The 57,492-nt window shown below is 61.6% G+C and carries 52 protein-coding genes (1 of these 52 running past the window's edge); 13 read left to right on the forward strand and 39 right to left on the reverse strand.

What is annotated here, in order from left to right:
- Positions 1 to 123 precede the first annotated feature (123 nt).
- The 15 genes from AC07N6_RS18275 to AC07N6_RS18345 form a co-directional block, all read right to left on the reverse strand.
- Positions 124 to 489, reverse strand: a complete 366-nt coding sequence (locus AC07N6_RS18275) for a hypothetical protein (RefSeq protein WP_494782921.1) — start codon at positions 487 to 489, stop codon at positions 124 to 126.
- Positions 486 to 764, reverse strand: coding sequence for a hypothetical protein (locus AC07N6_RS18280; protein ID WP_494782922.1), 279 nt, complete (start codon positions 762 to 764; stop codon positions 486 to 488). The genes AC07N6_RS18275 and AC07N6_RS18280 overlap by 4 nt, the downstream gene beginning before the upstream one ends.
- A gap of 214 nt (positions 765 to 978) precedes the next feature.
- On the reverse strand, positions 979 to 1,464 hold the full coding sequence (locus AC07N6_RS18285) for a hypothetical protein (RefSeq protein WP_494782923.1): 486 nt from the start codon (positions 1,462 to 1,464) through the stop codon (positions 979 to 981).
- A gap of 178 nt (positions 1,465 to 1,642) precedes the next feature.
- Entirely contained in the window at positions 1,643 to 1,960 is a 318-nt protein-coding gene (locus AC07N6_RS18290; protein ID WP_494782924.1) for a hypothetical protein, read from the reverse strand.
- 104 nt (positions 1,961 to 2,064) lie between these two features.
- A complete protein-coding gene (locus tag AC07N6_RS18295; protein ID WP_494782925.1) occupies positions 2,065 to 2,463 on the reverse strand; it encodes a hypothetical protein in 399 nt (132 codons plus the stop codon).
- Positions 2,464 to 2,480: 17 nt separating this feature from the next.
- A complete protein-coding gene (locus tag AC07N6_RS18300; RefSeq protein ID WP_494782926.1) occupies positions 2,481 to 2,735 on the reverse strand; it encodes a DNA/RNA non-specific endonuclease in 255 nt (84 codons plus the stop codon).
- A 200-nt stretch (positions 2,736 to 2,935) separates the two neighbouring features.
- On the reverse strand, positions 2,936 to 3,355 hold the full coding sequence (locus AC07N6_RS18305; protein WP_494782927.1) for a hypothetical protein: 420 nt from the start codon (positions 3,353 to 3,355) through the stop codon (positions 2,936 to 2,938).
- Positions 3,356 to 3,382: 27 nt separating this feature from the next.
- Entirely contained in the window at positions 3,383 to 3,622 is a 240-nt protein-coding gene (locus tag AC07N6_RS18310) for a hypothetical protein (protein ID WP_494782928.1), read from the reverse strand.
- A complete protein-coding gene (locus AC07N6_RS18315) occupies positions 3,619 to 3,798 on the reverse strand; it encodes a hypothetical protein (RefSeq protein WP_494782929.1) in 180 nt (59 codons plus the stop codon). Before AC07N6_RS18315 ends, AC07N6_RS18310 begins: the two co-directional genes overlap by 4 nt.
- Positions 3,799 to 3,973: 175 nt before the next feature.
- Complete coding sequence (locus AC07N6_RS18320; protein WP_494782930.1) at positions 3,974 to 4,387, reverse strand: hypothetical protein; 414 nt, start codon at positions 4,385 to 4,387, stop codon at positions 3,974 to 3,976.
- Between the two features lie 117 nt (positions 4,388 to 4,504).
- On the reverse strand, positions 4,505 to 4,657 hold the full coding sequence (locus tag AC07N6_RS18325; protein WP_494782931.1) for a DNA/RNA non-specific endonuclease: 153 nt from the start codon (positions 4,655 to 4,657) through the stop codon (positions 4,505 to 4,507).
- 24 nt (positions 4,658 to 4,681) lie between these two features.
- Positions 4,682 to 5,224: a hemagglutinin repeat-containing protein gene (locus AC07N6_RS18330; RefSeq protein WP_494783048.1), complete on the reverse strand. Its 543-nt coding sequence runs from the start codon at positions 5,222 to 5,224 to the stop codon at positions 4,682 to 4,684.
- A 228-nt stretch (positions 5,225 to 5,452) separates the two neighbouring features.
- On the reverse strand, positions 5,453 to 5,974 hold the full coding sequence (locus tag AC07N6_RS18335) for a hypothetical protein (protein WP_494782932.1): 522 nt from the start codon (positions 5,972 to 5,974) through the stop codon (positions 5,453 to 5,455).
- A gap of 122 nt (positions 5,975 to 6,096) precedes the next feature.
- Entirely contained in the window at positions 6,097 to 6,588 is a 492-nt protein-coding gene (locus AC07N6_RS18340) for a hypothetical protein (RefSeq protein ID WP_494782933.1), read from the reverse strand.
- A 2-nt stretch (positions 6,589 to 6,590) separates the two neighbouring features.
- Positions 6,591 to 14,741 (reverse strand): two-partner secretion domain-containing protein, encoded by an 8,151-nt coding sequence (locus tag AC07N6_RS18345; protein WP_494782934.1) that lies wholly within the window; start codon positions 14,739 to 14,741, stop codon positions 6,591 to 6,593.
- Positions 14,742 to 15,012: 271 nt separating this feature from the next.
- Between AC07N6_RS18345 and AC07N6_RS18350 the strand changes: the two genes are divergently transcribed.
- Entirely contained in the window at positions 15,013 to 16,713 is a 1,701-nt protein-coding gene (locus AC07N6_RS18350; RefSeq protein ID WP_494782935.1) for a ShlB/FhaC/HecB family hemolysin secretion/activation protein, read from the forward strand.
- A gap of 175 nt (positions 16,714 to 16,888) precedes the next feature.
- Here the strand turns inward: AC07N6_RS18350 and AC07N6_RS18355 are convergent, their stop codons facing one another.
- From AC07N6_RS18355 to AC07N6_RS18365, 3 genes are all read right to left on the reverse strand, one after another.
- Positions 16,889 to 17,344 (reverse strand): Hsp20 family protein, encoded by a 456-nt coding sequence (locus AC07N6_RS18355; RefSeq protein WP_494782936.1) that lies wholly within the window; start codon positions 17,342 to 17,344, stop codon positions 16,889 to 16,891.
- Positions 17,345 to 17,493: 149 nt separating this feature from the next.
- Entirely contained in the window at positions 17,494 to 18,111 is a 618-nt protein-coding gene (locus AC07N6_RS18360; RefSeq protein WP_494782937.1) for an FMN-dependent NADH-azoreductase, read from the reverse strand.
- Entirely contained in the window at positions 18,108 to 18,593 is a 486-nt protein-coding gene (locus AC07N6_RS18365) for a GNAT family N-acetyltransferase (protein ID WP_494782938.1), read from the reverse strand. Before AC07N6_RS18365 ends, AC07N6_RS18360 begins: the two co-directional genes overlap by 4 nt.
- Before the next feature lie 121 nt (positions 18,594 to 18,714).
- Here AC07N6_RS18365 and pdxR point away from each other — a divergent pair, with 121 nt between their 5' ends.
- Both pdxR and AC07N6_RS18375 read left to right on the forward strand, forming a co-directional pair.
- Complete coding sequence (gene pdxR, locus AC07N6_RS18370) at positions 18,715 to 20,166, forward strand: MocR-like pyridoxine biosynthesis transcription factor PdxR (protein ID WP_494782939.1); 1,452 nt, start codon at positions 18,715 to 18,717, stop codon at positions 20,164 to 20,166.
- A gap of 106 nt (positions 20,167 to 20,272) precedes the next feature.
- Entirely contained in the window at positions 20,273 to 20,725 is a 453-nt protein-coding gene (locus tag AC07N6_RS18375) for a carboxymuconolactone decarboxylase family protein (protein ID WP_494782940.1), read from the forward strand.
- A 15-nt stretch (positions 20,726 to 20,740) separates the two neighbouring features.
- On the opposite strand, the gene AC07N6_RS18380 is transcribed toward AC07N6_RS18375, so the two are convergent.
- Complete coding sequence (locus AC07N6_RS18380) at positions 20,741 to 21,586, reverse strand: LysR family transcriptional regulator (protein ID WP_494782941.1); 846 nt, start codon at positions 21,584 to 21,586, stop codon at positions 20,741 to 20,743.
- A 189-nt stretch (positions 21,587 to 21,775) separates the two neighbouring features.
- Between AC07N6_RS18380 and AC07N6_RS18385 the strand changes: the two genes are divergently transcribed.
- Both AC07N6_RS18385 and AC07N6_RS18390 read left to right on the forward strand, forming a co-directional pair.
- Positions 21,776 to 22,159 carry a tautomerase family protein gene (locus AC07N6_RS18385; protein ID WP_494782942.1) on the forward strand — a complete coding sequence of 128 codons (384 nt, stop codon included), beginning with the start codon at positions 21,776 to 21,778 and terminating at the stop codon, positions 22,157 to 22,159.
- Between the two features lie 94 nt (positions 22,160 to 22,253).
- Entirely contained in the window at positions 22,254 to 23,396 is a 1,143-nt protein-coding gene (locus tag AC07N6_RS18390; RefSeq protein ID WP_494782943.1) for an MBL fold metallo-hydrolase, read from the forward strand.
- 220 nt (positions 23,397 to 23,616) lie between these two features.
- On the opposite strand, the gene AC07N6_RS18395 is transcribed toward AC07N6_RS18390, so the two are convergent.
- The 7 genes from AC07N6_RS18395 to AC07N6_RS18425 all read right to left on the reverse strand — a co-directional run bounded on the left by AC07N6_RS18395 (position 23,617) and on the right by AC07N6_RS18425 (position 28,919).
- A complete protein-coding gene (locus AC07N6_RS18395; protein WP_494782944.1) occupies positions 23,617 to 23,946 on the reverse strand; it encodes a DHCW motif cupin fold protein in 330 nt (109 codons plus the stop codon).
- Between the two features lie 10 nt (positions 23,947 to 23,956).
- A complete protein-coding gene (locus AC07N6_RS18400; RefSeq protein ID WP_494782945.1) occupies positions 23,957 to 25,153 on the reverse strand; it encodes an aminotransferase-like domain-containing protein in 1,197 nt (398 codons plus the stop codon).
- 185 nt (positions 25,154 to 25,338) lie between these two features.
- A complete protein-coding gene (locus AC07N6_RS18405) occupies positions 25,339 to 25,797 on the reverse strand; it encodes a RidA family protein (protein ID WP_141914730.1) in 459 nt (152 codons plus the stop codon).
- Positions 25,798 to 25,966: 169 nt separating this feature from the next.
- Positions 25,967 to 26,887 (reverse strand): DMT family transporter, encoded by a 921-nt coding sequence (locus AC07N6_RS18410; protein ID WP_494782946.1) that lies wholly within the window; start codon positions 26,885 to 26,887, stop codon positions 25,967 to 25,969.
- A gap of 34 nt (positions 26,888 to 26,921) precedes the next feature.
- Entirely contained in the window at positions 26,922 to 27,518 is a 597-nt protein-coding gene (locus AC07N6_RS18415) for a LysE family translocator (RefSeq protein WP_494782947.1), read from the reverse strand.
- A gap of 1 nt (position 27,519) precedes the next feature.
- The gene (locus AC07N6_RS18420) at positions 27,520 to 27,882 is read right to left on the reverse strand and encodes a DUF2917 domain-containing protein (RefSeq protein ID WP_494782948.1); all 363 of its coding nucleotides are present in this window, start codon (positions 27,880 to 27,882) and stop codon (positions 27,520 to 27,522) included.
- Positions 27,879 to 28,919 carry a threonine dehydratase gene (locus tag AC07N6_RS18425; RefSeq protein WP_494782949.1) on the reverse strand — a complete coding sequence of 347 codons (1,041 nt, stop codon included), beginning with the start codon at positions 28,917 to 28,919 and terminating at the stop codon, positions 27,879 to 27,881. The genes AC07N6_RS18420 and AC07N6_RS18425 overlap by 4 nt, the downstream gene beginning before the upstream one ends.
- A 151-nt stretch (positions 28,920 to 29,070) precedes the next feature.
- On the opposite strand from AC07N6_RS18425, the gene AC07N6_RS18430 reads away from it, so the two are divergent.
- Positions 29,071 to 30,603, forward strand: coding sequence for an aminotransferase-like domain-containing protein (locus AC07N6_RS18430; RefSeq protein WP_494782950.1), 1,533 nt, complete (start codon positions 29,071 to 29,073; stop codon positions 30,601 to 30,603).
- Positions 30,604 to 30,671: 68 nt separating this feature from the next.
- Here the strand turns inward: AC07N6_RS18430 and AC07N6_RS18435 are convergent, their stop codons facing one another.
- The 6 genes from AC07N6_RS18435 to AC07N6_RS18460 all read right to left on the reverse strand — a co-directional run bounded on the left by AC07N6_RS18435 (position 30,672) and on the right by AC07N6_RS18460 (position 44,835).
- Positions 30,672 to 37,505, reverse strand: coding sequence for a calcium-binding protein (locus AC07N6_RS18435; protein WP_494782951.1), 6,834 nt, complete (start codon positions 37,503 to 37,505; stop codon positions 30,672 to 30,674).
- A 95-nt stretch (positions 37,506 to 37,600) separates the two neighbouring features.
- Positions 37,601 to 39,307 carry a peptidase domain-containing ABC transporter gene (locus AC07N6_RS18440; protein ID WP_494782952.1) on the reverse strand — a complete coding sequence of 569 codons (1,707 nt, stop codon included), beginning with the start codon at positions 39,305 to 39,307 and terminating at the stop codon, positions 37,601 to 37,603.
- Positions 39,308 to 39,345: 38 nt separating this feature from the next.
- Entirely contained in the window at positions 39,346 to 41,013 is a 1,668-nt protein-coding gene (locus AC07N6_RS18445) for a biopolymer transporter ExbB (protein WP_494782953.1), read from the reverse strand.
- A gap of 130 nt (positions 41,014 to 41,143) precedes the next feature.
- Entirely contained in the window at positions 41,144 to 42,508 is a 1,365-nt protein-coding gene (locus AC07N6_RS18450; protein ID WP_494782954.1) for an HlyD family type I secretion periplasmic adaptor subunit, read from the reverse strand.
- Positions 42,505 to 43,278 carry an OmpA family protein gene (locus AC07N6_RS18455; protein ID WP_494782955.1) on the reverse strand — a complete coding sequence of 258 codons (774 nt, stop codon included), beginning with the start codon at positions 43,276 to 43,278 and terminating at the stop codon, positions 42,505 to 42,507. Before AC07N6_RS18455 ends, AC07N6_RS18450 begins: the two co-directional genes overlap by 4 nt.
- A gap of 15 nt (positions 43,279 to 43,293) precedes the next feature.
- A complete protein-coding gene (locus tag AC07N6_RS18460; protein WP_494782956.1) occupies positions 43,294 to 44,835 on the reverse strand; it encodes a TolC family protein in 1,542 nt (513 codons plus the stop codon).
- 543 nt (positions 44,836 to 45,378) lie between these two features.
- On the opposite strand from AC07N6_RS18460, the gene htpG reads away from it, so the two are divergent.
- From htpG to AC07N6_RS18475, 3 genes are all read left to right on the forward strand, one after another.
- A complete protein-coding gene (htpG, locus tag AC07N6_RS18465) occupies positions 45,379 to 47,289 on the forward strand; it encodes a molecular chaperone HtpG (protein ID WP_494782957.1) in 1,911 nt (636 codons plus the stop codon).
- 156 nt (positions 47,290 to 47,445) lie between these two features.
- The gene (locus AC07N6_RS18470) at positions 47,446 to 47,832 is read left to right on the forward strand and encodes a DUF1090 domain-containing protein (protein WP_494782958.1); all 387 of its coding nucleotides are present in this window, start codon (positions 47,446 to 47,448) and stop codon (positions 47,830 to 47,832) included.
- A 46-nt stretch (positions 47,833 to 47,878) separates the two neighbouring features.
- The gene (locus tag AC07N6_RS18475) at positions 47,879 to 48,403 is read left to right on the forward strand and encodes an FUSC family protein (RefSeq protein WP_494782959.1); all 525 of its coding nucleotides are present in this window, start codon (positions 47,879 to 47,881) and stop codon (positions 48,401 to 48,403) included.
- Positions 48,404 to 48,532: 129 nt separating this feature from the next.
- On the opposite strand, the gene AC07N6_RS18480 is transcribed toward AC07N6_RS18475, so the two are convergent.
- The 3 genes from AC07N6_RS18480 to AC07N6_RS18490 form a co-directional block, all read right to left on the reverse strand.
- Positions 48,533 to 48,985, reverse strand: coding sequence for an outer membrane lipoprotein (locus tag AC07N6_RS18480; protein WP_494782960.1), 453 nt, complete (start codon positions 48,983 to 48,985; stop codon positions 48,533 to 48,535).
- Between the two features lie 248 nt (positions 48,986 to 49,233).
- Positions 49,234 to 49,677: an Mpo1 family 2-hydroxy fatty acid dioxygenase gene (locus tag AC07N6_RS18485; protein WP_494782961.1), complete on the reverse strand. Its 444-nt coding sequence runs from the start codon at positions 49,675 to 49,677 to the stop codon at positions 49,234 to 49,236.
- A gap of 41 nt (positions 49,678 to 49,718) precedes the next feature.
- On the reverse strand, positions 49,719 to 50,468 hold the full coding sequence (locus AC07N6_RS18490; RefSeq protein ID WP_494782962.1) for an SDR family oxidoreductase: 750 nt from the start codon (positions 50,466 to 50,468) through the stop codon (positions 49,719 to 49,721).
- Between the two features lie 224 nt (positions 50,469 to 50,692).
- Here AC07N6_RS18490 and AC07N6_RS18495 point away from each other — a divergent pair, with 224 nt between their 5' ends.
- Positions 50,693 to 51,193, forward strand: a complete 501-nt coding sequence (locus AC07N6_RS18495) for a DNA-deoxyinosine glycosylase (protein WP_494786268.1) — start codon at positions 50,693 to 50,695, stop codon at positions 51,191 to 51,193.
- 56 nt (positions 51,194 to 51,249) lie between these two features.
- Here the strand turns inward: AC07N6_RS18495 and AC07N6_RS18500 are convergent, their stop codons facing one another.
- Complete coding sequence (locus AC07N6_RS18500; protein WP_494782964.1) at positions 51,250 to 51,516, reverse strand: Txe/YoeB family addiction module toxin; 267 nt, start codon at positions 51,514 to 51,516, stop codon at positions 51,250 to 51,252.
- Complete coding sequence (locus AC07N6_RS18505) at positions 51,513 to 51,770, reverse strand: type II toxin-antitoxin system Phd/YefM family antitoxin (RefSeq protein ID WP_494782965.1); 258 nt, start codon at positions 51,768 to 51,770, stop codon at positions 51,513 to 51,515. Before AC07N6_RS18505 ends, AC07N6_RS18500 begins: the two co-directional genes overlap by 4 nt.
- 23 nt (positions 51,771 to 51,793) lie before the next feature.
- Here AC07N6_RS18505 and AC07N6_RS18510 point away from each other — a divergent pair, with 23 nt between their 5' ends.
- The gene (locus AC07N6_RS18510) at positions 51,794 to 52,231 is read left to right on the forward strand and encodes a hypothetical protein (RefSeq protein ID WP_494782966.1); all 438 of its coding nucleotides are present in this window, start codon (positions 51,794 to 51,796) and stop codon (positions 52,229 to 52,231) included.
- On the opposite strand, the gene AC07N6_RS18515 is transcribed toward AC07N6_RS18510, so the two are convergent.
- On the reverse strand, positions 52,162 to 52,977 hold the full coding sequence (locus tag AC07N6_RS18515; protein ID WP_494782967.1) for a MetQ/NlpA family ABC transporter substrate-binding protein: 816 nt from the start codon (positions 52,975 to 52,977) through the stop codon (positions 52,162 to 52,164). The genes AC07N6_RS18510 and AC07N6_RS18515 overlap by 70 nt on opposite strands.
- A 182-nt stretch (positions 52,978 to 53,159) precedes the next feature.
- Between AC07N6_RS18515 and AC07N6_RS18520 the strand changes: the two genes are divergently transcribed.
- Positions 53,160 to 53,978, forward strand: a complete 819-nt coding sequence (locus AC07N6_RS18520; protein WP_494783049.1) for a class I SAM-dependent methyltransferase — start codon at positions 53,160 to 53,162, stop codon at positions 53,976 to 53,978.
- Positions 53,979 to 53,990: 12 nt separating this feature from the next.
- Here AC07N6_RS18520 and AC07N6_RS18525 read toward each other — a convergent pair whose 3' ends face one another.
- Positions 53,991 to 56,219: a SulP family inorganic anion transporter gene (locus AC07N6_RS18525; RefSeq protein WP_494782968.1), complete on the reverse strand. Its 2,229-nt coding sequence runs from the start codon at positions 56,217 to 56,219 to the stop codon at positions 53,991 to 53,993.
- 379 nt (positions 56,220 to 56,598) lie between these two features.
- On the opposite strand from AC07N6_RS18525, the gene AC07N6_RS18530 reads away from it, so the two are divergent.
- A protein-coding gene (locus AC07N6_RS18530) for an MFS transporter (protein WP_494782969.1) crosses the window boundary here: on the forward strand, positions 56,599 to 57,492 show its 5' portion. Its footprint extends 444 nt past the window's final position; the window shows 894 of its 1,338 coding nt (coding positions 1-894); it begins with the start codon at positions 56,599 to 56,601; its stop codon lies beyond the right edge, outside the window.

The raw sequence follows: 57,492 nt of genomic DNA on the forward strand, positions 1-57,492 counted from the left end.
GTAAGTTGCTTCATCACTTAAACCACAGGTCGCTGTCCCTCCAATACACAGTAAGCCACAGCTAGAAATGGAGGTGCATAACGTCACAATCGCACCAATGCGTAACATCTTCTTCATTTCGGATCAATATGGCTTGGCATTGCCGAATTGATAGCCTTTTTGTTGCATGCATGACTTCAAGTCATGCTCCAATTTTTCTCTTGCTTTTTCCCTTGTTAGGCCTTGATCCATCAAATTTTGAAGTTGCTTTATGGTGGGAGAAAAGCTGCCATCCGTATATCCCCCGCACGTCACCCAATCTCGCTGCCATTCCTCTTTTGTTACGCCTGGCTTTTCCCAGTATTGGGCGTAGGTTTTGGGATGAAGCAATCTGTAAGTTGCTTCATCACTTAAACCACAGGTCGCTGTCCCTCCAATACACAGTAAGCCACAGCTAGAAATGGAGGTGCATAACGCCACAATCGCACCAATGTGTAACATCTTCTTCATTTCATTCCCGCCTTTAAAATCGTGAGCACCGCATTCCACATCGCCGGCGGCAAGAATGCCGAGGCTGTCTGGCCTTGCGAGGTGCCGGCCAAGCCCCCCGGATAACCATACAATCCGATCATCACGCCGACGATGGGGGCGGTCAGGAACAGGCTCTCGGCTGGCCCCATCAGCAGGCGCCCCAACGTCAGCACGGCGATGCTGCTCAGCGGATCGACAATCCAGGTCGACACCAAGTAAAGCAGGCCGGCGCAAGACGCTAGCGTCTGTGGCATCGCAGGCAGACGTAGTCGCACTTGACAGCGATGCCGGATGGACGCGTTGTTTGACGTGAACGCTTACGTATTTCCGGGTGGGTTCGTTACCTGTTCAGGGAACGGCTGGAAATATTTGGGGGGATTAACGCATCATCTGAGCCGGTTAATAAAAACGCCTCCTAAGTTTTCTGACTTACCAGATGGACAAGGAGGCATTCAAATCACACTTCTTTCAGCGCGAACAACTACGCTTTACCGGAACCGGCAAATGCAAAGCGTCATCGGAAATTCCGAATGAACATTTATCTGGGCTAACAAAAATCGGCAAGACCCAAGATGTATACGACAATCCACCATTGAGCGTATAGGTTTTCCCCTCTTCCAACACCACCTTCAGCGCCACAGAACACCACCTTCCTGCAGACAAATTTTCTAAATATTCGAGACGCAACGGCCGATTTGCGGGCACCTGAACATATCCGGCTGGCTTGCTGTCTGACTTGCGGATGGAAAACAATCTTTTACGTTCGGTCTTTCCCTCGCATTGCCCTTCTAGGACATTGATCTCTAAGGAATCATGCATACCATATGCGCCACTGATATTACTCTTGACCAAGGCAACGGGAATATTCTGGGGTAATTGATAAGGTGGTATCGGTGAGGCACATCCAACGATCGTAGTAACTACAATTCCCCCGAGCATTACTTTTAAATTCATATTTTCTATTCGTTCTTTTTAAATATCTTACGTCTTTAGGCATCATCACCAGAATCTTGACTGGCCAGAATTAGGATTAATGCTGTTCAACACACCGATATCCCCCTACCGTCACAGCAGAACCAGCCATGATGAAGTTGCTCGTCTCTACGCGGGTACTTTTTATCCGCTAGGGGTATTACAACGTCTTATCAATTTTTTCATTGCCTGGTTTCTTAGACGAGCTTAAAGAACCTAAAAAAGCTACAAGAATACCCAACCCACCAAATCCAAAAGGAACATATAAAAAAATAATAAGGGATGTTGATTGGTCTTGAATAAGAATATCGATCGCCCCACCCCATCCTCTATAAAAAACTGCCATGACAAAAAAAACGAATTGTGCCCCCAATACTGTCACAAAGAAAATTACCAAATATTTAAATCGACTCATCCACTGAGCAATTGCAGAACCAAATAAACCACCGAATATGCCGTACCAAAATCCGTCAAACATAATAATCTCCAACTAGAGATCGGCAGGTGATTTGACTGCAGCTTGTGTTGCACCACCTACAGATTGCCACTGTGGCGCCGATCAGATTGGAGCCCTGTCCCGAATTAACCATCCTTGGTATGAATCTGATTGAGAGATGTATTGATTTGATCTCCACTGATTGTTTCGTCTGTTTCCTCATACCCTTCCGGTTTGTTGTAATTAAACTCAACATTAAATTTTCCATTGGGATAAAAAGTAAATTTAAATCCCCAAATTCTTTCTCCTGTTAATCCTGAGATATTTTCGCGCAACCTCAATATCAGGCCCTGCAAATCAAATATTTTCCATCCAATAGAAATATCTTCCTCAATACCATCAGAAAGCCCTTGAACAGTAGTTGTACCGCCAAGATTCCCACTTAATATAGGTGCATCTATACGCAGGTATTCCCATGGACCTATGGCTGCCTCAACAAGAATCTTCGCAACACCTGCGTAGATTTCTTCATTATTTATTTCCATATACATATTCCTTGTTATTAAGCAAAAGGAAACCGTTTAATAACACCGTCTATTTTTTCTTCCACTAAAAAGGCACTGGGCCTAGCCCCATTGGGCATTGAATACCCTCCGTCAATACTGATGCTTACATTCTTTCCAGCCTGCAGTTCATCCCTCAGATAATTCTCCATTGCCTTCCAATCTCCCCGATTCAATGTAGACGCCTGCGGAACCAAATCGATACGATGGAATAGGAGCCGATGACAGACGAGGATCGTATACGTATTGTCCATCTGTATAAACCTGATGATGTTCGACCTGGACGAAATGAAGACGCTGTCCTCCGGCGGACGCGGCGTGAACCTGATGGAACTGGAGAAGAACGAAAAACCCCTAGGCGTGCAAGCAATCGTGTCGTCTACGGCATTGGTCTTGGCGGCAAGGCGTAGGAAGTGTCGTTGTCGGCAGCCGCGCTGGGCACTTCCAGAAGATATTACTCTTTCGGTTGACTAGGCTTAGTACGCATCTGATTCAGAGATGCATTGATTTCATCTCCTCTGATTATTTCGTCTGTTTCCTCATACCCATCCGGTTTGTTGTAGTCATATTCAATATTGAATTTTCCATCCGGGAAAAGAGTAAATGTTAGCACCCAAATACGCTCCCCAGTACGCATCAACAAATCATCTCGAAGAAACAATGCGGCACCACCTGGACTGATTGATGCATCTGGCCAGTCCATACCATCTCTATCAATCTGCCCTTGATTTTTCAAAAAAAATTCAGTACTCGCCATGGCAGTGAAGATAGATACCTGACAACTTACCGCATCCCAAATCCGACCATGAATAAAATCAATACATGCATTAGACAACTCTTGGTAAGCAGACTCTAGTGTTTCAATTTTCTTCATTGTTTAAATTCAAATCGTCTAAATTCGTTACCAATTTTTGCAACAACCGTAAATGTTTCTGACCACATCGCTGCCGGTGATGTTAGCGTCGCGCCCTGCCGCCAGCATCGTGGTATTGCCGGAGAAGGTGCAGCCAATCTGGTTGCTGTAGCTGCTGGCGTCGTCCGCCTGGATAGTGGAGCCGGAAAGAATCCCGCTGGATCTGTGCTGGTGCTGGTCGCGCGCACTGTCCGATTCGTTGGCGGTACCGATGTTGATGACCATCATTCCTGCTTGCTGCCGTCGGCCAGCGTCACGGTTTGCTTGACCATCCAGACGATGTCGGAGGTGAGTTGCGCGATCTGGGTGTCGCTCAGCGCCACGCCGACGGTGTAGTTGAAGGCCTGGTCCTGTTGCACGCCGGCGTTCATCAGCGCCATGTATTGCGCTTCGTTGCTGGCCACTTTCTCTAAGCATTCAATTTCAAGAATGTGCTAAACACGAAATTACTGCCCCCCCAGGCTGAGGCTGTCCGCGCTGGCGCTGCTCGCTTTGAGATTGATGTCGCGTCCAGCCATCGCGGCCAGTGAGCCAAAACTGACCTGATTCAACAATTATTAATAAGATCCCTCTTATAACTTATTCTTTCGACTCTCCATCTTTCTTGGAAATCTTATTCAGCGATGCATTGATTTCATCTCCGCTGATTGTTTCTTCTGTTTCCTCATATCCTTCTGGCTTGTTGTAGTTATATTCAATATTGAATCTGCCGTTAGGATAGAGAGTAAAAACCCCTCCCCAAATACGCTTTCCTGTAGACCTTAAAAGATCATTTCTCAGAAAAATTAAAGCCGTCGATATTTCAAGAGCTAATTCTAAGCTCGGAAATTTATCATCCCGGATTACAGAGTCTTTAGTTGATCTAACATAACTAGTCTGCGTAGAACTGTGCCAAATAGAAAATTCTGCTTTCCCATTCAACCATTGGTTCTCTTGCACAAACCACAAAATTCCCTTTGCTATACAAGTATATGCATCTTCTACAGATTTCATTTCATCCTCATTGTGTGAATATTCTTGGTGGCCGAACAATGCCATCCACCTTAATCGATACTAAAAACACACTCGGCCTACCATTTTGAGCCCCGTATCCCACATCAATACTGACGCTCACATCCCTCCCGCCTGAAGCTCTTTACGGAGAGATTCTTCCATCGCCCGCCAATCGCCCCGATTCAACGTAGATGCTTGAGGAACCAAATTAATACGGTCACCAGCCCCACCCAAACTTGATGCAATTAGGTGACCACCATCATCGCCCACGCACCCACTCTTTCCTGCGCAAAGCTACTGATAGGCATTCCGATCCATGGTATTGAGATTCAAATTTCCCTCAACCTTTGTCACGCGCCCAGATGCGTCCGTTACGGCGACTGTCAAACCGCTCTGCTTGAACTTATCTTCGGTCTCCGTCTTACTGGCCTGGTCAGCAGCCTTGATCTCCACCGACTTGGCCGCAATATCAATGTCGCCGTTGGGGGCCATTACATCGCTCCCCACCTGCGTATAGCGATTGCCGGCACTGATACTCACGTTTCCGTCGGTACTGCCGACCGTCGATGCCGAGGCTGTCTGGCCTTGCGTATTGACGTCATGACTTTGCTCGCGCGTCCCCACAGTCACGCCCGCACCGGCGCCCATCACGCCGCTGGTGGTTTCATTGCGATAGTTGTGCTGGGTGCTGTTATCGATGGCGGCGACGATGTTGACGTTGTTGCCGGCCGCCAGCGCCGTGCCCTGGGTCGACACTACGTTGCTGCCGATGACGTTGATATCGTTGCCGGCCTGCACCACCACCGTATTGCCCGAGAAGGTGCTGCCCTGGTTGATGGCCTGGCTGCTGCTGTCGTCGGTGGTAAGCGGGCGCGCAAGGGGAAGGCGCTGGAGTCGAAGATCAAAGCGGTGGGATTGCGGTCTGAAGGTTAAAACTCAAACGCTCTTTGAAGAAACACCCCTTGACGATTGCCAGGGGGTGTTTTTATTTTTCGCCCGGAGAACTGCGACTACGAAATTGCAGCGTCTCCATCTCCAAGATTCTTGTCGAAGCGTATTGGCGCTCTATTCCTTGCACGTTTCAGCACTTTTAACAGGTACTGGCACCGCCGATGAAGCAAGTTCAACAACCTTTATGGAACAGTTTTTTTGAGATGGATCAATAAAAATCGATGCCTCATAGTCTTTGTTCTCTCTCGGCACAAAGCTTCCAGCAATCGAACATTGATATAGCCTACCGTTGTAGGCAACGCCTTCAGGCGTCGTCAACAATACCAGCGTAAATGGCTTGTCAGCAGCGACATACATCTCTCCAGCGTTTTTACTATCGCCTCGTCCCTGCGGCATGTTCAGTGATCTTCCACGATAGCCGCTACTACCGAATATCCCTCCAAAAACCGTGCCTGCTCCTGGAGCACTCCAATCGATGCACGCTTTATCCGGAACAGCTTTGACCAACATGTTCGCCACGACTCTGAGTCGTGCACGAGATCCATCTTGGGGTTCATTTGCTGCCTTGAACTGCGTTCCCAAGTCAGCGCAACCAGTGATTAAGAATGCGATTATTGATACTACGTATTTCTTCATTTTTTACTTTTTGATTTTTATGATGTTGTTTTTTTGCAAATATTGAGTGAAACCTTCCAGCAACTTCACTTTAGTCATCTACGGAATCGCGAAATTATGCCTATGTAATTCCGACTAAGGTTTCATTCAAAAGGAATAATAAATTCGAAACTTTCGCCTTCCTCTGTTTCCCCCCAAATTTTTTTCTGGTTAATTTTGTAATCAGAAATTACGTCAATACAAAAATTCCAACGTTCAACTCCAGCATATGAAATTCCAACAAAACCAATCTCATCACGCACAATCAGTTCGTTTTGATCAAACCGCACAAACTCATGAAATATGGTCGGCATCTTGTACCTGAATAGGAAAGAGCAATTAACCTCATCATATCCAATCAACAACTCATCTATTCCAACAAATATATGATCACCACGCTTTACCGCTACCGGAAACAACCCCATGTCTGCATATCCAATTGGAACAATCGCATTCGAATCGAAAACCATGTACCCCCAACTATTGGGACTGTCCGTAATAAGTAGTTCACAAGTATTCAATGGTAGCTGGGCAATGAGGGTATTACGTGAATCACAAGGCACCCAACGTCCATTTGATTGTTGTTCATTCTGCATAGTTATTTCGCCATAATGGTTATGACCTTGCCATTTATCTCTACGAACTGAATTTTCGTTCCAGTTCCAGTCACGCCTGGCACGAAGAATTCACGAACGTTACTTCCTGCTATTTTTCCTGAGCCAATAATCGTAGCGGGATCGTTATAAGCCTCATTAAATAGCCTTGTGACTTCAGCCCTATTGGCGGCAGTGTCCGCAATTCCAAGCCTATTGGCATTACCTTCTGCCCGTGAAGCATTGTAAGCGTTTGATTGATCAATGTTTCGGTTGAATAGGAAATCAAGTTTCCTGTCGTTCTCACCGAAGGACAGCTCACGTGCTTCCCTTGCCCCAGGAGGGTTAGGTTTGGCAGATTGCGCCACATTCTTTTCCAACAATTTTTCTTCAGCTTTGGCCAGTGCCTTGGGTACGTACTTCCCTAGGAAATACGTCAATCCAAGCTTACCTGCATCGATCCCTAACTCAGCCAGGGGATCTCTTTCACCTGGATAGGTTGCAACATTAAATGAATCCAGGACACGTTGACCTTCCTTGGAATTGTAAGGCCCTGTCAACGCCTGACTACCTTCCTGTGCCTGCATTCCCGATATCGTTCCCAGATACACCCCAAGAGGGACAAGCGCGCAAATTGCTCCTACACTGGGTACACAACCAACCGCGCCAGTCGTTGCCAGTGCGCCACTTCCAACCACCCCTACCGTTCCAAGCAAAAGATCCGTCGCTCCACCTGCGCGTTGAGCGAGTTCTCCATTTCTCGTAATTTTGTCCCGCGCAGCATCTAGATATGGTTGATAGACAAACTCGCCAGTCTTAAGCAAATCTGTCATCTCTTTTTCATAGGTAGCTCCTTGATTCTGCATTGCCAAGAGTTGGCTATAGTAAGGATCACTTTTGGATACTCCGTCGGCACATCTCACTAAAGCGCAAGCGGCGGCATCCAGACGATCTTGTTCATCCTTGCTCTTTCCCTGCTTGAGTCCAGACAACTTTTGCGCTTCAGTCAAGTGCAATTGCCTGTTATTAGCCTCCACATTAACTCCCGCTGCCACTCCGGAAGTTCCACCAACTAGCCCGCCCAAGGCCGTCGCCGTCACCTGTGCAAGCCCCTGTTTCACCGCCTGCGGCACATCCATTCCATCAATCAACTTGGCTATCTGAGGCATTGCCACTGACGCTGTCGCAGCGCCCAAAGCTCCATCGATACCACCACCAAGCGCACCGACCGCAGTATGGAGTGCTGTACGGTACAGCCCTCCTTCTTCCCATTTTTCTCGTTCAACAATCAACGCTTCCTTTTCTTCCGACGTTGTTGCCTTCTTGATCTTGCGATTCAGGTCATTAACTTGATCGGTCGCATAGGTACCAATGGCCTTCGCCGCTTCCTTCCCAAACATCTGCGTGATCTGTGCCTGCGCTTGCACATCATTCTGCAACTGCTGCCCATCCCAGCTCTTCGCAATCTTGCCGCTGGTATCACGCTCGCTACTCACATCCGTGTTGATACTGGCCAGCACCTGCTGCGCCGTCTGTCCGTTCTTGGCCTGCTGAGCCGCATCGTCCGTGATCTTGATGTCACCCTGGCTGATGCCGCTCCTGGTGGTGCTGCTTTCGCTACCGCTGGAACTGCCGATGCCAACTCCGGTGCCGTTCATTGAAAGCTTCGACCCGCCATAGCCGGCGCCAACACCCACGCTCTGGCTTTCGGCCTTGTAGTCGCTATGGTTCTGGATATCAGATTGCGTCAACGTTTGCGTCGTCAGGCTGTTCTTGCCTTCTGCTGCTGCCTTGTCGGTGCTGGCGATCTTGCCGCCCTTGAGATCCGTGTTGCCTGCCACGTTGATCTGGAATCCGCCGTCGCCGGCGTTGATGCCCGATTGTTCATTGACGCTGGCGTAGTTGCCGTCCACGCTGCTGCGGCTGGCATTGATACTACCGCTTATCTTGCCCATGCCGACAGAGATGCTGCCGCCCAAACTCTGTTGATTGCTCTTGTAGGTGCTGGTGTCTTGCAGGCTCTCTATGTTCAGGTTGCCATGGCCGCTGGTGCCCACGTCCATCACCACCTGCTTACCACTGACTACCGCACCACTGAGCGTGGTATCCGTGCCCGAGGAAATCGTCAACTTGTTGCCTGCATCGACATGTGTGTTGACCTGCGTTACATCGCTGCCGTCGCCACGCCCCCGGCTTCCTGAGGCGCTTGCATTGAACATCAGGCCGTCTGTACCGATCGACACGCCGACCGATCCGGACATGCTCTGGTTGCTGCTGTGTTGTTCCGACGTGCTCTGCGCAGCCAGCAGCCAGACTTCATTGGCCGCCTTGAGGCTGGCGTTCACGCCTGCCTTGATGTCACTTCCCTGGATCACGATATTGCTGTCGGCGCCACCACCTTGTGCCGTGATGTTGACATTGCCGCCCGCAGATACCGTGGAACCGCGTACCGTATTGGTGGTTTGCTCGGAACGGCTCTCACTGCTGCTGGCGCCGATGCTCAGCGCCAAGTTGATGCCTCCTACTTTATCCGCGTCGGTGGCGTCCCGTGAAGGAGTCTTCCCATCGGCGCCGGTGGGGCCGGTCGCAATCTGGTTGGCTTTACCGTCAATGGTCGAACCCTGGCCCGCCTTGATGGCGTCCATAGCGTTCTTGCCGGCGAATCCCATATTGGCCAGAGCCAGCGCCTGCATGCGGCCGTCCTTGGTCTTCTCGGCAGCATCACTCATCTGCTGCACGGTCTGCACCGCAGAAATCACCGGACTGGTTACGGCGACCGTCAAGCCGCTCTGCTTGAACTTGTCTTCGGTCACCGTCTTGCTGGCCTGGTCAGCGGCCTTGATCTCCACCGATTTGGCCGCAATATCAATGTCGCCGTTGGGGGCCATTACATCGCTCCCCACCTGCGTATAGCGATTGCCGGCACTGATACTCACGTTTCCGTCGGTACTGCCGACCGTCGATGCCGAGGCTGTCTGGCCTTGCGTATTGACGTCATGACTTTGCTCGCGCGTCCCCACAGTCACGCCCGCACCGGCGCCCATCACGCCGCTGGTGGTTTCATTGCGATAGTTGTGCTGGGTACTGTTATCGATGGCGGCGACGATGTTGACGTTGTTGCCGGCCGCCAGCGCCGTACCCTGGGTCGACACCACGTTGCTGCCGATGACGTTGATATCGTTGCCGGCCTGCACCACCACCGTATTGCCCGAGAAGGTGCTGCCCTGGTTGATGGCCTGGCTGCTGCTGTCGTCGGTGGTAACCGTCCTGCTGGCGAGCATGCCGCCGCTGTCGCTGAGCTTGTGCTGGTCGCGCGCGCTGGCCGTGCTGACATCGGTGCCGATATTGATGTTGTTGCCGGCAGTCGCCGCCAACGCGCCATCGGCGTTGACGTAGGCGGCCTGGCTGTTGAGGTCTCGTCCCGCCGACAAGCCGATGTTGTTGCCCTGGATAGTGCTGCCGATGGCGTTGTCGCGCTTGACCTCGGCGCTGTTGTCAGCATTCCAGGTGATTTGCTCGTGGCTGGTCTCGTGGATCGTCGACAGATTGAGGTCGCGTTGCGCCGTCAAGCTGATGTTGTCGGCACTGGCGCTGCTGGCCTTGAGGTTGATGTCGCGCCCGGCCACCGCCGCCAGCGTGCCATTGTCGCCAGTCACGCTCATCGATGCCACCTGGCTGATGTTGGTGCCGGTGGTCACTGCGTTGGCCGTGGCAGCGGCGGTGGAGGCGCTGTTGATATCGCGCCCGGCCATCGCCACCAGATTGGTTTGGGCATCGACGGTTCCGCCCAGGTTGTTGATATCAGTCGCCGCCGACAACACCGCATTCGTCCCTGAAATACGCCCGCCCAGGTTCTGGATGTTATCCGCCGCCAGCGAAACGGTCTGGCGCGCGGCGATGGTGCCGCCGCTGTTGACGATGTCTTGCGCGGTCTGGAAGGCCACGTCGTTGCCGGCGATCAGCGTGCCCTGGCCGGTGACCTGGACGTTGGAGGCGCGCAAGTAGACCTGCGGCACCAGCACTTCCTGCGTGCTGCCGTCGGCCAGCGTCACGGTCTGCTTGACCATCCAGACGATGTCGGCGGTGAGCTGCGCGATCTGGGCGTCGCTCAGCGCCACGCCGACGGTGTAGTTGAAGGCCTGGGCCTGTTGCACGCCGGCGTTCATCAGCGCCATGTATTGCGCTTCGTTACTGGTGTAGCCGGCCAGGTAGCGCTGGCCGATGGCTTGCTGGATCTGCTGCTGCACCAGTTGCTGCTCGTAGAAGCCGTCGCCGAGTTTCTTGATGGTGCTGTCGGGCGTACTTTGCAGCTGGTTGAGCATGAAGTCGGAAGACAGCCAGCTGCGGTAGTTGGTGAACTGCGGATCGGTCTCGACCAGGTAGCGGTTGCCCGGCGCGGTGTCGATGCGGTACAGCGCGTTGTTGGGCAGCGCGAGGTTGAGGTTGGCGGTGCGGATGCTGATCGCCGTGGCGCTCTGGCCCGACGCGCCGGAGACGGCGGCGGCCACCGCCTTGACCGTATTGTTGCGGTTGGGCCCGGCGCCGCTGGTGGGCGTGATGTCCAACTGGAAGTTGGTGACGATGGTCTGCGACTGGTAAGGCGCGTCATCGTAGCGGCGGTCGTCGGCGCTGAAGGTGTGGCTCTTGATGTAGGTGTAGCTGGCCGAGCCGGTCGAGGTCACGCTCTGCACGCCCAGCGGGCCGGTGTTGTTGATCGCGGTGCCGTTGACGCTGTCGCCGGCCACGGTGCCGCCGGCGATGATCTGGCTGGCGTAGTTGTTCACCGCGACGGCGGCCAGCGTCATGTTGCCGCCGGAGGTGATCATGCCGGGGTCGCTCTTGGTGACGATGGTGCGGGTGATTTGCTCGGTGCCGTCGTAGATGGTCCATTCGCTGACAATGCGGTTTCTCAGGCTTTGGTTGAAGGCATCGATTGCATTGTTCAGTGCCTGATAGAGGGGCAACTGCGTATCGTGGATTGCCTGCCAAGCATCATGGGCAGGTTTCCATACGGCATATTCATTCGCGTAGTTTAAGTTAAGACAAGTTGACTCTCCTCCACAGCTAACATACTGTTCTGGTCCCTTAGGTTCGGCTGGCACCACTGCGGTAGGACGTGCGATACCAAACACGTCCCAGATCCGGTCATTCAAGTCATAAACAAATTTCTCAGGAACGGCCGGAATGGTATAGCCATCGTCAGTCCTGCTCGCAGGGACTTCCGGTACATAGGCGGTACCGACTCCGGCTACAAAACCGGAGAACCATCCACCACCACCTCCTCCTCTGCTGTAATCGAACGGTGGACCATATTTTTCAAACGGATACTGGTCGGAAGGCAGCAACAGCCTGAAATCATCTTCATCGCCCATGGCGCGCCAGTTCTGCGGATCGATAACTTGGGCACTCCCCTTGTTGTACAGCCGTGCCGCATTGCCATCAATGAGATTCGAGGAACCATTCAAACGATAAGAGATGATCCGCCGCCCCGGCCCCGTCTGATCAACAGTTTCCAAATGCGCATTGGTATTGTTGATGACATTGGCGGCAATCGTCAGGTTGCCGTCGGCATTGATGGTGGCGCTGCTGTTGTTGATCTCGCGCGCCATGCCGACGGCTTTTTTCGACGCGTCGAGCGTGCCGCCGATGACCATGTCGCCGACCGAATAGATCAGCGCGTGCTCGCTGTTGTTGATGACGCCGGCGCCGATGTCGAGCCGGTTGCGGGCGGCGATCACCGCGGCCGTGGTCACGCCGTCGACCGTTTCGGCCAGGTTGTTGAGCACGTCGGCGCCGATGGCCACGTTGTCGCCGTAGATGCGGCCGGTGCCGATGTTGTTGACGGTGCTGCTTTCGATGACCGTCGTGCCGCCATCGATCAGGCCGCGATTGGTGAAGGTGTGGACGTCGGTCGCCTTCAGGTTGAGCGTACTGGCCACCAGCGATCCGGCGGCCTGGTTGTCGATGGTGGCGGCGGTCAGCGCCAGTTTTCCGCCAGCGGCGACCGCCCCGGCATTGGCGAAGGTGCCGGCGGTGGAGACGACGGCGTCGCCGGTGGCGGCGATCTGCCCGCTGTTGACGATCGAATCGGTCAGCGCGATGTTCAGGTCTTTCTGGCTCAGCACCTTGCCGTTGCCGGCCAGCGCACGCGCGGCGATATCGACCTGCCGGGCGGCGACGATAGTGCCGCCGGCATTGTCCACGGCCAGCGTGCGCATGGCCTGCGTGGCCTGCATGTCGGTGATGGCGAGCTGGCCGGACGAGGACAGCAGGCCGGCCGTGTTATCGACGCGGCCGCGCACCTCGAGCGTGAGCGCGGCGTCGGCGCGCATCGCGCCCTGGCGGTTCGATATGTCCTGGGCGTTGAGCGCGATGGTTTCGCCTTCGATGCCCTGTTCCTGCCCCTGCGTGTTGTCGTTGCGCAGCGTGGCGGCCTGCACCGTGACGGCGCCATCGGAGCGCAGCAAGCCGCCGCTGTTGTCCGCTGTGCCGCCTGCGGCATTGATGTTGAGGCCGCCCTTGGCCTGGATCTTGCCGCCGGCATTGGTGATGTCCGTGGCGTCCAGTGTCGCCAGCGCGCTGGCGCCGATGACGCCGGCGCTGTTGTCCACCGTCGCCGCCGCGATCGCCAGGTTGCCGCCAGCGGCCAGATAGCCGCCCTGGTTGACGACGGCGCCGGCCGTCATGGTCAGCGCGCCCTGGGCGATGATGCCTTGCGTGGCTCCCGAGTTCGTATTCGCCACGGTCTGGCCGTTGGCATCGATGGCGATGTTGCCGAGGGCCTGCAGCAGGCCGGCGTCGTTGTTCAGGTTGCCGCTGGATACCGTCAGGCCGTCTTGCGCCACGATGTTGCCGCGCACGTTGCTGAAGGCCTGGCGGCGGCTGTCGAGGGCGATATTGGCGGCGCCGATCGCGCCGCCGTCGTTGTCGATGCCGCCGGCGGCCAGCGACACTGCCTGGGCTGCTTCGATACTGCCCCGGTTGATGGCCGGCCCATCGCTGGCGAGGCTGAGCGAGCCTTGTGCCGAGTTGATGCTGCCGCGGTTGTCCAGCGCACCCGCGGTGAGCGCCAGCGCGCCGTTGGCGCCCATGCCGCCGGTATTGGCGATGGCGCCGGTGGCTTGCACGGTCAGCGCTTGCGTGGCCGTCAGGGTGCCGCTGTTTTCCAGGCGCCCGTCGACAGTGACGACGGCGTCGCCCGCCGCCGCGCCGATGGCACCCTGGTTGCGCACGCCCACGCCATGTTCGGTCGACGCCAGGTAGATGTGGCGCGCATACATGCCGCCCAGTTGCGCCACGTCGATGGCCACAGCCGGCGCCGCGTCGCCGGGCGGCACGCCGGGGGTAACCTGGTCGTGACCGGCGCTGACCGTGTTCAAGCCGGCCGACACCTTCAAATCCTGCGCCCACACGCCGGCGTTGATGCGCACCGCGCGCGCGATGATATCGGCGTAGTCGCTGTCGCTGGCGTCCAGCCCCGCGCCGTCCACCGTGACCATGCCGCCGGCCACACGATAAGCCTCCAGACTGCCGCCAGAGATCACTGGCGTACCCGTGGTCAGCGTGGCGCGGTTGGCGTTGATGAAGCCGCAGCCGGAGCAGGTGATGCCGGCCGGGTTGGCGATCACCACCTGGGCGCGGTCGCCGGCCACTTCCACATAGCCGCGCAGGTAGCTGGGGTTGGCCGAATTGACCTGGTTCATGATCACGCGGGCCGCACCTGTGGCCAACCAGGGATTGCCCTGCACATAGCCGCCCAGTTGGGTCTGCACGGCGCCGCGGGAATTATTGAGAATGGCGCCGTTGGCGTTCACATCGAACTGGCGATAGGCATTGACCGACACCCCGGCCGCGCTGGGCGTCTGGATGTTGACCACCGGCACGCCATTGCCGCTGGACAGCACGGTCGGCTGCTGGTTGCGCGGGGCATTGCGGTCGCTGTAGATCTGGGCATGCGCCACCACCGTATTGAGCGACATGGCCAGTGCCACGGCAAGCAGCGAAAAGCGCAGCGCCCGAGGCAACTCGGCGGCTACGCCGGCAGGGTTCGCAGAGTGGGTGGATGACGTACCGCTGATGGTGGATGCATTTTCTGCAACGGCCATGAGTTGGCCGCGACGTCGGTTGAAGACGACCTTGTAGCGCTGACTGTTCAAACTGATACCCCTTGGATTTTTTCTTTTTTGATCCCCGCGCCCGCTGTTTCAGCCCCACGCTGAGTCATGGCACGGTTGTTGCGCGGCAACAAACTGCTTGCCAAGGGGGAAGATATTAATTTACGTTAAGATAAATGTGTATATTTTCTTGAATAGCGAGAATTTTTTATTGCTAAAAAGTAAAATTAAAGAATGTATTACGCAACATTGTTTTTATCCGGCAACTTTTTTCAGCTGCGCCACCGCACTTTTCTTGCATAAAAATTAAAAAATGTTTTCCCGTCTTTCCCTCGCGCGTCTTGCGCTGTTAGCCTCGCCCATCTTTTTCTGCACCTCGGCCATCTCCCAAACCGCCGCCAACCAGGAGCAATTGCAACGCGAACGCGAACGCGTGCTGCGGCAGCAGCAGGAGACGCGTCCTGACGTCAGACCCATCGCCCTGCCCGAAACCGCGGGCGCGATACCGGCGTTTCCGGAACATGAACAACCATGCCAGCCGGTCTCTTCCGTCACGCTGGAAGGTCCCGCTGCCGAGCGCTTCGGATTTGCGCTCGACAGCGTGGCCGGTCCGGACGGCGCATCCGGCCGCTGTCTCGGCAGCAAGGGCGTCAATATCGTGCTGGCGCGCGTACAAAATGCCGTGATCGCGCGCGGCTACACCACCACCCGCATTGTCGCGATGCCGCAGGATTTGCGCAGCGGGCGACTGGTGCTGAGCGTCATCCCCGGGAAGGTGCGCGCCATACGCTTCGCGCCCGATGCCGACCCGCGCGGCACCGCGCGCAATGCCTTGCCGGTCAATCCCGGCGACATCCTCAATCTGCGCGATATCGAACAAGGCCTGGAGAATTTCAAACGCGTGCCGACCGCGCAAGCCGACATCCAGATCACGCCATCGGAAGGCGCGGATGCCCAGCCCGGCGACAGCGACCTGGTGATCCAGTACCAGCAGGCTTTTCCCTTCCGGCTGTCCGCTTCGCTGGACGATGGCGGCTCGCGCGCGACCGGGCAATACCAGGCAGGGCTGACGCTGGCTTATGACAACTGGTGGACGCTCAACGATTTGTTCTACGTGAGCGTCAATCGCAGCCTCGGGCCTTATGCCAAGGAAGGCAGCAATGGATACACCTTGCATTATTCGCTGCCGTTCGGTTACTGGCTTTTTGCGGCGACCATGTCGGGCAGCAAATACCACCAGACCGTGGCCGGCGCGTTCGAGAACTTCATCTACAGCGGCCGTTCCGAAACCAGCGAATTGAAGCTTTCCCGCCTGATCTACCGCGATGGCGTGCGCAAAACCACGCCCTACCTGAAAGGCCTGCTGCGCACCTCCTACAACGCCATCGACGACACCGAAATCGGTCCGCAGCAACGCCGCACAACTTCCTGGGAAGCCGGCATCAATCATCGCGAATTCATTGGCGACGCCACCGCCGATGCCACCCTTGCCTACCGGCGCTCCCTCGATCGGCAAGGCGCGGAACCCGTCAGTGAATTCGACCTGCCGCAGATCGGCACCCGCTATGGATTATTCCTGGCCGATGCCTCGCTGAATGTGCCGTTCCAATTAGGCCCGGCGGCCCTGCGCTACGCCGGCACGGCACGCGCCCAATGGAACCGGGGAGCGCTGCCGCCGCAAGACCAGTTCTCCATCGGCGGGCGGTATACGGTGCGGGGCTTCGATGGCGACCTGACCTTGCAGGCCGAGCGCGGCTGGTTCCTGCGCAATGAAATCGCCCTGGGCCTGGGACAGAGCGGCCAGGAGTTATACCTTGGCGTGGATACCGGCGCGGTCGCCGGCCCCTCCGCCCAGTTCCTGACCGGGCAGCGCCTGAGCGGCGCGGCGCTTGGCCTGCGCGGCGCCGCCTACAAGCTGTCGTACGACATTTTTATTGCCACGCCATTGGTCAAGCCGGAAGGGTTCACCACCGCCAGCGTCACCGGAGGTTTCAACCTGCTGTGGACGTTCTGAGCCGGCGGGATGGCAAAGACGGGCGGGATAAACCAACGCAAAAACCGGCGCAAAAACCGGCACAAAAAAGGAGGCCCGCTCGCGCGGGCCTCCCATGACTACGACTACTTCTCTGCTGCTACATCTACTGCACTACTGCACTCCGCAACTGGGCATCGGCAAGCGATGAGCCGGCTCAGGCGGCAGCGCGCTCCAGGCGATGGAGGTTGTCTTCCGCAGCGCCGATCTCGATCTTGCGCGGCTTCAACGCTTCCGGGATCTCGCGCACCAGTTCGATGTTGAGCAAGCCGTTTTCCATGCTGGCGCCGACCACCTTGATGTGATTGGCCAGCTGGAAGCGCTGCTCGAAATCGCGGGCGGCGATGCCGCGATGGAGGAAGTTGACTTGCTGGTCTTCCTTCTGCTTGCGGCCCACGATCTTCAGGGTTTCATTCTCGGTTTCGATCTCGATTTCGCTGCGGGCAAAGCCGGCGACGGCCATCGTGATCCGGTATTTGTCTTCGGCCACCAACTCGATGTTGTACGGCGGGTAGCTGGGCTGATCGGCGCGCTGGGCGTTGTCGAACATCTGGGCCAGGCGATCGAAGCCGATCGCGGTACGGTACAGGGGGGAGAAGTCAAAAGTACGCATAAAACTATCCTTTCAAAGTAAGCGATGTTTTTGTCGCAGACCTCGCGTTTGAGCATCTGCTAGAACCTGTTTAACGTAACAGGCTCTTCCCGAATCTAGGGACGCGCTTTTTGCTTTTCAAGGAATTTTTCACCGATATTTTTATCGCCTCAGGCCCTTGAAAATGCCGCACCCAGCACCAGCTCCATCCGTTCCCGTTCAGCCGCGACAACGTCCGGGCCCTGGGCCAGGCCTTCCATGCTGTAGAACCGCAAGTCATGCAAACCGATGGTGGCCAGTACCGCTTTCAGATAAGGCGTGAGGAAATCCGCCTGGCGCGCCGATGGCCCGGAAAACCTGCCGCCGGCGGCAATGCCGACATACACCGGCTTGTCGCGCAGCAAGCCGGCCTTGCCGTCAGGCGTGATGGAGAAGGTGCGGCGCACGCGCACCACGTGGTCGATCCAGGCTTTCAACGCGGACGGCACGGTGTAGTTATGCATGGGCGTGCCGATCACCACGCTGTCGGCCAGCTCCAGCTCCCGGATCAGCTGTTCCGACATTCCCAGCGCGCCGCCGGCAGCGCCTTCATCTGCCTTGCCGGCGGGCGAGCCCAGCGCTTCGGCGTAGGCATCGTCGACGTGGGCGATGGAGTCCGCGTACAGGTCGCGCACCGTGACGGCGGCATGGCCCGCGCGCTGCGCCAGGCGCCCGACAATCTGCTGCGACAGCCACCAGCTGCTGGAGCCTTCCCTCTTCGGGCTGGCCGAGATATGCAGGATCTTCATGCCGCGCCTCCGATGGCCTTGCCGAAACGCATGGCTCCCGTCAGCAAACCCTGGCGGAAGTAGAAGCGCTGCGCCAGCGCGTTGGCCATGCCGGTATCCAGCACCAGGCGCACGCAGCCGGCTTGCGCCGCGACCGCTTCCAGCGCCTTGAGCAAACGCTCGCCCCAGCGCTTGCCGCGCGCATGCCCAGCGCTCACCAGGTCGTCGACATAGAGGAACTTGCCGTACACCAGGTTCTCCTGGAAACGGTAGCCGGCCAGCGCCATGACCTGGCCGTCTTCCCAGGCGGCCAAGATGCGATAGCTTTCGTCGGCAGCGCGGCCGATGCGTTCGATGAACGCGTCTTCGCTGTCGAGATGCGGGCGCAGCTCGCGCATGACGGCGTAGCAGGCGCGCCGCTCATCGTCGGCGTCGGCATGGCGCAACACGGAGTCGGCGATGCGCCATTGTGTTTTCGCCAGTTCCTGCAGGCGCTTGCTCATGATTCCTCCCAGTGCTTTCTGTGGATGTGTGGATGTATGGATACCTGGATCTGCAATGGCGCCATCTTAATTTCCGGATGGCATAATCGGCAGTGCCAAGAAACGACATTCCAACTGGGCCATGAAATCCACCGCGACGCATGACTTCCTCCAGCTCAACCCGGCTGCCGGCGAACCCTATTACCGCCAGATCTACACACGCCTGCGCTCGGCCATGGCTGATGGCCTGCTGGAACCGGGCGACCGCATTCCTTCGGCGCGGGCGCTGGCAGCCGAACTGGGACTGGCGCGCGGCACGGTGGAAAGCGCCTATTCATTGCTGGCGGCGGAAGGCTACATCGAAGCGCGCGGCCAGGCGGGCACCGTGGTGGCAAGCGGGCTGAAGGCCCTCCCGGTGACCGCCGGCGCCGCGCCTGCCCTGCCCGCCTCCGCCGCTCCCTATGATTTCGCGCCAGCCGCGCGCGGCACTTCTCCGGCCCCGGCGCTGCACCCCTTCCAGATGGGCGTGCCGGCGTTGGACGCCTTTCCGCGCAAGATCTGGGCACGCCTGGCGGCGCGCGCGGTGCGCGCCACCCAGCCGGCCGACATGCTGTATCCGCCGCCGGCCGGCCTGGACGCGCTGCGGACAGAGATCGCACGCTACCTGCAACTGTCGCGCGGCATCGTGTGCTCGCCGGCGCAGGTCTTCGTCACCGCCGGCTACCGCGATTCGCTCGACCTTGCCGCGCGCGCCTTGCTCCAGCCCGGCGACCAGGTCTGGGTGGAAGACCCCGGCTATCCTCCCGCCGGCGCCTTGCTGCGCGAGGCCGGCATGACGCTGGCAGGCATACCGGTCGACCATGAGGGGCTGCAAGTGCGCGCCGGGCTTGAACTGGCGCCGCGCGCGCGGGCCGCTGTGGTGACGCCGGCCCACCACAGCCCGCTGTGCGTGACGCTGTCGCTGCAGCGGCGCATCGAACTGCTGGACTGGGCTTCGCGCCATCAGGCCTGGATCGTGGAGGATGATTACGATGGCGAATACCGCTACGTCAGCCGGCCGCTGCCGGCCTTGAAGAGCCTGGACCGGGACGACCGCGTGCTGTATGCGGGCACCTTCAGCAAGGTGCTGTTCCCGGCGATACGGCTGGCCTACCTGGTGGCGCCGGTGTCTCAGGTGGCGCGCTTCGAGCAGACCGCGCGCTGTTTCTCCGGCGGCAGCCCGGCGCTCACGCAAGGCATCGTCGCCGCCTTCATGGCCGAAGGGCATTTCGCCCGCCACATCCAGCGCATGCGACGCCTCTACAGCGAACGACGCGAACTGGCGGCAGCCGGGCTGGATGCGGTGCTGGGCAAGTACATGCAGGTCGAGGCCCAGCCCGGCGGCATGCACCTGCTGCTGCGCCTGCGCGGCCGCCGCTCCGACCGCGCCCTGGCCGAACGCATGCGCGCCGATGGCATGTTCAGCCGCGCGCTGTCCGAATGCGTGCTGGAAACCCGGCCGGGCCTGCCGCCGATGCTGATGCTCAGTTTCACCAATATCGCATCGCAGCGGCAAGCGCAGCACCTGGGCAAGCGCATCCTTGCGCTGCTCTGACAAGCCATTCATGGACTATATGGAATAGTGATTCTTGGCACTTCCCGACTGGGCCATGCCCCTGCATCATGGCGGTTCTCCATCACCCCAAGGAAAAGGTCCCGCCATGAGCAAGCGCATCGACATGTACAAGAATGCCAGCGAACCCTACAACCATCTGCTGGCCGTCAACAATTACCTGAAAGATTGCAGCCTGCCGGCCGAGCTGGTGGAGCTGGTGTTCCTGCGCGTATCGCTCATCAACGGCTGCGCCTATTGCATCGACAAGCATTCGCGCGACCTGCTCAAGAGCGGCATGACAGTCGACAAGCTGGTGCTGGTGCCGGTCTGGCATGAGGCCGGGACGTTGTTCTCGCCGCGCGAACAGGCGGCGCTGGCCTGGGCCGAGGTAGTCACCCGCATCGGCGAAACCGCCGCGCCGGATGCGGACTACCAGGCCGTCACCTCCCATTTCAACGAGAAGGAATTCTCCGAGCTGACCATCGCCATCGCGCTGATGAATGCGCTCAACCGCATGGCCATCTCCGGCCGCATGGCGCCGCAGGCGGCCAAGGCCTGAACCGGCTCGGAAGGATCAAGCCGCTTTCAACGCGGCCGCCAGGGTGCGCAGCGCCTCGCGCGTGCGCGCCTGCTTGAGGCGCGAATGCAGCATCACCTGCGCCAGCGGCAGCGGCGGCAAGCCCAGCTGGGCGCCAACGTCGATGGCGCCGGCCGGCGCCGTGCGGTACAGCAGCGCCGACACCGCCAGCCCGGCTGTGACCGCGGCCCCCACCGCCTGGATGCCGCCGCCCACGAACACTTCGACCCACGGGATGCCGGCATCGTCGAGCCGGGAAATCGAAAGTTCGCGGATGCGGCATGACGACGAGAACGTCGCCACCCGCAAGGTATCGCCCGACCAGCAATTGCTTTGCGGGGCGGCGAACCAGCCCAGGCGCTCTTCCATCAACAGCTCTCCACCCACGTCCTGCGGCTCGCGCCGCACGATGGCCGCGTCCAGTTCGCCGCGCTCGTATTGCTGCATGAGATCGCGCGAGGAAGCGATCCGGGCTTCGATCACCACGCCCGGGTCGTAGCCGTTGACCTGGGCCAGCACCTTGGCCAAACCGCTGCCGGCCACGTGGTCGCTGATGCCCACCGAAAAACGCGCCGCGCCCTGCGCCAGCTTGCCCAGCGCGCGCTCATGCGCGGCCAGCAGTTCGCGCGCGGCCGGCAGGAACGCCTGGCCGTCGGCCGACAGCCGCACCAGGCGCGGGGTCCGCTCCATCAGGCGGCGCGCCAGCCGCTGTTCCAGTTTCTTGAGCTTGAGGCTGACGGCCGACTGCGTGCTGTCCAGCGCCTCGGCTGCGCGCGTGAAGCTTTGCAGGTCGGCCACCAGGACGAAGGCCTGTACGGCGTCGAGGTCGAGCGGTCGTTCCATGGGATCCCTTCTGTCTCTCAATGATTTAAAAATCGAATCATTGAAATACTCAATCAGTTATTTTACGAATGATAAACGGAGCGTAGCATGCTTCTCATCGGCCCGCAGACAGCCCCATGTCCGCCGGCCGCTGGCCGCCACTTGCCATCCCGTCATCTGAAAATCGGTCAATCTGAAAAGGAGATCGTCATGCCCCTGGTCCGAGTATCCCTGCTGCGCGGCAAGCCGCGCGCCTACCGCGCCGCCATCCTGGACAACATCTACCAGGCGCTGCGCGAAAGCTTCAACGTGCCGGAAGAAGACCGCTTCATGGTGCTGACCGAGCACGATCCGGAAGAACTGGTATTCAGCCGCACTTACATGGGCATAGAGCGTTCGGACGGTTTCGTGCTGATCCAGCTGACCGTCAGCAATACCCGTACGCAGGAACAGAAGAACGCGCTGTTCGCGCGCATCGTGGAAAGGCTGGGGAAAGATCCCGGCGTGCGGCCGGAGGATGTGATGATCAGCCTGGTCGAAGGCGACAAGGGCAACTGGTCCTTCGGCCACGGCCTGGCGCAGTATGTGATGTGATGAGATACGGGCAGTCGTGCGCGCCCGGATGGCGCCGAACTGATAGGATGTCGATCATCGATATCGATCGCGCCGGCCCGCCCGCGCCTTTTTCATGCATCCAATTTCACAGCAAGAAGACCTTTCCTCCCAGCCGACGCGCCGGCCGCGCCTGGCCATCATTGCAGCCCTGGCGCTGGCCACCGCGCTGGCCGGCTGCTCTTCCTCCAACAAGTATTACGACCCCAACAAATCGAACCGCACCGAAACCGGTTTCCGCAACAACTATCCGCAACCGCCGCGTCCCTCGTTCTGGAAGTGGCAGTGGGAACGCATCACCGCCGGCGTGCCCAAGCCGCCGGCCAACGATTACCAGTTCCCGCTGGCCAAGCCTGACCTGGCCTGGCTCAAGGCCAACCGCCAGGCGCCCAGCGTGACCTGGATCGGCCACGCCACGGCGCTGCTGCAGATTGGCGGGCGCAACGTGCTGACCGACCCGATGTTTTCCGAACGCGCCTCGCCCTTCTCTTTCATCGGCCCCAAACGCAAGGTGCCGCTGCCGGTGCAGATTGCCGAGTTGCCGCACATTGACGTGGTGGTGATCTCGCATAACCACTACGACCATCTGGATCGCGCCAGCGTCGAACAATTGAACCTGCAGCCGGGCGGCCCGCCGCTGTTCCTGGTGCCGCTGGGCGTGCGCGACTGGATGAACGGCATCGGCATCACCAATGTGCGCGAGATGGACTGGTGGGACAAGCTGTCGCTGGGCAGCCTGGACATCTATTTCGTCCCGGCCGCGCACTGGTCGGCGCGCGGCCTGTTCGACCGCTCGGAAACGCTATGGGGCGGCTGGGTGTTCCAGAACCTGAAGGTGCCGGCCACCAGCGAGGCGCCGGCGGCCGAACAAAGCGAGCCGTATTCGATGTACTTCGCCGGCGACACCGGCTACTCCAAGGATTTCCGCGACATCGGCGAACGCTTCGGCCGCTTCGACCTGGCGCTCATTCCCATCGGCGCCTACGCGCCGCGCTGGTTCATGCAGAACCAGCACGTCGATCCGGCGCAGGCGGTCTTGATCCATGAAGACGTGCGCGCCAAACGCTCCATCGGCATTCATTGGGGGACCTTCGAACTGGCCGACGAGCCGCTGGACGAGCCGCCGCAAAAGCTGGCCGAGGCGCTGAAGGAAGCGCATCTCCCGGCCGACCAGTTCATTACGCTCATGCATGGGGAAACGCTGAAGCTGGAGCCCTGACGAAAAAACGCGTCGCATGACGCTAATGCCGTTCAATTAAGCCGGAATCGCTCTCCGTCGCCCTGACGAAGGTCAGGGCCCAGTGTCGTTCAACGGCCATTGAGACACAACGCAAGACACTGGATCCCGGCCTTCGCCGGGATGACAATTTGCAGATGGAAGGTTTAACTGAACGGCATTAGCGTCGAACGACGCGGTTTTCCGAATGCAGCGGGCAAATTCAATCGACGATGAACAGCCTGGCGCCCACCTCGGTGGACGACCGATGAGGCTCGGCGTTGTCCGCCACCTGGTAGCTGATACCCGGCTTGAGGACGAAGGTGCGGCCGTCCTCCAGCTCGGTGTGCAATTCCCCTTCCAGGCACAGCAGGAAGTGGCCCTTCACGCACCAGTGGTCGGCCAGGTAGCCGGGCGTGTACTCCACCATGCGTACCCGGACGTCGCCGAACTTGCAAGTGCGCCAGAAGGCCTTGCCGGTGACGCCGGGATGCTCGGTCGGCTCGATCTTGCTCCAGTCGGTGGTGCCGAACGGCAGGTTGTCGATCTTCATCGTCCGCCGCTTACAGCTTGGAGGCGATCAGCTTGCCCAGGCGTTCCACGCCGGCGCGGATCTGCTCCGGCGGCACGGTGACGAAGGACAGGCGCATGGTGTTCTTCTCCGGGGTGTTGGCGAAGAACGGCGCGCCCGGCACGAAGGCGACCTTCTCTTGCTCGACGGCTTCGTTCAACAGCGCGCCGGTGTCGATGTGCTTGGGCAGCGTGACCCAGACGAACATGCCGCCTTCCGGCTTGCTCCACGAGCAGCCGGCCGGGAAGTACTGCTGCAGCGCGTCCAGCATGGCCTGGCACTGGTCGCCGTAGAGCTTGCGGATGGTCGGCACGTGCTGGTCCAGGAAGCCGTCCTTGATCGCCTCGTACACCACCATCTGGGTCAGTTGCGCGGTGTGCAGGTCGGTGGCTTGCTTGGCCTGTTCCATCTTCAGGATCAGCGGGCGCGGAGCGACCACGTAGCCCAGGCGGATGCCGGGCGTCAGCACCTTGGAGAAGGAACCCATGTAGATCACGCCCGACGGGTTCATCGACAGCATCTTGGGCAGCGGCGGATTGCGGTAGCTCAGGGCGCCGTACGGATCGTCCTCGATCAGCGGCAGGCCCAGGCGCGCACAGGTCTCGACCAGCTTGATGCGGCGTTCGGTCGGCAGCGTGCGGCCGGTGGGGTTCTGGAAGTTGGGCAGCGAATACAGCATGCGGGCGCCGTCGGCGATGGCTTCGATGGATTCGGGCTTCAAGCCGTTCTCATCGCTGGGGACCGATTCGAACTTGGCGCCGTACAGCGCGAAGGCTTGCAGCGCGCCCAGGTAGCTGGGGGTCTCGACCAGCACCTTGCTGCCTTCATCGACCAGCACCTTGCCCAGCAGGTCCAGGCCTTGCTGCGAGCCGGACACCATCAGCACCTGCTCCGGCAGGATCTGGGCGCCGTCGGAAGACAACGAGCCGGCGATCCATTCGCGCAGCGGCAGGTAGCCGTCGGTGGGGCCGTATTGCAGGGCAACCTTGCCTTGCTGCGACAGCACGCGGTCGAACGCGGCCTTCATCTGTTCCACCGGGAAGGTCAGCGGCGACGGCAAGCCGCCGGCGAAGGAGGTGATGTCGGGGCGCATCGTCACCTTCAGGATTTCGCGGATGGCCGAGCTTTGCATCTTGGTGGCGCGGTCGGAAAACTGCCATTGCAGCGGAGCGGGATTTTCGAGTTTCATGATGTTTCTGCTGTGATGTGATGGCGACCGGCCGCGGCAAAAGTGATGGGCCGATGTAGGGCCCGGCTGCGGCAAAAAAGTCCCGGTCGCTGGTTCTGTCTAGGGTTCCATCAGGTGGTTCAACGGCCTGTCCGGATTCTCATGCCCGGCGCAGGTTGCTGCATGAACGATCGTTGCGCGCCGGATCAGGCGATCTCGGCAATCATTTCGATCTCGACGCAGGCGCCCATGGGCAGTTGCGCCACGCCGAAGGCGGAGCGGGCATGCTTGCCCGCCTCGCCGAAGACTTCGCCGATCAGTTCGGAGGCGCCGTTGGTCACCAGGTGGTGTTCGATGAATTCGCCGGTCGAGTTGACCAGGCTCATCAGTTTGACAATGCGCTTGACCCGGGTGAGGTCGCCGCCGCAAGCCGCCTGCAGGGTGGCGATCAGATCGATCGCCACTGCGCGTGCCGCCTGCTTCGCATCTTCGGTGCCGATGTCGCGTCCCAGCTGTCCGACCCACACACGGCCGTCCTTCTTGGCCAGGTGGCCCGAGAGGAAAACGGTGTTGCCGGTTTGCGCATACATCACATAAGCCGCCGCCGGGGTCGCCACGGCAGGCAGTTCGATGTTCAGTGCTTTCAGCTTTTCATAAACGGACATGCGGCACTCCTTGTTTTGCATTGCACCATGCCTGCCGGTAGGCTGCACGGACTCTGCGTATTAAGAAAAAATAAGACCACGATTATCTCAAATATCCGGGGTTTTAGCCCGACAATTGCGCGCCACGGCGACTCGCAATGCACATTCCGGGTGTTCGGCCAAGGCCGCGCTATCGCTTGACCGCCATGCGCCGCCCGACCGCCACCACGGCGATCACGGCCAGCGCGAACAGCATATTGCTCGCATCCAGCGTCTCGCCGGCGATGACGGCGGCGCCCAGCAGGGTCATGACGGGTTGCAACAATTGCACTTGTCCGACACGGGCGATGCCGCCCAGGGCCAGGCCCTTGTACCAGAAGAAAAATCCGATGAACATCGAGAACAGCGAGACATAGGCGAACGCGACCCATGACGCCGGCGACGCCGTCACGCCGTACTGCCAGCCCAGCCACAGCGACACCGGCGTCATCACCGGCAGCGAGATCACCAGCGCCCAGGCAATCACCTGCTGCCCTCCCATCGATTGGGAAAGGCGGCCGCCTTCGGCATAGCCCATGGCCGCCGTCACCACCGCCGCGAACAAGGCGAAATCGGCCAGGTGGAAACTGCCCCCGCCCGCGCGCAGCGCGAAGGCGATCACAATGCCGGAGCCGGCCAGCGCCGCCAGCCAGAACCCGGCCGAGGGACGCTCGCCGAAACGCAGCGCACCGAACAAGGCGGTCGCCAGCGGCAGCAGCCCCACCACCACGGCGCCATGCGAGGCCGGCACATAGCGCATCGCTATCGAAGAAAACAAGGGAAAGCCCACCACCACGCCCAGCGCCGTGATGATCAGCCCGCGCAGCTGCTGCGCATTCGGGCGCGGCGCCTTGATCCAGGCCAGCAGCGCCAGCGAGCACAGGCCCGCCACCACCGCGCGCCCGAAAGCGATGAAGGCCGGGTTGAGTTCGGCCACCGCGATGCGCGTGAACGGCAGCGTCAGGCTGAAAATGGCCACGCCGACCAGCCCCAGCCACATGCCCCTGGATTCGTTTCCCGTTGCCGATGGCGCCGCCGGCTTCACGCCGCCGCTGTTGCTCTGCGCTTGCATATGTTTGCCTCTTTCCTATGGGTGATTGCCGTGCTCAAAACCAGATCGCCAACGCCGAATACAGCGTCAACAGCACCATCGTCGCCGCGAACACGGTGCGCCACAGCGGCTGGTCGAGATAGCGCCGCAGCACCGCGCCCGCGCCGGCCCACACCGAGACGCACGGCAGGTTGATGGCGCAGAAAATCAGGCAGTAAAGCAGGATCGCCAGCCCCACGGGATAGTTATGCAGCATCGGCATGAAGGCCGATGCGCCGGTAATGGCCATCACCCAGGCCTTGGGATTGGCGAACTGGAACGCCGCCGCGCCCCAGAACGACATCGGCCGGACCGCCGTCCCTGCGCCGCCGGCGGCACGCATGTCGCGCAACTGCCAGGCGAGGTAAAGCAGATAGGCCGAGCCCAGCAACTTGAGGATGAAGGTCAGCCCCGGCACGGCGATCACCAGCGCGCCTATACCGAATGCGCATAAGGCCAGCAGCACGCCGAAGCCGAACGTGATGCCCAGCATGTGCGGCACCGAACGCTGGAAACCGAACCAGATGCCCGATGACGTCAGCATAATGTTGTTGGGCCCCGGCGTGATCGAGGAGACGAAAGCGAACGACATCAACGGCAGGAACATGTCCATGTCAGCGCCCTTCCCCATTGCCCAGCAAGGTCGCAGCGTTATGCCTGAACTTGCCGCCCAGGGCTGCCGCCAGTCCGCGCGCGCCGGCACAGCACAGGTGCAGCCAGGCCCGCGCGGTTTGCATCAGCACCGGTTCGATGCGCAGGCTGGACACATGGTCGGCCTCGATCACCACCAGCGCGCCCGGCAACAGCACCATGCTGTGGCCCGACTCCAGCCAGAAATCGTCGGCGCGGCCTTCTTGCGTCACCCACACGCGGCCGTGACTGACCTCCAGCATGGATACCTGCGCCACCCGCGTGGCGCGCACCTGGCGGCGCTGCAACAGCAATTGGAAGGGAGTGCGATTGGCGTACGGATTCATGCCGTCCTCCTCTGCTGCGATGGCGGCACCTGCGCCATCGCATGCACATCGGTTGCGGTTTCCCGCATCAACACACGGGCGAACACGTCGTGGTCGACATTGCCGCCCGACAGCGTCACGCCGACCTTGCATCCCTGCAGCCGCGTACGGATCTGCAGCGCGGCCGCCAGCGCACAGGCGCCGGCGCCTTCGGCCACGTTATGGGTGGCGATGAAAAACATCTTCATGGCATCCATCACTTCGTCGTCGGTGACGGCAATCACTTCATCGACCTCGGCCCGCAGCACCGCCAGCGAAGCCTCATCGGGCACGCGGCAGGCGACGCCGTCGGCGATACGGGTCGACACCGGCGACTCGACCTTTGCACCCTGTTCGAACGACAGCTTGTACGCCAGCGCATGCGCCGACACCACGCCGATCACGCGCGTCTTGCGCCCCAGCGCATTGCGCGCGGCCACCGCGCCGCACATGCCCGAACCCTGGCCGATCGGCACCAGCACCACGTCCAGCTCCGGCTGGGCGGCCATCAGTTCCATCCAGTAGGTCGACACGCCGGCCACCAGGTCGCGGTGGAACGACGGGATCATGTGCAATTGCTGCTCCTGCGCCAGTTGCTGGGCATGTTCGCGGCTTTCCTGGAACTCGCTGCCATGCTCGAGCAGCGCGACGCCCAAGGCGCGCATGGCGGCGTTCTTTTCGCGGCTGTTGCCCTGCGGGACGACGATGGTGGCCTGCAAGCCGAAGCGGCTGGCCGCCAGCCCGACCGACTGGCCGTGGTTGCCGCGCGTGGCGGAAATCACGCCGCGCACTTGCGGCTGCTCGCGCACCAGCTTGTCGAGATAGACCATGCCGCCGCGCACCTTGAAGGCGCCGGTCGGCGCATGGTTCTCGTGCTTGACCCACACCTGGGCGCCCAGCGCCTGGTTCAGCAGCGGCCATGACAATTGCGGCGTCGGCGCCATGGCGCCATAGACGACCTGGGCGGCCTGCTCGATCTCGGCGCGGCTGGGCAGCAGTTCGTTGGCGGCGTGGGTCATGGCGTGTCTCCTTGGCAATGGCGTGTGGCATGGTTGAACAAGGCCGCCGTGTTGCTGTCGATCAGCCTTGCATTGGAAGCCATCGTAATCGACAATACCGGTACAGTACCTATACACTTAAGCAAATAACCTTGAACATTGTCACGGCAAAATGACCAATACAGTGAAACGCGCCAACTTGCTCCCTCCGTCGTCCCCGGCCGCCAATGCCGTCAGCAACGAAGGCGCGCTCGCCCCCGGCTGGCCGCTGCTGTCGCGCGAAAGCGGAGACTCGCTGGTGGAGCAGATCGTGCGCGGCATCCGCTCGCGCATCGACGACAAGCTGTTGCGCACCGGCGCCCGCATGCCCTCGATCCGCCAGTTCGCCGACACCCACGAGGTCTCGCGCTTTACCGTGGTGGAGGCCTACGACCGGCTGGTGGCGCAGGGCTTCCTGGAGTCGCGCCGCGGCTCCGGTTTCTACGTGCGGGAGCGCTCGCCGGTGGGCCCGATGGGGAGCAATTTCAGCGCCGCCGCGCCACGCGCCGCCATGGCCCAGGAAGATGCGGAAGGCGCGCTGGATGTGGTTTGGCTGGTGCGCAACATGTTTCGCCAGATGCCGCCGCAAAAGATGCCGGGCGGCGGGCTGCTACCGGCGGACTGGCTGGATGGGGAACTGATCGCCAACGCCCTGCGGGCCGTCAGCCGCGAGAACCAATCGCTGCTGCTGGGCTACGGCACGCCACAAGGCTTCCTGCCGCTGCGCCAGCAACTGCAATTGAAACTGGCGGAACATGAAATCGCCGCCGCCCCCGAGCAAATCGTGATGACTGCGGGCGTGACGCAGGCGCTGGATACCGTCGCGCGCCATTTCCTGCGCCCCGGCGATGTGATCTTCGTCGACGACCCGGCCTGGTTCCTGATGTTCGGCTCCTTCGCCGCGCTCGGCGCCAAGGTGGTCGGCATCCCGCGCCTGGCCGACGGGCCCGACATCGCCAAGCTATCCGAGCTGGCGGCGCTGCATAAGCCCAAGCTGTACGTGATCAATTCGGTGCTGCACAACCCCACCTCGACCTCGATGTCGGCCGCCAAGGCCTTCCAGGTCTTGCGCATCGCCGAGGAGCACGATTTCACCATCATCGAAGACGACATCTACTGCGACATGCACCCCGGCTCGGCGGTCCAGCCGGCCACCCGCATCGCCGCGCTGGACCAGTTGCACCGGGTGATCTACCTGGGAGGATTTTCCAAGACCCTGTCGGCCAACCTGCGGGTGGGCTTTATCGCCACCTCGGCCGAACTGGCGCGGCACCTGGCCGACCGCAAGATGCTGTCGACCCTGACCACCAGCGAGATCGGCGAGCGCGTGGCCTACAAGATCCTGTCCGAAGGGCATTACCGCAAGCATGCCGAACGCCTGCGCGCACGCTTGAACAGCACCCGCGACAAGGTCGTGCGCCAGTTGGAAAAACTGGGCATGGAGGTAGGCGAACCGCCGCCTTGCGGCATGTTCCTGTGGGTGGAGACGCACTGCGACACCAACGTGCTGACCGAGAAGGCGATGGAACAAGGCTTCCTGCTGGCGCCGGGCAGCCTGTTCTCGCCCAGCCAGCTGCCCTCCACGCGCATGCGCATCAATGTGGCCAGCATGGCCGATCCCGGCATCTGGCGTTTCCTGGAAGAGCAGATGCGCAAGCGCGGCTGACGCGCCGGCCCTGGCCCCTTGTACAAAACGGGACGCATCGCGTCCCGTTTTGCATGCGGCTCACCCGATCAGGCCAGCATCACATGGATGCGGGCAACCTCCGTGGAGTGGCTGGCGTCGTTGTAGAACACATAATCGCCGTTGCCGAAGATCAGGTAATACTGGGGTGTCGCGGTATTGATCTGGATACTTTCGGTAGCGGTCATCTTGATCGTCAGGATGTTGTTCACCCCCATGTGCTGCACATCGTCGTAGGAGACCAGCAGATTGGCGTTGGTGCTGGTGGACACGTCCAGCGTGTTGATGTTGGATGTGCGATGCGAGAACGTGCTCAGGTCCAGGGTACTGCCCAGGCTTTCGAAACGCAGCGTGGTGCTGGTGCCATGCCCTTCGGCCAGGGCCAGGTTGGATACCCCGGTGGTGCCGTTGGCGCTGACATTGAAGATGTTGGCGCCGCTGCCGCCGACCAGGTAATTGCTGCCCCCGGCCTGGGCGTTGAAGATATCGGTCTGGTTGGTGGTGGCGGCGGTGTTGCCGTCGCCGTAGAAATAATTGGTGGTGTTGCTTCCCATGGCAGTCAAGGTATTGCTGCCGCTGTCCCCGGTCAGGGTATTGGTCACGCCGGCGGCGCCGCTGCCGACCAGGTTGGCGATGCCGTAATACTGGTCGCCGTTGGAGTCGACGCCGCCGCTGCCCATGTGGCTGACCAGGTTGGCGATGATATTGCCGCCGCTCGATTTGGCGTAGCTCACCGTATCGCTGCCGCCGCCGCCGGTAAAGATGTTGGCCTCGCCATTGGCATAGAACAGGTCGTTGCTGGCGGAGCCGACCACGTTCTGGATCCTGACGTAGGTGTCGCCGTTGGCCAGCGACTGGCGGCTGCTGTCCATGTCGCCGCCGACGTTGTTGACCAGGTCCACCACCACGCCGTAGGCCGAATGGGAATAATTGACGGTGTTGTTGCCGCCGCCGCCATCGAAACTATTGCTGTCCGCATTGGCGTAGAACACGTCATTGCCGGCGCCGCCGATGACGTTTTCGATGCTCAGGTAAGTATCGCCCGCGGCCCAGCCGCCGCTGCCCTTGCCGGTATAGAGATCGACGCTCACACCCGCGGTGTCGGAGGCATAGCTCACCGTGTCGGAGCCCAACCCGCCTTCGATCTTGTTGGCCACGCTGCTGGCAATGAAGAGGTCGTTGCCGTTGCTGCCGATGGCGTTGACGATATTGTTCAGCGTATCGCCCTCGGCATCGCCGCCATGGCCGACCTTGTTGATGAAATCGATGGTGACGGCAGAGGATGAAGTGGCATAGCTGGCATAGGTATTGGCCACGTTGCCGCTGGCGGCGAACAGGCTGTCGGCGCCGGCGCCGCCGGTCACTTCCGAGCGGCTGGCGGTGGCCGAGCCGATCAGGGTGTCGTTGCCGCTGGAGCCGATCACGTTGGCGATGCTGATGTACTTGTCGCCGGCGGCATAGCCGTTCAGGCCGGTGGCATAGGTTTGGCCGGACAGGTCCACCGTCACCGCCACGTCGGATTTCGCATAGCTGACGGTATCGAGGCCGCCGTTGCCGCCATCGAAAATATTGACCTTGCTGTTGGCGATGAAAATGTCCGAGAAACTGCTGCCGAGCAGGTTGTCGATGTTGCTCAGCGCATCGCCCGCGGCATCGCCGGCGCCGCTGCCGCCGCCGTTGCCGTTGGTGCTGCCGGCGCCGGTGACCAGGTCGATCACCACGCCCTGCGACGAGCCGGCATAGCTGGCCCAGGTATAGGCGCTGTTGGCGGCGACGCCGATCAGGGTATCGGCGCCGGCGCCGCCGGTGAGCACCGACTTCACGCCGACAACGCCATAACCGGTCAGGGTGTCGGCCGCGCTGGTGCCGATCACGTTCTGGATATTGACGTAGGTATCCCCCGCGGCGCTGCCGCCCCCGAGCGCACCCGCGGTGGAAAGGTCAACCGTCACCGCGCCGGTGGTATTGGCATAGCTGACGGTGTTGGAACCGGCCAGGCCATCGAACGCATTGGCGGCGCTGCTGGCGAAGAACAAGTCGTCGCCGGCGCCGCCGATGGCGTTCTGGATATTGACGTAGGTGTCGCCGGCGGCGTCGCCCTGGGTGCCCTGGCCGGTGGCCAGGTTGACCGTCACGGCGGCGCTCGAGTTCTCGTAGCTCACCGTGTTGATGCCGCCGCCGCCATCGAACTTGTTGGCCACGCCATTGCCGACGAAGATATCGTTGCCGGCGCCGCCGGTGGCGTTCTGGATGCGCACGTAAGTATCGCCGGCGGCATCGCCTCCGCTGCCTTGTCCGGTCGCCAGGTTGACCTTCACGCCAGCCGTCGAGTTCTGGTAGCTGACGGTGTTGTTGCCGGCGCCGCCATCGATGACGTTGATGTCGGCGCTGGCAATGATCAAATCGTTGCCGGCGCCGCCGGTGGCATTCTGGATGCGCACGTAAGTATCGCCGGCGGCATCGCCCGCGGTTCCTTGTCCGGTCGCCAGGTTGACCGTGACGGCGCCGCTCGAATTCTCGTAGCTGACCGTGTTGATGCCGCCGCCGCCATCGAATGCATTATTGGCGCTGTTGCCGACGAAGATATCGTCGCCGGCGCCGCCAATGGCGTTCTGGATGCGCACATACGTATCGCCGGCGGCGTCGCCCAGCGTGCCCAGTCCGGTCGCCAGGTTGACCTTGACGGCGGCCGTCGCGTTCTCGTAGCTAACGGTATTGCTGCCGGCGCCGCCATCGAACTTGTTGGCCACATTGCTGGCCACGAAGATGTCGTTGCCGGCGCCGCCGGTGGCATTCTGGATATTGATGTAGCTGTCGCCCGCTGCATCGCCCAGCGTGCCTACCCGGTTGCCCAGGTCCACCCGCACCGCGCCGCTGGAATTCTCGTAGCTCACGGTGTTGTTGCCGGCGCCGCCATCGATGACATTGATATCCGCATTGCCGACAATGATGTCGTCGCCGGCGCCGCCGATCACATTCTGGATGCGCGCATACGTATCGCCGGCGGCGTCGCCCAGCGTGCCCTGGCCGCTTGCCAGGTTGACCTTGATGGCGGCTGTCGCGTTCTCGTAGCTGACCGTATTGCTGCCGGCCCCGCCATCGAACTTGTTGGCCACATTGCTGGCCACGAAGATGTCGTTGCCGGCGCCGCCGGTGGCATTCTGGATATTGATGTAGCTGTCGCCCGCGGCGTCGCCCAGCGTGCCTACCCGGTTGCCCAGGTCCACCCGCACCGCGCCGCTGGAGCTTTCATAGCTCACGGTGTTATTGCTGCCGCTGCCGCCGTTGATGATGTTGATGTCGCCGTTGCCGACCAGGATATCGTCGCCGGCGCCGCCGATCACGTTCTGGATATTGGCATAGCTGTCGCCCAAGGCGTCGCCCAGCAAGCCCTGGCCGGTCGCCAGGTTGACCTTCACCGCGCCGGCCGAATTGGCGTAGCTGACCGTGTTGTTGCCCAGGCCGCCATCGATGGCGTTGATGGCGGCGCTGGCGATAATGGTGTCGTTGCCGGCGCCGCCGATGGCGTTCTGGATATTGTAGTAGCGGTCGCCCTGGGCATCGCCGCCGCTGCCGGTTCCCGTCGCCAGGTTGATGGTCACGTCGCCGCTCGAGTGCTCATAGCTGACCGTGTTGTTGCCGGCCCCGCCGTCGAAGCTGTTGGCCACCCCGTTGCCGACGAAGATATCGTCGCCCGAACCGCCGATGGCATTCTGGATGTTCGTATAGGTGTCGCCCTGGGCATCGTTGTTGACGCCCTGGCCGAGGAACAGGTCGACCTTCACGCCCGCCGTGGAGTTCTCGTAGCTGACGGTATTGGTGCCGGCGCCGCCATCGATGGCGTTGGCCGCCGCGCTGGCGACGATGATGTCGTCGGCGCTGCCGCCGATGGCGTTCTGGATATTGAGGTAGGTGTCGCCCTCGGCATCGCCCAGGCTGCCTTGCCCGCTCGCCAGGTTGATCTTCACCGAGCTGGTGGAATGCTCATAGCTGACCGTGTTGCTGCCGGCGCCGCCGTCAAACCTGTTGGCCACATTGCTGGCCACGAAGATGTCGTCGCCGGCGCCGCCGATGGCGTTCTGGATGCGCACATATGTGTCGCCCTCGGCATCGCCCAGGCTGCCGCGGCCGGTTGCCAGGTCGATCTTGACCGCGACGGCGGATTGCTCGTAGCTCACCGTGTTGTTGCCCAGGCCGCCGTCGATGGCGTTGACCTGGGAGGTGGCCACGATCAGGTCGTCATACACGCTGCCCACCACGTTCTGGATGTTGGCGAAGGTGTCGCCGGTAGCGTAGTTCTGCGCCAGCGTGTTGTCGCGCGTGTTGGTCAGGTCGACCACCACGCCGCCGGTGGCGTGCGAATAGTTGACCGTGTTGCCGCTGGCGCTGTTGCCGTCGAAGTGGTTGGCGTCGGCGCTGGCGTAGAAGGTATTGCCGCCCGCGCTGCTGCCGATCACGTTCTGGATATGGATCAGGGTGTCGCCCTGGGCATTGCCGCCGCTGCCGGTGCCGTTGTAGAGGTCGACCGTCACCGAACCTCCGGCCGAGTAATCGACCGTGTCGGAACCGGCCAGGCCGCCATCGAAGATGTCCGCGCCAATACCGCCGATGAAGGTATCCGAATACGAACTGCCGACGATTTTCTGGATATTGGTCAGCTGGTTGACCGGCTCGAAGGTGCGCGTGACGGTATTGGCCAGCATGTTGGCCGTGATCGCCGAGGACGAACCGCTGTAGTCGACCGTGTTGAGGGCGCCGCCGCCGCCATCGAAATTCTTGCTGTCCAGGCCGGCCACGAAGACATCGTTGCCGTTGCCGCCGATCACATTCTGGATGCGGGTATAGGTGTCGCCGGCGGCGTCGCCGTTGGAACCGCGCCCGGTGACCAGGTTGACCACCACGCCGGCGCTGGAACCGGCATAGCTGACCGTGTCGTTGCCGCCGGCGCCGCCGTCGAAATTGTTGACGTCGGCATTGCCGATGAAAATATCGTCGTAGGCGCTGCCGATGAAATTCTGGATGCCGCTGTAGGTATCGCCGGCCGCATAGCCGTTCTGGCCCACCCCGAGCTTGAGGTCGATGGTCACGCCGGTGGTCGAGGCGGCATACGACACCGTGTCCGAACCGCCATTGCCGGTGAAACGATTGGCGGCGGCATTGGCGATGAACGTGTCGTTGCCGGCGCTGCCGATGACGTTCTGGATATTCGTATAGGTATCGCCCTCGGCGTCGCCGCCGCTCCCCTTGTTGTTGACCAGGTCGACCGTCACGCCGCTGGCCGAATGCTCATACGACACCGTATTCGAACCGCCGCTGCCGCCGTCGAACTTGTTGGCCTGGCTGCTGGCCACGAAGATGTCGTCATGCGAACTGCCGACCAGGTTCTGGATGTTGGTCAGGCGGTCGCCTTCGGCATCGCCGCCGGTGCCGATGCCGGTAGTCAGGTCGACCTTGACGCCGGTGGGGGAACCGGCATAGCCGGCGGTATTGTTGCCGGTGGCGCTGCCCACGATGGTGTCGGCGCCGCCGTTGCCCTGGAAAAAGCTGCTGCTGCCGGCGCCGCCGTACAGGATGTCGTCGCCGGCGCCGCCGTACAGCGCATCGTTGGCGTTGCTGCCATAGATCGTCACCCCGCCATCGCCGGCATGCACTTCGTGCGGCACGCCTTGCGCCGGCAGGATCAGCACGTTGTTGCCCGTGGTCGGATCGAGATAGGTCAGATCGGCCGACGAGGTGGCGTCCTTGATCGCCACATAGCGGTTCTCGGTCAGGGTCAGGATCCCGTCCGATGTCGCCAGCGTGGTGACAAAGGACAGCTGGAAACTCTCATGCACCGCAGGCGTGCCGGAGTTGGCGACCACCGTGCCGTACTGGAGCTGGAGATTGAATACCTTTTGGCTCGGGTCGACCGGAATCTGATAGACCCCGCCGCCCAGATTGATGCCGTTGAGGATGGTGACATCGGCCGGCACGCCGGAAACCGTCAGCGTGGTGACGGTGACGTCGCCGCTGACGGTGACGTTGAACACCTTGACGAAGCTGTTGCTGTTGTTGCCCGACGCATAGATGGTGCGCACGTCATTGCCGGCGGTGATCACCTGCGGCGCGAACTGCACCGCGTTGGAGCCGTCGGTGGCCGACAATGGCGTGCCGCCGCTGCCGTACAGGACATCGCCGACCTGGACCTGGGTCGTCAGGTTGACCAGGTTGACCGACAACGCCGGCGCATTGGGGCCGGTGACGTGGGTTGAGGGAACGGTGCCGGCCCGCTCCGGCGGCAGTTGCACGCTGGACGACTTGGCGGCGGCCGAATCGTTGCTGGTCTGGCTGGCCACCAGGGCGGCGGCCACGGTGGTGCTGGAGGCGTCGCCCGCGGTCGGCTGGGTCGGCACGGACAAGGTCTGCGCGCCATTGGTCACCGAGTGCGAATTGTCCGAAATGATCTTCGCCAGCTGGCTGACCGGATCGGCCACTGCCGCCGAGCTGCGCTCCGTGGCCACATGGGTCTGCCCGGGCCCGATGGCGTCGGTGGTGGCGGTATGGTCGGCCGATGCGATCGGGTCGGAATTGAGTACGCGCGACTGGTCGTTGGGCTGCAGCGGGATCTTGCCCACGGTATCGAGCAGGCGGCCGGTGTCGGCGCTGGTGTCGGAAAACCTGACCTTGGACTTGTCGTCCATCGCCTCCATGGCGCCGCCGGCCAGCACCACCTTGGTGCCGTCGGCCATGTGCAGCACCATGTCGACGTCGACCACCTGCACCTTCTGCACCGCGCCGCGCGGCGCGTTGAGCTGGAAACTGCCGGTCTGGTCGGGCATCACCACCCGTACCGGGCCGGTGATCTTTTCCGCGGAATTCGCTGCCGATGAGTTTGCGGTTGCCATAGTTCCTCGCTGTCGAAGATCGTGATCGGTTGTCGTTAAATCAAATCAATGCAGAACTGCTGTACTGAAGTGCCACTGCTGTGCCTATTGCCGCCTCACTGCAACACCTGCGCCGTCGGCCCGTCGGCGACGATGCGCCCGCCATCGATGACGATGATGCGGTCCATGCGGCGCAGCAGCGCCGGACTATGGGTCGCCACCAGCAGCGTGCGCTGGGCCGAGAAAGCCATCAGCCGCTCGATGATGCGGGCTTCGGTAGTCTGGTCGATGCCGGTGGTGGGCTCGTCGAGCAGCAGGATGCGCGGGTTGGCCGCCACCGTGCGCGCCAGCGCCACCATCTGGCGCTGGCCGCCGGAAAGGTTGCCGGGCGCCTTGAGCATCTGGTCCAGCCGCAGCTCGCCGCGCGCGATCAGCTCATCCAGTCCGGATACGCCGAGCGCGGCCTCATAGAGGCTGCCCAGCACACGGTCGCCGACGAAGATGTTGGCCGCCAAGGTGCCGTCGAAGACGAACGGTTCCTGCGGCTTGAACCCCAGGTTGCGCATGCGCACTTGCGGGGCGTAGGCGGTCACGGCCACGCCGTCGATCAGCACATGCCCTTCTTCTGCATGGTGCAGCCCGGCCAGCGCGCGCAGCAGGGTCGACTTGCCCGAGCCGGAACGGCCGACGATGCCGACTTTCTCGCCGGGCTGCACCGTCAGGGCGACCTGCTTCAAGGCCGGCTTTTCCTTCTGGTCCAGGTGCAGGGTCAGGTTGCCGACCTGGATCAGGCCGCGCATTTCCTGGCGCAGCACGTCGGCGCCGCCTTGTTCTTGCGTTTCGTCGAACAAGGCATCGAACTCGGCGCGCGCGCGGCGGAACATTTCGATGCGTCCCAGGAAGGTCGACAGCGACGACAGCACCGAGGTCGAACGGCTGATCAGCAACGATGCCGCGATCAGGGCGCCCACGGTCAGGGCATTGTCTTCCACCAGATAAACGCCGACCACCAGCGTGGCCACCGACATCGCGGCATAGCCCACGGTCGCCAGCGCGTAGCCGGTGTTCATCCAGAAACGGCTCTTGGCCTGCGCCACGGCGTTGTCGGCGGCGTCGGCCAGGAAGGCGTTGACCAGCCGCTCCTGCAGTTGCGAAGTCTTGAGCGTATCCATGCCGTAGACCAGGCTGGCCATCTTGTCGATCTTGCCGATGCCGGCTTTCATGGCCGCCACCGCATAGTCGTTGGCCGGCACCTTGAACAGCAGCTGAGCCGCCACCAGCATGGCGCCGCCGACCAGCATCACCCACACCAGATGGCCGCCGACCAGGCCGATCGCCACCAGGTACAGCAGCAGGAACGGCAGGTCCACCAGCAACAGCATGTAGTTCGACGACAGCAGGTCGCGCGCGCCGGACAGGTCGCGGTAGCGCGCCAGCACCACGCCCACCGGCGCCGACACCTTGGCGCTGAGCAGGCGGCGCGCCGACGCTTCGTCGAATTCGGCGTCCAGGCGCCCCGCCAGTTGCTCGGTGTAATACACGCGGATGATGCGCAGCGCTAACTCCAGCGCGATGAACAGCAGCATGCCCAGGGTCAGCGCCCAGAGCGTTTCGGGGATGTGGTTGCCGATCACCTTGTCGTAGACCAGCCGCGAATACAGCGGCAGCAGCAAGCCCAGCACGTTGACCAGGATCCCGGCCACGATGATTTCGACGAAGCGGCTGCCGTAGGCGCGCAGCAGCGACAGATAAGCCGGATCCTTGCGCAAGTCCTGCAACGGGGCTTGCGGCTGGTCGACGTGGATCTGGTCTGCTTCGTTCATCGCGTGCTGCTCCGTGGTGGTTCAGGCCGGCGCCAGCCTCAGGGCTGGGCCTTGTTGGCGGCCGCCATCTCGCGGATGGCTTCGCGCAACTCCAGGCGCAGGTCCTTGATCATGGTCTGGCGGCCCGAGCGCATTTCGTCGATCACGGTCTGCCAGTTGATGTTCTGGCGCATCAGGGCTTCGGTGATCGAGGTCAGCGATTGCGGGATATTGCCCAGGTTCTTGACGCGGTCGTTCTGCATCGCCATGTGCTTGGCCAGGTCGATCTGCAGCTGGCGCGCCGACAGCGCGTCGCGCGCCATGTTGCTGGAATTCTCGCCGATGGTGGTACCCAGCTCGCCCAGGCGCGAGGCCACGGTGGAGTGGATTTCGGCCTGGTACTGGATGGCGCCCATCTCGTCGGCCAGGCGGATCGAAATCTGGTTCAGCAGGGCCGGCAACTGCGCGATGTTCTGCGCGCTCTTTTCGTTCATGCTGGAAATTTCGCTCTGCTGCGTCTGCAGCGAAGTCAGCGCCGACGACAGCGCCACCTGGCCGGACTGGATCGTGGAGACGATCTGCGGCAGCACTTCGAAGGTGCGGTTGGCGATATCGCCATTGACCGAGAGCCGTTCTTCCAGCGACGACAGGCTGTCCGTCAGGTCGCGCGCCGAGGTCACCTTCTGGTTGATGATCTGGCCGACGTTGCGGATCTCTTCCAGCGTCTGCTGCCCCACTTCGTGCATGCGCGGGCCGAAGGCCACCAGCTGGCGCAGGCTGCGCGATTCTTCCATGCTGTCGTTGAACAGCCCGACGATATTGTTGAGGCGCTCATTCAAGCCTTCCAGCTTGATGCCGGCCTGCAGCGAGGCTTCCGAGCTGTTGCGCGCGGCCATGATCGATTCGCGCTGCAGCACCATCAGGTCTTGCAGGAACTCGGCCAGGAAGGTTTCGGACACGCCCTGGCGTTGCGTTGCCGCCGGGCCCGACATGTCGTGCACCACATGCTGCACCATGTCGCTGATGCATTCGCGCGCACGCGCCACCAGCTTCTTGCCGGCGCCGCGCAGCGGGGTCAGCGTCAGGCCCAGCGCCAGCGAACCGATCAGGCCGAACATCGAGGCCGAAAACGCGGTGCCCATGGAAGCCAGCGGCTTTTGCAGGTCGGCCACCAGATGCATGAACGAGGCATCCATGTCGCCGCCGACCGATGCCTTGCCGAAGCCGTCGATCAGCGCCGCGGTGCCGACCAGGGTTTCCAGCAAACCGATGAAGGTGCCCAACAGGCCCAGCGCGATCATGAAGCCGGTCAGGAACTGCGGGAATTCGGTTTTCGCCTCCAGGTGCGCGCGCAGGTCGTGCAGCGAGCCCTCGATGGTTTCCTGCTCGATACGCGAGGTCAGGCGGCCCTTGGTATTGGCCACGCTGACCAGCACCTGGCCGATCTCGGTGCCGGCGAATTCAGGCGCCTTGACCAGTTCATCCATCGACTCGCCGGCCTTGGTGCGCGCATAAAAGCGCATCAGCTTGTCGTACTCCCAGTTCACGCGCCACAGGTTATAGATGATCAGGCCCACGCCGAACACGGCCACCGAAATGATGAACAGGTTCAGGAACGGGTTGATCTGCACCGCATGGATGACAAAAGCCCGAAACAGGAAGGCGCCGAGCAGCAACAGCAACGTCGGGATGGCGGCGAGCGCATAGAAATGGCGTAGGTTTTTCATACGTACGGGGTTCCAGGGAAATGAACGCGATGGAGGCTGGCGATACAAGCAATGCAAGAAGCGCAAACGCGCACCGTCCGGACAGTCAGGACAGTGCGGGCGACAGTGAAAACGGCAGGGAGAAAACGGCTCATCGCGGCTCCCTCAAGGCGGTCTGCGAGAAGCGCGACAACGGCGACATCAGGTACTGCCAGACCGTGCGGCGGCCGACGATCATGTCGGCGGTGGCGGTCATGCCGGGCATCAGCGACAGCTTGCGCTGCAGCTCGTCGGCGCCGCGCGCCACTTCGATCTTGACGCGGTAGTAGCGCTCGCCCTTCTCTTCCGGCACGGTGTCGGCGCTGACTTCGGTGACCACGCCGTCCATGGCGCCGTAGACGCCGTAGTCGTACGCCGAGACCTTGACGCGGGCGCGCGCCCCGACCACCAGCTGGGCGCGGTCGGACGGCGAAATCCTGGCTTCGATCACCAGCTTGTCGTCGCTCGGGGTCATTTCGACGATGGGGTCGCCCGGCTTGACCACGCCGCCAATGGTGTTGATCAGCACGCGGTTGACCACGCCATCCATCGGCGCCTTCACTTCGGAACGCGAGACGCGGTCGTTGCGCGACTTGATTTCTTCCTGCAGGCGCGCCAGTTCGGTTTCGGCCGCGGTCAGGTCGGTGCGGGCGTCGGAACGAAAGCGCGAGGAAGCCTCGCCCATCTTGGCCTGCGCTTCGGCAATCGCCGCGTTCAGGCGCGGGATCATGGCATTGGTGGCGGCCAGCTTGCTTTGCGCATCCTGCACGCGCGCGGCGGACTGGATGTCTTCCAGTTGCGAGGCGGCGTTGCGCTCCAGCATGTTGTGAACCAGCTTGTACTGGCGCTGGGCCAGGTCGAGTTCGCTGGTCAGGCTCTTCTGGCGGCTGACGGCTTCGCCCAGCTCCGCCTGGCGCTGCGCCGACTGTTCGCGCAATACCGACAGCTCCTGCGCCAGCTTGGCGGTACGCGCGGCGAAGGTGGCCTGCTCGCTCTGCACGGCGGGATCGTCACGCGCCAGGTCGGCCGGCATCTGCAGCGCGGCGGCGCCGCCGGCTTCCGCGTTGAGGCGGGCGATCTTGGCGCGCAGGCCGAGGATTTTCACGCGGCCTTCGCCCAGGTCGGCATTGGCGCGCACGTCGGCAATCGAGATCAGGGTCTGCCCCTTCTTCACCGCCGCGCCTTCGCGCACCAGGATGGAAGAGACGATGCCGCCTTCCAGATGCTGGATCACCTGGTTGTGTTCGGAAGCCACGATGCGGCCGGCGCCGCGCACCACCATATCGATCGGCGCGAATACCGACCAGACCAGCAACAGCAGCAGCAATGCGACGCAAGCCAGCACCGCCAGGCGCGGGCGCGGCATGGCGCCCAACTGGCCCAGGCGGCGGTCCAGGCGCGGCGCGACGCGGCGCATGAAACCCTTGCCGCGGGCGGCGATCCCTGGGCCGGTGCCGGGCTTGAAGGCGCCGATCATTTTGCGCCCGCCAGATACTGGACGACCACGCGCGAAGCATTCTCGACGGCGTTCTCGGCGGTCGCCACGCGGCTCACCACGCGCTCCTTGTCCACGCCCGAATCGATGAGGTAGTTGCGCACCGCCACGGTGCGGTAATAGGCGCGGCGGCGGCTGTCGCTATAGCCGGCCGAACCGATCACGCCGGTCACCACGATCTTGCCCTGGTTGGATTTGGCGCGGCGCACCCAGTCGGCCAGGTTCTGGTCCAGCGCCTTGGTGCCGTCTTCGGTCAGCTGGGTCGAGTCGGAATCGAAATGGAGCACGACCGCCTTTTCATTGGCATCGGTACGCACGCCCGGAGCGATCTCGTTCTTGAACGGTTCGGTCTTGACCTGGATCGCATTGGGGCTGGAGGGCGCCGCGGCGCTGCGCATGCTGCCGGCATCCGACTGCAGCGGCGGCGCGGCCAGCCTGGCTTTCAAGGTCGCCACTTCACGCTTGAGCTGCTCGATTTCCTGCGCGCGATCCTTGTCGGCGCGCACCGGCGAGGCATTGGCATCGTCCGCCTCCGGCGTCTCGACCTTGTCGGCCTTGTTGCGCACGGTGCCCTGCACCGTCTGGCTCTGGCTTTGCGCGACCAGCTTGCTGACCTTCATCTGGGCCAGCTTCTGCGAGTAGTAGAACAGGGTGACGACAAACACCACGACCACGAAAATCATGACCAGCACGACGTTGGACAAGGCGTCCACGAAGCCCGGCCAGAAATTCTGTTCCTTTCCTCCCTCCATGCTTCCCCCGGAATGCTATTTGACTGCCTGCGCCGGCGCGGCCGCGGGCGGCGACGCCCGGCCGGTGTTGCGCAAGATCTGGTAACTGATATCGGCCTGCTGGAACAGCAGCGTCGCAAAATCCATGCGCGCCTGGTACGCCTGCTGGTAAGCGTCGAGCACGTCCAGCAATTGCTTGCTGCCGGTGGAGAGCTGCTCCAGGAACACATCGGCGACGCTGGCGGTGGTCAGGTAAGCCTGGCGCGAAATCTCCATGCGCTTTCTCACCGCGCCCAGCGTGCGGTAGTTGATCTCGACCTGTTCGCGCAACTTGCGCTCCAGGTCCAGCACGGTATTGCTCTTTTCCACATACTTGGCGCCGATCTGCTTCTGGTAATACATGTCGCTGCCGCCGTTCAACAGGTTCATGGTCATCACCAGCATCAGGCGGCGGTCGGTCGCCAGTTGCAGGCCGCCGTCGGTGGTATCGATGGCGCCGCCGGCGCCGCGCGTCTTTTGCTGCGTCCATTCGACGGCAAAAGTCGGCGAGAACTTGGCGCGGGCCGATTTCAGTTCTTCGCTGGCGGCGTCGACATCGCGCCGCGCCGCGCGCACGCCGGGGTTGGTTTCGTAGATGTCCTTCAGGGCCAGCTTGGAGCTGTCGGGCACCGGCGGCATCATGCGGTCGGGCACTTCGACCTGCTCGATCTTGCGGCCGGTGATCTGGTTGAGCGTGACCATGGCGCTTTCCAGCGCGCCTTCGGCCTCGGCCACGGCGGCTTGCGCCGTGAGCGACCGGCCGCGCACGCGTTCGAAGTCGATGCGGCTGGCGCCGCCGCCCTCGAGGCGCTTGCGCATGTAATCCAGCAAGGCGTTCATGCGCTGCGAATAGCTGCGCGCGAACGACAGCGAGGCATAGGCGCGTATGACGTCGTAGTAGGCCTTGATGGCGGTGTAATAAAGGGTCTCGCGCGCATCGTCGCGGCGCAGGTCGGCGGCCTGCGAGAGTGCGCGGGATTTCTGGAAGTCGAAGTAAGAGCCCGGCGCGAACACCGGCTGGCGGCCGATCAGGGTGACATCCCAGCGCTTGTGGTCGGAAGCGCGCTGAACCAGGCCGGTATTGGGATCGATCACCGAGGATGGCGACGAATACTCCTTGCCCTTCTGGGCCCGCAGATCCAGGGTCGGCCCCATCTGGCCGGCGGCGGCGTTGGCCGCGTAGGATGCCTGGTCGGCCTGGGCCGCGGTGGCGGCGTAGCTGTAGCTATTGTTGAGCGCCAGCTCGAGCACCTGGCGCAAGCTCAGATTGGGCACGCTCTCGCCCTCGGCGGCGATGGGCACCTCCGGCAGGGTAATGGCGTTGCCGGTAAATCCGGAATCGGCCTGACGCAGCAATATCAGGATCTCGTCGTCCGGGCTGGGCGCAATTTGGGCATCCAGCGGCAACAGCGCCGGCAGCCGGGCGTCGGCCGCGGCCGGGCCGGCAGGATCGATGCCCAGGCGAATCTGTGGCGGCGCTTCCAGCTTTTCAGGTACGCTCTGTACCGACGTAACGGGACGAGCAGGCGGCTCCGACATGGGAGCCGTGCTTTGTGCGGCACAAATGGAATGCTGTGCAATCAGACCGAATAAGACAGCGAATGAAAAACGCTTGCTTTTGAAAACTCTCATCAACGCGACAAAACCGGTATCCCGACCGATCCCCTCTGCCCCATCACAACAAATCGAATAAGAAAAATCGGCAACCCCATTGCCGATTCGCCCCCCCTCCACCTCCGTATTTCCACTATTTTTATTATTGTCTAATCGACAACATGCTGATTATATACCAACAAAACTTTCATTTATGGCAAAAAATAATTTTAACATTTCCCCATTGCAGGAAAATTACAGAAAATCTTTAAAAAACTACTTAACTTCTATTGACTTGATTGATTCCACCGGCGACCCATTATCTTTAGCTTGATGTCATTCCGCCATCAGGGAAGTCCGCAGAATTGAAGAAAACTCAGAAACTCTTGAAAATGCGGTTGAAAAACCACACCCATCTCCCTATATCTTGCTCAGTCACGATTGTCTTTTTCTATCCACTCGATTTGTTTTACTAATAAGGAAATAAACATGGCATCCGAAAAACAGACCATGGGCTTTCAGGCTGAAGTCAAGCAGTTGCTCCAGCTGATGATCCACTCGCTGTATTCCAACAAGGAAATCTTCCTGCGCGAGCTGGTCTCCAACGCTTCCGACGCCGCCGACAAGCTGCGCTTCGAAGCCATCAACAACGCCACCCTTTTTGAAAACGACCCCGAGCTGAAGATCACGATCGGCTTCGACCAGGCCGCCCGCACCATCACGATCTCGGACAATGGCATCGGCATGAGCCGCGACGAGGCGATCTCGCACCTGGGCACCATCGCCAAGTCCGGCACCAAGGAATTCTTTTCCCGGCTCTCCGGCGACCAGCAGAAGGACGCGGCCCTGATCGGCCAGTTCGGCGTGGGCTTCTACTCCGGCTTCATCATCGCCGACCGCATCACGGTAGAGACGCGCCGTGCCGGCACGCCGGCCGCTGAAGGCGTGCGCTGGGAATCCGAAGGCGCAGGCGACTTTTCGATAGAAGCAATAAACAAGCCAAACCGCGGCACTGACGTCATCCTGCATTTGCGCGAAGGCGAAGACGAGTTCCTTTCCGCATGGCAATTGAAATCCATCATCCGCAAGTACTCCGACCATATCTCACTGCCGATCCTGATGCGCAAGGAAGAATGGGACGAGGAGAAGAAGGAAACCGTCCAGAAGGATGAACTGGAAACCGTCAACCAGGCCAGCGCCCTGTGGACCCGCAGCAAGTCCGACATCACGCCCGAGCAGTACGAGGAGTTCTACAAGCACATCTCGCACGACTTCGGCGCCCCGCTGGCCTACACCCACAACCGGGTGGAAGGCCGCAGCGAATATACCCAGTTGCTGTACATCCCGGCCCGCGCGCCGTTCGACATGTGGGACCGCAACAAGCGCGGCGGCATCAAGCTGTATGTCAAGCGCGTGTTCATCATGGATGACGCCGAGCAGTTGATGCCGGTCTACCTGCGCTTCGTCAAGGGCGTGATCGATTCGGCCGACCTGCCCCTGAACGTGTCGCGCGAGATCCTGCAAGAGTCGCGCGACGTGCGCGCCATCCGCGAAGGCTCGACCAAGCGCGTGCTGGGCCTGCTGGAAGAACTGGCCAACAGCGACGAACAGGCGCAGAAGGACAAGTACGCCGGCTTCTGGACCGAATTCGGCCAGGCGCTCAAGGAAGGCATCGGCGAGGACGCCGCCAACAAGGAACGCATCGCCAAGCTGTTGCGCTTCGCCTCCACCCACAATGAGGGCGACGCCCAGAGCACCTCCTTCGCCGATTACGTCGGCCGCATGAAGGAAGGCCAGGACAAGATCTACTACGTCACCGCCGAAAACTTCCAGGCCGCCAGGAACAGCCCGCACCTGGAAATCTTCCGCAAGAAGGGGGTGGAAGTGCTGCTGCTGGCCGACCGCGTAGACGAATGGATGCTGTCCTTCCTGAGCGAGTTCGAGGGCCGCGAACTGGCCTCGGTGGCCAAGGGCGGGCTCGACCTCGGCAAGCTGGAAAACGAAGCGGAAAAGAAACAGCACGAAGCCACCGAAACCGAGTTCAAGGACCTGGTCGAGAAAATGAAGGCGTCGCTGGCCGGCAAAGCCAAGGACGTGCGCGTGACCTTCCGCCTGACCGATTCACCGGCCTGCCTGGTGGCCGACGAGAACGAACTGTCGGGCAACCTGATGCGCATGCTCAAGGCGGCCGGCCAGGAGGCGCCGGAATCCAGGCCGACCCTGGAAATCAACCCCGACCATCCGCTGGTGCAGCGCCTGAAGTATGAAGAGGCCAAGTTCGACGACTGGTCGCATCTCCTGTTCGACCAGGCCCTGCTGGCCGAAGGCGGCGCGCTGGGCGATCCGTCGGGGTTCGTCAAGCGCCTGAACGATATGCTGCTGGGAATGGCATCGAAGTAAGCCCGCCATACCGGCATCCCGCAACGGCGGCCCTCGGGCCGCCGTTTTCGTCGGCTGGACGCATGCTCCCGCACGCAGCCTGCAGGTTGCCTCGGCAACGCATGCGCTATACAGTAGGACGGCATTTCCCTTTCGCCCCGTCACCTGGAGACACCGATGAAAAAACTTCCCGCCTTGTCGCTTTCCCTGATCGTCGGCCTGGCTGCCGCCGGGACTGTGTCGGCACAAGCCCTGACCGGCTGCGCCGCCAAAAAGGCCGATGTCCAGGCCCAACTCGAACAGGCGCGCGCGCACGGCAACAAGGCGCAGGAAGCCAAACTGAAGATCGCCCAACAGCAGCTGGAAGCGAACTGCACCGACGCGGGCTTGCGCCGCGAACGCGAAGCCGACGTGAAGAAGAAAGAAGAAAAAGTCGCCGCCCGCCAGGCCGACCTGGACAAGGCCAACGCCAAGGGCAAGCCAAAGAAAATCGCCCAGCAGGAAAAGAAGCTGCGCGATGCCGAGGCCGAACTGCAAGACGCGCGCGACAAACTCTCGCAATAACACTGAAAACGGCTGAACCGCGCGCCTTGCGCCTGGCAACTGCACCATGGAATTCAACTTCATCAATCCGCGCAAGAACGCCCTGGTCTATCTGATCAAGATCCTCTCGGGCTGCCTGATCCTGTGGTACGGGCTGCGCGCAGCCGGCATCGAAGAACCTTACTGGGCGATGATTTCGCTGATCATCGTCACCGAGCCCGATATGACGGTGGCCAAGGCCAACTTCCGCGCGCGGCTGATCAACACCATTTCCGGCTGCGTGGTCTCCTGTATCGCGCTGGTCATCTTCGGCCCCACCTTCCTGGCGATGCTGGTGGCGCTGACGGCCGCCGTGGTGGTGGCGATGCTGCTGCAAAACTATCCCAGCAACTGGCGCCTGGGGCCGGCGACGGTGGTGATCCTGCTGTCGGCCGCCTTCACCGGCAGCGGCTTGCACGAGGAACTGCACCTGGCCTTCATGCGCGTGGGGGAAGTGATCGTCGGCAGCACGCTGGCGCTGCTGCAGACCGTGTTCTATGTCTGGCTGCTCAAGCGCCGGCAACCGCATGACGAAGCGCCGCCCGCTGCCTGACCCCGCATTGCTGCGGGGCGCGCGCAATGGATGGACGGCGACACCAGTGACGATGGACGAAAAAAAGCAGGACCGAAGTCCTGCTTTCTGGCAGAGCGTATGAGGCTCAGCGCATCAATGCATCAATTATCAATGCGTTACGCGGGTAGTGCGGCCGTTGGACAGCAAACGCACGCGTTCGCCGACGCGGAAAGCCTCGTCCGCATCCTGGGTAATGGCGCGCAGTTCGCCGTTATCCAGGCGCACGGTGATTTCCAGGCCCGGCTGGTTGGCCATGCGCGCTTCGACCTGGTTGCCCACGATGCCGCCGGCCAGGGCGCCGACGATGCCGGCTGCCAGGGCGCCATTGCCGCCGCCGATGCTGGAACCGGCCGCGATGCCGCCCAGCGCGCCGCCGGCCAGGGTGCCCACGCCGGAGGCGCCCTTGTCGATGGTCACGTTGCGGATCGACTCCACCACGCCCATGCGAACGGTCTGCTCGCCCTGCGCCTGGCGGGTGTTATAGACGCTGGCCGAGTTCGGCGTATAGGCGCAACCTGCCGCCAGCGAGCTCAGTGCAACGATTAAAAGCAATTTCTTCATACAGACACTCCAACTGAAAATTCGCCCGGTCATCGGGCTGTTTTTTGCTTGCTTATTGAGGGTCGGCACGATCGCGCCATTTCCCGTATGGCAAACAACCCGACAACACTTGACATATTAATACAAACCCGTTGTTGACCGGACTACAACAGCTTCGTTCCCCCTGTTTTCTTCATCATTTCCCTGGATTGCGCGCGGATTGCGGCGCAATGGCGCGCCCGCATGCGCAGATTGAATGTCAACAGGCCCTAGTAGCGGATATTCCAGCGCCGGTACAGCACCCCCAGCACAAACAGCGGCCCGATCAGCAGGAAGCGCACATCCTCGAAAAAGGAAGGCTTCTTGCCCTCGATCTTGTGGCCGATGAACTGCCCTATCCACGCAATCACGAAGACCGCCGCCGACAACGGCAACACCGCGCCCGCCGGCAACCGGGCCAGGATCAGCAGCATCACGGCCGCCATGGCCAGCATGCCGGCGGCGAGCGGCGGCGACAGGCTGAGGTAATACGCCAGCGCGGCGGCCGCCGCCACCAGCGCCACGGCCGGCGATACCGTCCAGCACAGGCCCAGCAGCGACAGCACGATGGCCGGAACGCAAACGCAGTGGATCCGCTCGTTGAGCGGATGCCGGTGGCTTTCGGCATAACGCGACAGCAACTGGTCGATACGGCGCTGGGTGACGATGCTCATGCCTGCCTCCGGCGAGGTGGATGCTGCAGATGCAGCAGGGATCAACGCCCGCCGGACACGTCGATAAAAGTGCCGGTGGCGTAGGACGACTCATCCGACAGCAGCCACAGGATGGCGTTGGCGACCTCTTCGGCGGTGCCGCCGCGTTTCATCGGCACGGCATCCTTGAGGCGATCGACGCGGCCGGCTTCGCCGCCGCTGGCGTGGATATCAGTATAGATCAGGCCCGGACGCACGGCGTTGACGCGGATGCCCTCGGCCGCCACTTCCTTGGCCAGGCCGATGGTGAAGGCGTCGATCGCGCCCTTGGAAGCGGCGTAATCGACATACTCGCCCGGCCCGCCCAGCTTGGCCGCCATCGACGACAGGTTGACGATGACGCCGCCGCGGCCGCCATGCCTGGTGGACATGCGCTTGACCGCCTCGCGCGCACACAAGAGGCTGCCGGTGATGTTGGCGACCAGCACGCGGTTGATGCGCTCGGCGCTCATGTCGTCCAGGCGCGACTGGTGGCCCAGGATGCCGGCATTGTTGACCAGCGCGGTGATCGGGCCCAGTTCCTGGTCCACGGTGGCGAACAGGCGCACGATATCTTCTTCCCTGGCGACATCGCCCGCCACCGCGATGGCGCGGCCGCCGGCCTTGCCGATCTCGTCGACCACGGCCTCGGCCGCGTCGCGGTTGGACACATAGTTGACGCAGACCGCATAGCCTTGCCGCGCCGCCAGTTTGGCCGTGGCCGCGCCGATACCGCGGCTGCCGCCGGTCACTACGATGACTTTTCCTGCCATGTCTTCCTCCGTGAAATGTCTGCTTGAAGTTGGGGCAATTGCGCCTGCGGCAATTACGCTAAGATCGCTGTTTCGCCGCAAGCGGCACCTGGGCGCTGCCGCGTCATTGTGCCTCGCCCCGCCGCCTGCGGCGCACCGTCAAATTATTTTCATCTCCGACCGGACAAACCATGCCGACCAGGACAGCCGGGCGCCAAGCGCTCGAATTCACCGCCGCCGATCCACTGCTGGCCAGCTTTCCACCGGTAGTGGCGCGCGATACCCGCACGCTGATCCTGGGCAGCCTGCCTGGTACCGCTTCGCTGGCCGTCAGCCAGTATTACGGCCATCCGCGCAATGGTTTTTGGCGGCTGGTGGGCGATGCGATCGATTGCGGCCTGGTTGAACTGGATTATGAGACGCGGCTGTCGGTCTTGTTGGAACATCGCATCGGCTTGTGGGATGTGATTGCCAATGCGCGCAGGATCGGCAGCCTGGATAGCGCGATTCGAGAGCATTCGCAGAACGATCTGGTGACGCTCATCGATACCTTGCCTGAATTGACCACCGTTGCATTCAATGGCAGCACTGCGGCGAAGATCGGGATGAAGGCTTTGGGGGAACGGGCACTGCGATACCGGACCCTGCTTTTGCCATCCAGCAGTCCGGCGCATGCCTCACTGTCGTATGCGCAAAAACTGGAAATATGGAGACGGCTGGCCGCTTCGAACACATCGCCCGGCTAGCGCGGCAGCACGACATCGTTTTATCGATTGCGGCGCGGCGACGAATAACAGCAGGCTTACTCGTAGTGATAGCGGCAAGAGACGATATTGATCTGCCCTTCCTTGGCCTCATACACCAGCCTGTTCACATCGTCGATGCGACGCGACCAGAATCCCGACAGATTGGCCTTGAGCGGCTCCGGCTTGCCGATGCCTTCGAACGGAGTCCGCTGGGCCTCGCGGATCAGTTGATTGATGCGCTTCAGTGTTTTCCGGTCTTGCGTCTGCCAGTACTGATAGTCGTCCCAGGCTTCGGCGGTAAACAATATACGTCGGCTGCTCATTGGCTTTCGTCGATAGCGCGCTCCACAGCGCTGCCTTCGCGAAGTTGTCCGATCGAACGCTCAAGGTGGGCGACATTCGCCGGCGAACGCAACAGATGCACTGTTTCCATGAGGCTGTCGTAATAATCCTGCGACATCACGACCGCATTGGGAGCATCACGCCGCGTGATCAGCGTGACATCGGCATCTTCGACAACGCGGTCAATCACACTCTTCAAATTGCTGCGGGCATCGGTAAAGTGGACGGTGCGCATATGCCGCTCCATAGGCTGTACAAGTGGCCTGGATTTTAACACATGTACAGAAAGACGTACATGTTCATGCCAGCGCTACCGGCTTGATGCGACTCAGGAGCCGGCACGCAGGCAAGGCGCTCAACCGATTACGCCTTGCGGAAAAACACATAATCGAAGAACTCCCCCGAAAAGCCGCCATTGAAAATAAGGTACTGCACCGCCTTGCCGAAGAAGACGATGGCGGCGAAAACGATGGCCAGCCTGAGGCAGAAAAGAAGATGTTTGAGCATGGCCGAAGTGTATATGAGCGGCTGCTCACAGGATGTGAAATTTGCCCCCTCTCCCAGCCAAACGCAAATGAAAAATACCGCCCGCTTTCCAGCCGGGCGGCATTGTTATTCCGCAAACGTCAAAACGCCGGCACCAGCGATCCCTTGAATTCGCTTTCGATGAATTTGCGCACCTCTTCCGACTGGTAGGCCTGCACCAGCTTCTTCACCCAGGGCTTGTCCTTGTCTTCGGCACGGGTGGCGATGACGTTGGCATAACGGCCGCGCGGGTCTTCCACGGCGATGGTGTCCTTCTGCAGCGACAGCCCGGCCTTGAAGGCGTAGTCGTTGTTGATCGAGGCCGCGGCCAGGTCGTCCAGCGAACGCGGCAATTGCGCGGCATCGAGTTCGACCAGCTTGAGCTTCTTCGGGTTGTCCACCACATCCAGCGGGGTGGCGTTGACGCCGTTCTCGCCCACGCCCGGCTTGAGCTTGATCAGACCGGCCTTTTGCAACAGCAGCAGTGCGCGGTTGCCGTTGGAGGGGTCGTTCTGGATGCCGATAGTGGCGCCGTTGGGCAATTGCTCGACTGACTTGTATTTTTTGGAATAGATGCCCAACGGCGCGGTGATGGTCAGCCCCACCGGCACGATCTTGTAGCCGCGCGCCTTGATCTGGCTTTCCAGATAAGGCACATGCTGGAAGGCATTGGCGTCCAGGTCGCCGGCGGCCAGCGCCGCGTTGGGCTGCAGGTAGTCGCTGAAGACCACGGTCTGGATCTCCAGGCCTTCGCGCGCGGCGACTTTCTTGACCACCTCGAAGGTGCTCTCGGCATTGCCCACCGAGATGCCGACCTTGATCTTCGTCTTGTCCTGGGCCGATGCCGCGTGCGGCGCCAGCGCCAGGGTCAGCGCCGCCAGCGCCCCCGCCAGTCTTGCAATGGATGCGAATTGCATGATGTCCCCGATAAGAATGAGGACAGCATCGTCACATGCGCCCGGCACGGAAAGAAGGAATGAATCCGCATGTCGATATGCAAGAAGCGCGGCAAAAGCGCGGCGCAAGCCTGCGGCAAGGTATCATTTCGCCTCCAGGCGGCGCCCGTACCGGCGGCACCGCCTTCACCCGATTTCATACCATGCTGATCAGAAGAAAATCCATCGAAGCCCAGGCCAACACCAAGGCCGGCCCCAACCGCCGCCGCCTCGGCGCCGATGCCGCCAAACCCCGCAAACCCAAGTTCGCGCCGGTGACGCTGTCCGAATTGGATGGCGTGCGCTACCTGCATTTCGGCACCGAATGGGTACAAGGGGCCATGCGCATCCGCAAGCCGGACTGGATCGAGCTGGAGTATGCCCAGCAGATGATGGCCTGGATGCTGTTCAACCCGGCGCCGCGGCATATCGTGCAATTGGGGCTGGGCACCGGCGCGCTGACCAAGTTCGCCTACCGTGAATTCCCGCAGGCGCAAGTGAGCGCGGTGGAGCTGAACCCGGCGGTGGTTGCCATCTGCCACAGCATGTTCAAGCTGCCCGAACCCGACGAGCGCCTGATGCTCATCGAAAGCGATGCCATGGACTTCATCGTGCATGCCGCCGGGCACGGCATCATCGATGCCCTGCAGGTCGATCTCTACGACGCCACCGCGCGCGGTCCGGTGCTCGATACGCCGGAGTTCTACCAGGCCTGCTACGACAGCCTGGCCCCCGGCGGCGTCATGACAGTGAACCTGTTCGGCGACCACCCCAGCTATGCCAAGAACCTTAAGGCGATGGAATTCGCCTTCGATACGGTGGTTTCGCTGCCGGAAGTGCATGACGGCAACGTGGTCGCGATCGCCTTCAAGGGGCAGCGGCAGTTCGATTTCCCGGCCCTGTATGAACGCGCCGCGCAGATCGAGGCGCAGACCAGGCTGCCGGCCAAATCCTGGGTCAACGGGATCAAGAGCGGGGGCTGATGCCCTCCCGTTTCACTGCGTCAGGCGATAGGCTTCATTGGTCGCCGCCAGCCGGCTGGCCAGCACGCGCACCACGTAATTGTGCAGTTGCATCGCGGTCGACGGGTCGTCCCGTTCCAGCATGCGCAAGCGCGCCATGCTGAGTTTGTAGGCGCGGGTGGGGCGGTCGGTGACGACATCGGCGGTGCGTTTCTGGCCGCTGTAGAGCGCCATCTCGCCGACGATGGTGGCGTTGGAGAAGGTGCGCAGGCGCACCCGCCCGTTGCCGGACGCCAGCGAGATGCTGACCTGGCCTTCTTCGATGAAGTACATGCAGTCGCCGATGTCGCCTTTACTGAACAGCAGCGTGCCGGCTTCCAGCTCCACCTTCTCGGTACGCGCCAACAGCGCCTTCAATTCGCGTTCATCGAAGTATTCGCGCAGGCTGACTTCAAGGTCGCTGTCCGCATGGTCTTGCCCGCTGGCGGCCAGCAGGCGGTTTTCCACCCACTCCAGCGCGGCGTCGAGGTCGTCGAACTCATGCGGCGCCTGCCGCCCGGCGAAAGCGCGTTCCACCGGAGGACGCAGCCGGCCGGTGACGCCGGTCAGGATCAAGACGGTCTTGTGCTGTTCGCACACCTGCGCCAGCTTGGCGAAACTTTGCGACGTCGATGCGTCCAGTCCCTGCACGTTGCGGAAATCAATGACGATGTATTCGCGCGGCTGCGCCAGTTGCCGGCGTACGCGGCCGACCATCTGGTTGGCGCTGCCGAAGAACAGGTAGCCCTGCAGCGACAGGCCGAACATGCGTTCGCCCAGTTGCTTGAGCAAGGCGCCGGCTTCCATCGGGCGCTCGCGCTTGGAATGCAGGGCCGCGCCGGTGAACTCCATCTTCACGCAGGACACGCGGCCGTAGTCCACCACGAACAGCACGCAGGCCACCACGATGCCCAGCGCCACGCCGGCGACAAAACCGTAAAAGGCGATCACCGCCAGGATCAGCAGGATCAGCGAATAGTCGCCGCGCCCCAGGCGCTGGCGCGACTTGAGCAGCCACTCATCCAGCAGGCCGCCGCCCAGGCCGACCAGCAACCCCGCCAGCACCGGCCGCGGCAAGTAAGACACCAGCGGCAGGAAACACAGCATGCACACCAGGCAGAGCATGGCGCCGATGATCGCGGCGCTGCGTCCGCGCGTGCCGAAATGGTAGTTGAGCAAAGTGCGCGAAAGCGAATGGCAGCCGGCCGCCCCGCCCAACGCCGCGGCCACGATATTGGCCGTGCCCGCGCTGCGCAGTTCGTGGTTGAAATCGACATCGCGCCGCGTGGCCAGGCCGATGCCGGTGGCATTGAGCAGGATGGTCAGCGTCATCACCGCCGCCAGCGCCAGGAACTCGCTGTAGTGCGACCACAGCAGCGCCCAGTCGATCGCGTGCCAGGACCAGGTGGCCGGCACCTGCAAGCCCGACAGCTGCAGCGGACGAAACAGCCAGCCGAACTCGCGCGCCTGTTCCATGGAGATGCCATGGGCCGCGATGCCGCCGTAGAACAAGGCGGTCGCCGCGCACAAGCCGGCCGGCAGCGCCAGCGGATGCCGCAGCTTGCGCCCGCCCGGCAGGCCCAGCATGACCAGCGCCATCAGCAATGCCGACGCCAGCGTGATCCAGTGCACATGGCCCAGCCCCTGCCAGTCCAGCAGGTCGAACGCGTGGCCGGTCAGCATGGAAAAGGCGCCGGTCCATAGCAGGTAGCCGGTGCCGGCCAGGAAGCCGCCCAGCACCGGGAACGGCACGAACTGCACCAGGTTGCCGCGCCGCGCCGTGCCCAGCGCCAGCATCAGCACGCCCACCAGGAGCGTGCTGACAGCTACCGCCGCCAGGGCCGTGGCCACCGCTGCCTGCGGATCGGCGCCGTCGGCGCTCATCGTGCCCCAGATGCCGCCCACCATCAGCGCCAGGATGCCGGTGGAGTTGGAGTCGGCGCCGGCCACCACGAACGGCACGGTGCTGGAACAGGCCTGCATCAGCATGACCACGCAGGTGGTCACGAACAGCACCGGCAAGCCCGCCTGCAGCAAGGCGGGGCCGCCGCTGCCGAAGATCATCGCGCCATAGCTGGCGGCATAACTCAGTGAAATCAGCGCCACCACGAAAGCGGCGGGCAATTGCCGCCACCCGTTGAGCCAGGAGGCAGCCGGCGGCGGTGAAGGCGCGCTCCCCGGCAGCGAGCCCTCCGCACTTGTCGTATCTGTTGGCGTACGCATGTGTGTTTCTTCTTATTGGTTGTTCCATGTCAAGGCGCTGCCGTTGCCGCGCAGCCCATCTTAATGGAAACGTGCCTGTTTTGCTGCGCTGCGTGCAGACATTTGCATGTCCACAAACCAGGCCGGCAAAGAGTTTCCGGGCAGCAAGCGAAATCGCGGGCGACTCGCGGGCGATATCTGGAACGCCCTTTCGCAGCCACCCGCAACACAGGAAATTTGCCGGACAAATCCGCACTATCGATACCGTTTATACCTGCCGGGTATGCACCTCCTCATAAACGGTATTGGACTGCGGCAGGCCGGCAAACCTAACATCCTGCCAAACAAAAAGGACGGCCCGCCCCCGCCACCCCACATCAAGACCGACACAGGAGAAGACATGACGCAATCCCTTTCCATCCCGGAACTCATCGACAAGTCCCGGCTCACGCCGCTGCAATGGCGCATTTTCTCGCTGTGCTTCCTGGTCGCCATCTTCGACGGCTTCGACACGCAGGCGATCGCCTTCACCGGGCCATCCATCATCCAGGCGTTCTCGCTGGGCGCAGGCGCGCTGGCGCCGATCCTGACGGCCGGCATCGTCGGCATGGTGCTGGGCGCGATGTCGCTCGGCCTCCTGGGCGACAAACTGGGGCGCCGGCCGGCCATCCTCGGCGCGGTAGTCTTGTTCGGCGCCGCCTCGCTGGCCACGGCGTTTGCCACCAGTACCGAGCAGATCCTGGCGCTGCGCTTCATCGCCGGCCTGGGCATGGGCGGCGCCACCCCGGTGGTGCTGTCGCTGGCGGCCGAATACGGCCCGGCACGCCATCGCGGCACCATCATGACCACCGTGCTGCTGGGGCTGCCGGCCGGCGCCATCCTGGGCGGCCTGCTGGCGGCGCGCATGTTGCCCGTCATCGGCTGGCAAGGCATCTTCGCCGTGGGCGGTGCGGTGCCGCTGGCCCTGCTGGTCGTGCTGTACTTCGCGCTGCCGGAGTCGCTGCAATTCATGGCGCGCCGCCGCGCCGCCGGCGACGGCCAGAAAATCGCCGTCCTGCTGGGCCGCATCAGCGCCACGACCATCGCCGCCGACGCCCGCTATGCCTTGCCCGAGCAGAACGTGAAGACCGGCGTGGCCTCCCTCTTCGCCAAGGGATTGGCGCGCAACACCATCGCCATCTGGACCATCTACCTGTTCAACTGGGTGGCGTGGTTCATGTTCCTGTCCTGGCTGCCGACGGTATTGAAAGCTTCCGGCCTGCCGGTGCAGCAAGCGCCGATGGGCACGGTGGTG

It is taken from the genome of Herbaspirillum sp. GW821-FHT09A12, assembly GCF_059418325.1.

Bases quoted from the DNA above. Each gene is read 5' to 3' on its own strand.
- AC07N6_RS18275 (WP_494782921.1), bottom strand. From the start codon at position 489: ATGAAGAAGATGTTACACATTGGTGCGATTGTGGCGTTATGCACCTCC.
- AC07N6_RS18280 (WP_494782922.1), bottom strand. From the start codon at position 764: ATGCCACAGACGCTAGCGTCTTGCGCCGGCCTGCTTTACTTGGTGTCG.
- AC07N6_RS18285 (WP_494782923.1), bottom strand. From the start codon at position 1,464: ATGAATTTAAAAGTAATGCTCGGGGGAATTGTAGTTACTACGATCGTT.
- AC07N6_RS18290 (WP_494782924.1), bottom strand. From the start codon at position 1,960: ATGTTTGACGGATTTTGGTACGGCATATTCGGTGGTTTATTTGGTTCT.
- AC07N6_RS18295 (WP_494782925.1), bottom strand. From the start codon at position 2,463: ATGGAAATAAATAATGAAGAAATCTACGCAGGTGTTGCGAAGATTCTT.
- AC07N6_RS18300 (WP_494782926.1), bottom strand. From the start codon at position 2,735: ATGGACAATACGTATACGATCCTCGTCTGTCATCGGCTCCTATTCCAT.
- AC07N6_RS18305 (WP_494782927.1), bottom strand. From the start codon at position 3,355: ATGAAGAAAATTGAAACACTAGAGTCTGCTTACCAAGAGTTGTCTAAT.
- AC07N6_RS18310 (WP_494782928.1), bottom strand. From the start codon at position 3,622: ATGATGGTCATCAACATCGGTACCGCCAACGAATCGGACAGTGCGCGC.
- AC07N6_RS18320 (WP_494782930.1), bottom strand. From the start codon at position 4,387: ATGAAATCTGTAGAAGATGCATATACTTGTATAGCAAAGGGAATTTTG.
- AC07N6_RS18335 (WP_494782932.1), bottom strand. From the start codon at position 5,974: ATGAAGAAATACGTAGTATCAATAATCGCATTCTTAATCACTGGTTGC.
- AC07N6_RS18340 (WP_494782933.1), bottom strand. From the start codon at position 6,588: ATGCAGAATGAACAACAATCAAATGGACGTTGGGTGCCTTGTGATTCA.
- AC07N6_RS18350 (WP_494782935.1), top strand. From the start codon at position 15,013: ATGTTTTCCCGTCTTTCCCTCGCGCGTCTTGCGCTGTTAGCCTCGCCC.
- AC07N6_RS18355 (WP_494782936.1), bottom strand. From the start codon at position 17,344: ATGCGTACTTTTGACTTCTCCCCCCTGTACCGTACCGCGATCGGCTTC.
- AC07N6_RS18360 (WP_494782937.1), bottom strand. From the start codon at position 18,111: ATGAAGATCCTGCATATCTCGGCCAGCCCGAAGAGGGAAGGCTCCAGC.
- AC07N6_RS18365 (WP_494782938.1), bottom strand. From the start codon at position 18,593: ATGAGCAAGCGCCTGCAGGAACTGGCGAAAACACAATGGCGCATCGCC.
- pdxR (WP_494782939.1), top strand. From the start codon at position 18,715: ATGAAATCCACCGCGACGCATGACTTCCTCCAGCTCAACCCGGCTGCC.
- AC07N6_RS18375 (WP_494782940.1), top strand. From the start codon at position 20,273: ATGAGCAAGCGCATCGACATGTACAAGAATGCCAGCGAACCCTACAAC.
- AC07N6_RS18380 (WP_494782941.1), bottom strand. From the start codon at position 21,586: ATGGAACGACCGCTCGACCTCGACGCCGTACAGGCCTTCGTCCTGGTG.
- AC07N6_RS18385 (WP_494782942.1), top strand. From the start codon at position 21,776: ATGCCCCTGGTCCGAGTATCCCTGCTGCGCGGCAAGCCGCGCGCCTAC.
- AC07N6_RS18390 (WP_494782943.1), top strand. From the start codon at position 22,254: ATGCATCCAATTTCACAGCAAGAAGACCTTTCCTCCCAGCCGACGCGC.
- AC07N6_RS18395 (WP_494782944.1), bottom strand. From the start codon at position 23,946: ATGAAGATCGACAACCTGCCGTTCGGCACCACCGACTGGAGCAAGATC.
- AC07N6_RS18400 (WP_494782945.1), bottom strand. From the start codon at position 25,153: ATGAAACTCGAAAATCCCGCTCCGCTGCAATGGCAGTTTTCCGACCGC.
- AC07N6_RS18405 (WP_141914730.1), bottom strand. From the start codon at position 25,797: ATGTCCGTTTATGAAAAGCTGAAAGCACTGAACATCGAACTGCCTGCC.
- AC07N6_RS18410 (WP_494782946.1), bottom strand. From the start codon at position 26,887: ATGCAAGCGCAGAGCAACAGCGGCGGCGTGAAGCCGGCGGCGCCATCG.
- AC07N6_RS18415 (WP_494782947.1), bottom strand. From the start codon at position 27,518: ATGGACATGTTCCTGCCGTTGATGTCGTTCGCTTTCGTCTCCTCGATC.
- AC07N6_RS18420 (WP_494782948.1), bottom strand. From the start codon at position 27,882: ATGAATCCGTACGCCAATCGCACTCCCTTCCAATTGCTGTTGCAGCGC.
- AC07N6_RS18425 (WP_494782949.1), bottom strand. From the start codon at position 28,919: ATGACCCACGCCGCCAACGAACTGCTGCCCAGCCGCGCCGAGATCGAG.
- AC07N6_RS18430 (WP_494782950.1), top strand. From the start codon at position 29,071: ATGACCAATACAGTGAAACGCGCCAACTTGCTCCCTCCGTCGTCCCCG.
- AC07N6_RS18435 (WP_494782951.1), bottom strand. From the start codon at position 37,505: ATGGCAACCGCAAACTCATCGGCAGCGAATTCCGCGGAAAAGATCACC.
- AC07N6_RS18440 (WP_494782952.1), bottom strand. From the start codon at position 39,307: ATGAACGAAGCAGACCAGATCCACGTCGACCAGCCGCAAGCCCCGTTG.
- AC07N6_RS18445 (WP_494782953.1), bottom strand. From the start codon at position 41,013: ATGAAAAACCTACGCCATTTCTATGCGCTCGCCGCCATCCCGACGTTG.
- AC07N6_RS18450 (WP_494782954.1), bottom strand. From the start codon at position 42,508: ATGATCGGCGCCTTCAAGCCCGGCACCGGCCCAGGGATCGCCGCCCGC.
- AC07N6_RS18455 (WP_494782955.1), bottom strand. From the start codon at position 43,278: ATGGAGGGAGGAAAGGAACAGAATTTCTGGCCGGGCTTCGTGGACGCC.
- AC07N6_RS18460 (WP_494782956.1), bottom strand. From the start codon at position 44,835: ATGTCGGAGCCGCCTGCTCGTCCCGTTACGTCGGTACAGAGCGTACCT.
- htpG (WP_494782957.1), top strand. From the start codon at position 45,379: ATGGCATCCGAAAAACAGACCATGGGCTTTCAGGCTGAAGTCAAGCAG.
- AC07N6_RS18470 (WP_494782958.1), top strand. From the start codon at position 47,446: ATGAAAAAACTTCCCGCCTTGTCGCTTTCCCTGATCGTCGGCCTGGCT.
- AC07N6_RS18475 (WP_494782959.1), top strand. From the start codon at position 47,879: ATGGAATTCAACTTCATCAATCCGCGCAAGAACGCCCTGGTCTATCTG.
- AC07N6_RS18480 (WP_494782960.1), bottom strand. From the start codon at position 48,985: ATGAAGAAATTGCTTTTAATCGTTGCACTGAGCTCGCTGGCGGCAGGT.
- AC07N6_RS18485 (WP_494782961.1), bottom strand. From the start codon at position 49,677: ATGAGCATCGTCACCCAGCGCCGTATCGACCAGTTGCTGTCGCGTTAT.
- AC07N6_RS18490 (WP_494782962.1), bottom strand. From the start codon at position 50,468: ATGGCAGGAAAAGTCATCGTAGTGACCGGCGGCAGCCGCGGTATCGGC.
- AC07N6_RS18500 (WP_494782964.1), bottom strand. From the start codon at position 51,516: ATGAGCAGCCGACGTATATTGTTTACCGCCGAAGCCTGGGACGACTAT.
- AC07N6_RS18505 (WP_494782965.1), bottom strand. From the start codon at position 51,770: ATGCGCACCGTCCACTTTACCGATGCCCGCAGCAATTTGAAGAGTGTG.
- AC07N6_RS18515 (WP_494782967.1), bottom strand. From the start codon at position 52,977: ATGCAATTCGCATCCATTGCAAGACTGGCGGGGGCGCTGGCGGCGCTG.
- AC07N6_RS18520 (WP_494783049.1), top strand. From the start codon at position 53,160: ATGCTGATCAGAAGAAAATCCATCGAAGCCCAGGCCAACACCAAGGCC.
- AC07N6_RS18525 (WP_494782968.1), bottom strand. From the start codon at position 56,219: ATGCGTACGCCAACAGATACGACAAGTGCGGAGGGCTCGCTGCCGGGG.